Source organism: Acinetobacter sp. KH_038 (assembly GCF_057839405.1).
On sequence record NZ_CM174489.1, the window covers coordinates 3,113,886 to 3,166,833 of the forward strand.

General features: G+C 43.7%; 42 protein-coding genes, 2 tRNA genes, 3 rRNA genes and 1 pseudogene (1 of these 48 running past the window's edge). 13 read left to right on the plus strand and 35 right to left on the minus strand.

Annotated features, from left to right (window positions below; genetic code table 11):
• Positions 1-874, minus strand: partial view of a sodium-dependent transporter gene (locus tag AC3IT7_RS14765; protein ID WP_475653332.1) — the 5' portion only. The gene continues 602 nt to the left of window position 1, outside the view; the window shows 874 of its 1,476 coding nt (coding positions 1-874); its start codon is at positions 872-874; its stop codon lies beyond the left edge, outside the window.
• A gap of 597 nt (positions 875-1,471) precedes the next feature.
• Positions 1,472-2,920 carry an aldehyde dehydrogenase family protein gene (locus AC3IT7_RS14770; RefSeq protein ID WP_489248967.1) on the minus strand — a complete coding sequence of 483 codons (1,449 nt, stop codon included), beginning with the start codon at positions 2,918-2,920 and terminating at the stop codon, positions 1,472-1,474.
• 134 nt (positions 2,921-3,054) lie between these two features.
• Here AC3IT7_RS14770 and AC3IT7_RS14775 point away from each other — a divergent pair, with 134 nt between their 5' ends.
• Complete coding sequence (locus AC3IT7_RS14775; protein ID WP_489248968.1) at positions 3,055-3,744, plus strand: TIGR04219 family outer membrane beta-barrel protein; 690 nt, start codon at positions 3,055-3,057, stop codon at positions 3,742-3,744.
• Positions 3,745-4,109: 365 nt separating this feature from the next.
• A complete protein-coding gene (locus tag AC3IT7_RS14780) occupies positions 4,110-4,661 on the plus strand; it encodes a type 1 glutamine amidotransferase domain-containing protein (RefSeq protein ID WP_005264505.1) in 552 nt (183 codons plus the stop codon).
• Between the two features lie 47 nt (positions 4,662-4,708).
• On the opposite strand, the gene AC3IT7_RS14785 is transcribed toward AC3IT7_RS14780, so the two are convergent.
• From AC3IT7_RS14785 to tyrS, 11 genes are all read right to left on the minus strand, one after another.
• A complete protein-coding gene (locus AC3IT7_RS14785; RefSeq protein ID WP_475653329.1) occupies positions 4,709-5,032 on the minus strand; it encodes an ankyrin repeat domain-containing protein in 324 nt (107 codons plus the stop codon).
• A gap of 57 nt (positions 5,033-5,089) precedes the next feature.
• Entirely contained in the window at positions 5,090-5,905 is an 816-nt protein-coding gene (locus AC3IT7_RS14790; RefSeq protein ID WP_475653328.1) for a hypothetical protein, read from the minus strand.
• A gap of 107 nt (positions 5,906-6,012) precedes the next feature.
• The gene (locus AC3IT7_RS14795) at positions 6,013-7,362 is read right to left on the minus strand and encodes an aromatic acid/H+ symport family MFS transporter (RefSeq protein ID WP_475653327.1); all 1,350 of its coding nucleotides are present in this window, start codon (positions 7,360-7,362) and stop codon (positions 6,013-6,015) included.
• A 359-nt stretch (positions 7,363-7,721) separates the two neighbouring features.
• Positions 7,722-9,086, minus strand: a complete 1,365-nt coding sequence (locus tag AC3IT7_RS14800; protein WP_489248969.1) for an MFS transporter — start codon at positions 9,084-9,086, stop codon at positions 7,722-7,724.
• Positions 9,087-9,377: 291 nt separating this feature from the next.
• Positions 9,378-10,625, minus strand: coding sequence for an esterase-like activity of phytase family protein (locus AC3IT7_RS14805; protein WP_489248970.1), 1,248 nt, complete (start codon positions 10,623-10,625; stop codon positions 9,378-9,380).
• Between the two features lie 166 nt (positions 10,626-10,791).
• A 5S ribosomal RNA gene (rrf, locus tag AC3IT7_RS14810) occupies positions 10,792-10,906 on the minus strand.
• A 190-nt stretch (positions 10,907-11,096) separates the two neighbouring features.
• Positions 11,097-13,993 (minus strand): 23S ribosomal RNA (locus AC3IT7_RS14815).
• Positions 13,994-14,451: 458 nt separating this feature from the next.
• Positions 14,452-14,527: transfer RNA gene (locus AC3IT7_RS14820), tRNA-Ala, on the minus strand.
• 46 nt (positions 14,528-14,573) lie between these two features.
• A tRNA-Ile gene (locus AC3IT7_RS14825) sits at positions 14,574-14,650 on the minus strand.
• A 60-nt stretch (positions 14,651-14,710) separates the two neighbouring features.
• A 16S ribosomal RNA gene (locus AC3IT7_RS14830) occupies positions 14,711-16,248 on the minus strand.
• Together the 16S, 23S and 5S rRNA genes with 2 tRNA genes alongside form the textbook arrangement of a ribosomal RNA operon.
• Positions 16,249-17,967: 1,719 nt before the next feature.
• The gene (tyrS, locus tag AC3IT7_RS14835; RefSeq protein WP_475653621.1) at positions 17,968-19,182 is read right to left on the minus strand and encodes a tyrosine--tRNA ligase; all 1,215 of its coding nucleotides are present in this window, start codon (positions 19,180-19,182) and stop codon (positions 17,968-17,970) included.
• 80 nt (positions 19,183-19,262) lie between these two features.
• Here tyrS and AC3IT7_RS14840 point away from each other — a divergent pair, with 80 nt between their 5' ends.
• On the plus strand, positions 19,263-20,390 hold the full coding sequence (locus tag AC3IT7_RS14840; protein ID WP_475653622.1) for an anhydro-N-acetylmuramic acid kinase: 1,128 nt from the start codon (positions 19,263-19,265) through the stop codon (positions 20,388-20,390).
• Between the two features lie 142 nt (positions 20,391-20,532).
• Here the strand turns inward: AC3IT7_RS14840 and AC3IT7_RS14845 are convergent, their stop codons facing one another.
• From AC3IT7_RS14845 to AC3IT7_RS14860, 4 genes are all read right to left on the minus strand, one after another.
• The gene (locus AC3IT7_RS14845; RefSeq protein WP_475653623.1) at positions 20,533-21,825 is read right to left on the minus strand and encodes a lytic murein transglycosylase; all 1,293 of its coding nucleotides are present in this window, start codon (positions 21,823-21,825) and stop codon (positions 20,533-20,535) included.
• 650 nt (positions 21,826-22,475) lie between these two features.
• A complete protein-coding gene (locus AC3IT7_RS14850) occupies positions 22,476-23,597 on the minus strand; it encodes a 5-(carboxyamino)imidazole ribonucleotide synthase (RefSeq protein WP_286379648.1) in 1,122 nt (373 codons plus the stop codon).
• Between the two features lie 27 nt (positions 23,598-23,624).
• A complete protein-coding gene (gene purE / locus AC3IT7_RS14855; protein WP_286379649.1) occupies positions 23,625-24,137 on the minus strand; it encodes a 5-(carboxyamino)imidazole ribonucleotide mutase in 513 nt (170 codons plus the stop codon).
• Positions 24,138-24,336: 199 nt separating this feature from the next.
• Positions 24,337-24,678, minus strand: coding sequence for a DMT family protein (locus AC3IT7_RS14860; protein WP_286379650.1), 342 nt, complete (start codon positions 24,676-24,678; stop codon positions 24,337-24,339).
• 242 nt (positions 24,679-24,920) lie between these two features.
• On the opposite strand from AC3IT7_RS14860, the gene mpl reads away from it, so the two are divergent.
• Both mpl and AC3IT7_RS14870 read left to right on the plus strand, forming a co-directional pair.
• Positions 24,921-26,285: a UDP-N-acetylmuramate:L-alanyl-gamma-D-glutamyl-meso-diaminopimelate ligase gene (mpl, locus tag AC3IT7_RS14865; RefSeq protein WP_475653624.1), complete on the plus strand. Its 1,365-nt coding sequence runs from the start codon at positions 24,921-24,923 to the stop codon at positions 26,283-26,285.
• Between the two features lie 301 nt (positions 26,286-26,586).
• Positions 26,587-27,669 carry a zinc-dependent alcohol dehydrogenase family protein gene (locus AC3IT7_RS14870; protein WP_475653625.1) on the plus strand — a complete coding sequence of 361 codons (1,083 nt, stop codon included), beginning with the start codon at positions 26,587-26,589 and terminating at the stop codon, positions 27,667-27,669.
• Positions 27,670-27,730: 61 nt separating this feature from the next.
• Here AC3IT7_RS14870 and AC3IT7_RS14875 read toward each other — a convergent pair whose 3' ends face one another.
• Complete coding sequence (locus tag AC3IT7_RS14875) at positions 27,731-28,204, minus strand: BLUF domain-containing protein (protein WP_489248971.1); 474 nt, start codon at positions 28,202-28,204, stop codon at positions 27,731-27,733.
• Positions 28,205-28,401: 197 nt separating this feature from the next.
• Here AC3IT7_RS14875 and AC3IT7_RS14880 point away from each other — a divergent pair, with 197 nt between their 5' ends.
• Positions 28,402-28,749: a hypothetical protein gene (locus tag AC3IT7_RS14880; protein WP_475653627.1), complete on the plus strand. Its 348-nt coding sequence runs from the start codon at positions 28,402-28,404 to the stop codon at positions 28,747-28,749.
• Here the strand turns inward: AC3IT7_RS14880 and AC3IT7_RS14885 are convergent.
• Positions 28,742-29,032: a GNAT family N-acetyltransferase gene (locus AC3IT7_RS14885; RefSeq protein ID WP_489248972.1), complete on the minus strand. Its 291-nt coding sequence runs from the start codon at positions 29,030-29,032 to the stop codon at positions 28,742-28,744. The genes AC3IT7_RS14880 and AC3IT7_RS14885 overlap by 8 nt on opposite strands.
• A gap of 24 nt (positions 29,033-29,056) precedes the next feature.
• Positions 29,057-29,341, minus strand: coding sequence for a GNAT family N-acetyltransferase (locus tag AC3IT7_RS14890; protein WP_475653629.1), 285 nt, complete (start codon positions 29,339-29,341; stop codon positions 29,057-29,059).
• A 153-nt stretch (positions 29,342-29,494) separates the two neighbouring features.
• Between AC3IT7_RS14890 and AC3IT7_RS14895 the strand changes: the two genes are divergently transcribed.
• From AC3IT7_RS14895 to AC3IT7_RS14915, 5 genes are all read left to right on the plus strand, one after another.
• Positions 29,495-30,688 carry a sugar transporter gene (locus AC3IT7_RS14895; protein ID WP_475653630.1) on the plus strand — a complete coding sequence of 398 codons (1,194 nt, stop codon included), beginning with the start codon at positions 29,495-29,497 and terminating at the stop codon, positions 30,686-30,688.
• Between the two features lie 332 nt (positions 30,689-31,020).
• Positions 31,021-31,986: a TerC family protein gene (locus AC3IT7_RS14900; protein WP_475653631.1), complete on the plus strand. Its 966-nt coding sequence runs from the start codon at positions 31,021-31,023 to the stop codon at positions 31,984-31,986.
• A gap of 162 nt (positions 31,987-32,148) precedes the next feature.
• Positions 32,149-33,468, plus strand: a complete 1,320-nt coding sequence (gene guaD, locus AC3IT7_RS14905) for a guanine deaminase (RefSeq protein WP_489248973.1) — start codon at positions 32,149-32,151, stop codon at positions 33,466-33,468.
• Between the two features lie 211 nt (positions 33,469-33,679).
• Positions 33,680-34,207, plus strand: a complete 528-nt coding sequence (hpt, locus tag AC3IT7_RS14910) for a hypoxanthine phosphoribosyltransferase (RefSeq protein ID WP_475653633.1) — start codon at positions 33,680-33,682, stop codon at positions 34,205-34,207.
• Positions 34,208-34,380: 173 nt separating this feature from the next.
• Positions 34,381-34,638 carry a GlsB/YeaQ/YmgE family stress response membrane protein gene (locus AC3IT7_RS14915; RefSeq protein WP_005173486.1) on the plus strand — a complete coding sequence of 86 codons (258 nt, stop codon included), beginning with the start codon at positions 34,381-34,383 and terminating at the stop codon, positions 34,636-34,638.
• 79 nt (positions 34,639-34,717) lie between these two features.
• Here the strand turns inward: AC3IT7_RS14915 and AC3IT7_RS14920 are convergent, their stop codons facing one another.
• Positions 34,718-35,419 carry a DsbC family protein gene (locus AC3IT7_RS14920; protein ID WP_475653634.1) on the minus strand — a complete coding sequence of 234 codons (702 nt, stop codon included), beginning with the start codon at positions 35,417-35,419 and terminating at the stop codon, positions 34,718-34,720.
• 180 nt (positions 35,420-35,599) lie between these two features.
• Between AC3IT7_RS14920 and AC3IT7_RS14925 the strand changes: the two genes are divergently transcribed.
• A protein-coding gene (locus AC3IT7_RS14925) for an IS5 family transposase (protein WP_489248974.1) occupies positions 35,600-36,351 on the plus strand; the annotation gives its coding sequence in 2 pieces (ribosomal slippage) (positions 35,600-35,834 and positions 35,834-36,351; 753 coding nt in all).
• Positions 36,352-36,635: 284 nt separating this feature from the next.
• The gene (locus AC3IT7_RS14930) at positions 36,636-37,814 is read left to right on the plus strand and encodes an MFS transporter (RefSeq protein ID WP_475653635.1); all 1,179 of its coding nucleotides are present in this window, start codon (positions 36,636-36,638) and stop codon (positions 37,812-37,814) included.
• Between the two features lie 2,215 nt (positions 37,815-40,029).
• Here AC3IT7_RS14930 and AC3IT7_RS14935 read toward each other — a convergent pair.
• The 14 genes and pseudogenes from AC3IT7_RS14935 to rpmH all read right to left on the minus strand — a co-directional run bounded on the left by AC3IT7_RS14935 (position 40,030) and on the right by rpmH (position 52,288).
• Entirely contained in the window at positions 40,030-41,049 is a 1,020-nt protein-coding gene (locus AC3IT7_RS14935) for a virulence RhuM family protein (RefSeq protein WP_162282108.1), read from the minus strand.
• Positions 41,050-41,174: 125 nt separating this feature from the next.
• Positions 41,175-41,498: pseudogene (gene ssb / locus AC3IT7_RS14940) on the minus strand (single-stranded DNA-binding protein); the annotation flags it as partial.
• A 261-nt stretch (positions 41,499-41,759) separates the two neighbouring features.
• The gene (locus AC3IT7_RS14945; RefSeq protein ID WP_489248975.1) at positions 41,760-44,189 is read right to left on the minus strand and encodes a DUF927 domain-containing protein; all 2,430 of its coding nucleotides are present in this window, start codon (positions 44,187-44,189) and stop codon (positions 41,760-41,762) included.
• Positions 44,190-44,206: 17 nt separating this feature from the next.
• Complete coding sequence (locus tag AC3IT7_RS14950) at positions 44,207-44,572, minus strand: hypothetical protein (RefSeq protein ID WP_489248976.1); 366 nt, start codon at positions 44,570-44,572, stop codon at positions 44,207-44,209.
• Positions 44,565-45,071 (minus strand): BRO-N domain-containing protein, encoded by a 507-nt coding sequence (locus tag AC3IT7_RS14955; RefSeq protein WP_489248977.1) that lies wholly within the window; start codon positions 45,069-45,071, stop codon positions 44,565-44,567. The genes AC3IT7_RS14950 and AC3IT7_RS14955 overlap by 8 nt, the downstream gene beginning before the upstream one ends.
• Complete coding sequence (locus AC3IT7_RS14960; RefSeq protein ID WP_489248978.1) at positions 45,068-45,286, minus strand: helix-turn-helix domain-containing protein; 219 nt, start codon at positions 45,284-45,286, stop codon at positions 45,068-45,070. Before AC3IT7_RS14960 ends, AC3IT7_RS14955 begins: the two co-directional genes overlap by 4 nt.
• Before the next feature lie 4 nt (positions 45,287-45,290).
• Entirely contained in the window at positions 45,291-45,887 is a 597-nt protein-coding gene (locus AC3IT7_RS14965) for a hypothetical protein (protein WP_489248979.1), read from the minus strand.
• A gap of 3 nt (positions 45,888-45,890) precedes the next feature.
• The gene (locus AC3IT7_RS14970) at positions 45,891-46,127 is read right to left on the minus strand and encodes a helix-turn-helix transcriptional regulator (RefSeq protein ID WP_071320963.1); all 237 of its coding nucleotides are present in this window, start codon (positions 46,125-46,127) and stop codon (positions 45,891-45,893) included.
• A 616-nt stretch (positions 46,128-46,743) separates the two neighbouring features.
• On the minus strand, positions 46,744-47,976 hold the full coding sequence (locus AC3IT7_RS14975; RefSeq protein WP_489248980.1) for a tyrosine-type recombinase/integrase: 1,233 nt from the start codon (positions 47,974-47,976) through the stop codon (positions 46,744-46,746).
• A gap of 205 nt (positions 47,977-48,181) precedes the next feature.
• Positions 48,182-49,540 carry a tRNA uridine-5-carboxymethylaminomethyl(34) synthesis GTPase MnmE gene (gene mnmE / locus AC3IT7_RS14980; protein WP_475653636.1) on the minus strand — a complete coding sequence of 453 codons (1,359 nt, stop codon included), beginning with the start codon at positions 49,538-49,540 and terminating at the stop codon, positions 48,182-48,184.
• A gap of 92 nt (positions 49,541-49,632) precedes the next feature.
• Entirely contained in the window at positions 49,633-51,396 is a 1,764-nt protein-coding gene (gene yidC, locus AC3IT7_RS14985; protein ID WP_489248981.1) for a membrane protein insertase YidC, read from the minus strand.
• Between the two features lie 5 nt (positions 51,397-51,401).
• The gene (gene yidD, locus AC3IT7_RS14990; RefSeq protein WP_005173498.1) at positions 51,402-51,722 is read right to left on the minus strand and encodes a membrane protein insertion efficiency factor YidD; all 321 of its coding nucleotides are present in this window, start codon (positions 51,720-51,722) and stop codon (positions 51,402-51,404) included.
• Between the two features lie 9 nt (positions 51,723-51,731).
• Positions 51,732-52,124, minus strand: coding sequence for a ribonuclease P protein component (gene rnpA, locus AC3IT7_RS14995; protein ID WP_475653638.1), 393 nt, complete (start codon positions 52,122-52,124; stop codon positions 51,732-51,734).
• A gap of 29 nt (positions 52,125-52,153) precedes the next feature.
• The gene (rpmH, locus tag AC3IT7_RS15000; RefSeq protein WP_000831329.1) at positions 52,154-52,288 is read right to left on the minus strand and encodes a 50S ribosomal protein L34; all 135 of its coding nucleotides are present in this window, start codon (positions 52,286-52,288) and stop codon (positions 52,154-52,156) included.
• Positions 52,289-52,948: the final 660 nt, after the last annotated feature.

Below are 52,948 nucleotides of genomic sequence, written 5' to 3' on the forward strand. Positions count from 1 at the left end.
ATACCACATCTTCAACGTTGGTACCTGCACTAAACGCCATGAAACCAAGCGCTGCAAATACACCAATACCTGCCAGAATTTCAAAAGACGAGTTGGCCAGTGCCACCACGATTCCAGAACCGGTCAAGTTGGTTTTAGGTTTTAAATAAGAGGCATAGGTCAACATGATCCCGAAGCCCACTGACAGCGAGAAGAAGATATGACCAAACGCAGCCAGCCAGACTTTATAGTTGCTCATGGCTTCCCAGTTTGGCGTGAAGAAAGCATTTAAGCCATCGACTGCACCCGGTAAACGTACCGCCTGAATCACCAGAATAGAGAACAAAATCACCAGAAGTGGCATGAAGATCTTATTGGCCAGCTCTACCCCACGGCGTACTCCACCGTAAAGAATCAGCATGACCGCAGCCCAGACAATGACCAGACCAAAAAACAGTACAGGGACAAAACCTAAACTTAAACCCTCACCATTTTGCAGGTAAGTGTTGAAGAAAAAGTCCTGGGTATCTGCACCCCACTGCTGCCCAAAGGAATAAAACATGTAACTGCCGGCCCAGGACAAGACGCTGGCATAGTAAATCCCGATGATCAGGGTGACCATTACCTGCCACCAGCCCAGGGATTCGGCATTCATGAGTTTTTTATAGGCCATGGGCGGCGCTTTGCGGAACTTGTGGCCGACCGCATAGTCTAAAAACAATAAAGGCAAACCTGCTGCGAAAATCGCAATCAGATAAGGGATCAGGAATGCCCCGCCACCATTTTCATAAGCCACATAAGGAAAACGCCAGATATTTCCCAAGCCAACGGCGGAACCAATCGCGGCAATAATGAATCCTGATCGTGCAGACCAATTTTCACGAGTTTCTGTCATAGAACACCTAAACTTTAAGCCCCTTCAAATGCTGCTTGTTATGGTTATGGCGCAAGCAAATAAAGAAGTATTTTCAATTATTTTGGGTGTTTGAATTAGAGCTGCACCTTTTGGGCGTCAAATTCTAATGTACAAACAGGTCAGCAGGCCTGACAGCTTGCTTAAAGTCTGAGCGAAAAGCTGACCTTGTAGATGGTTCAACAATACTGACTTTTTTCAATTTTTTCTGTAAATTCTGCTCAGAATATTCGTTATTTATAATCTATTCGAATTAAGCGCTCAATAATTCTACGAAACAGGCTTGATTTAATTGGTTATATATTGACAAACTTTTTGGAATGTATTTTTCTTAAGTTTTACTACAGGATCAGGCTTTCTCAAAGATCATCCTATTATCCCGATAAAGTCACTGTTTTTTAGGGGATCATTCACAAAATAACACCGATAAAAGTCGCAGCCATTAGTAAGCTGAGTTACATCGAGCTAGACCTACTGCACCACCTCATTGTCAATTTTAACCTCATGGGCACAGAGCGCAGATGCACAATCCGACCTCAAACAAGACGATTGTACATCTGGATGATGAACATTTTGAGCTTAAGCTTTGATCACCAGCATGCGTTCTTCCTGCATGTCACGAATGGCAGACTGAATCCCTTCACGGCCTAAACCGGAATCTTTCACCCCACCATAAGGCATGTTATCGACCCGGAAAGACGGAATGTCATTAATAATCACCCCGCCGACATGCAGATGATCCCAGGCATACAGCATCTTGTTCAGGTTCTGGGTATAGACTCCGGCCTGCAAGCCAAAACGGCTACGGTTGATACAGGCAATACCGGATTCGAAATCGGTATAGGCTTCCAGGATGGCCACCGGACCAAAGACCTCATCACGGTAAATTTCCAGACTGTGATCGACATTTTCAACTAAGGTCGGTGCGAACATCACCCCATCCAGCACACCACCTGCCAGAATTCTGGCATCCTGTTTCAGCGCTTTATCCAGCCATTTTTTCAGACGTTTGGCTTCTGCTTCCTTGATCATCGGCCCCACCAGAGTCGTACTCAGATTGGGATCGGCTGCTTTCAGGTGTTTCAGTTTCGCGACCAGCTTATCTTTCAGCTCGGTATAAATATCCTGATGAACCAGAATACGCTGCACACTGATACAGACCTGTCCGGCATGAGCATAGGCACCGCCAATCAGGCGGTTAATCAAGGCATCATTAATTTCGGTATCCGGTTCAATCATCACCGCAGCATTGCCGCCCAGCTCCAAGGTAACTTTCTTGCGCCCAGCACGGGCTTTCATATCCCAGCCCACCACATCGGAACCGGTAAAACTGAGCAATTTAAAACGGTCATCGGTGACCAGCACATCGGCTAGCTCGCGTGGACATGGCAAAACTGAAAAAGCACCTTTAGGCAGATCGGTTTCCGCCAGAATCTCTGCAATTTTCAATGCAGAAATCGGAGTCAGACTGGCCGGTTTCAGCACAAAAGGACAACCGGCTGCAATTGCAGGGGCAATCTTGTGTGCAGTCAGGTTCAAAGGGAAATTAAACGGACTAATCAGAGATACTGCCCCAATCGGCACATGTTTCACAATCCCCTGATAGCCGCTTGCGGCCGCAGTCACAGCCAGAGGCAGCATCCGCCCCTGATCCATCTGGGTCACGGCATCTGCGGCAATCTGAAAGGTATTGATCAGACGCTCAACTTCGGCTTCAGCCGCTTTACGCGGTTTGCCGCCTTCTACAATCAGAATTTCGGTCAGTTCTTCGTGAATCTCTCGAAAACGGCGTACACAATGCAGCAGAATTTTCTGTTTCTGAAATGGTTGCAAAGCCGCCATTTTAGTTTCGGCATCTACAGCAGACTGAATTGCCTGTTCCAGGGTGCTGGCATCTGCCAAAGCGACACGCGCATACAGTGCGTGGCTATATTTATGCTTGACCTCTAACCATTCCCCGGTTTGAACGGCCTGACCCGCTACATATAAGGAATACTCTTTCGCGTGTTGTGCGGTGCTCTCTAGCATCTTTTCGTCCTGCAAAATTCAAGGATATACATTTTTCAAATTCTCTATATCATGCACTTGCTAGGCCATATTAAGAAGATGTTTTTAGGTAACAGATATATTCAATTTCAAGAAAGCTTTAAGGAAATAAAGCCATGCGCGTAAAAATACTCACGATATTATTACTCGGTTTTGGATTCGGCAGCTTCAGTCATGCAGACGTGATCGGGGCCAAAGCTGATCTCAGCTACTGGAATTTTAACGGTTATAGCCAAAATAGCAGTGTGAAACACGATCTGGATCGACAAGGTACGGCGCAGCTGTCCGTGGCTTTTGAACATCCGGCGCCATTGTTGCCAAATGCCAAAATCAAATACGTCAATCTGGACAGCAACAGCGAACAAAGCACTCCGCTCAATGCCTCAGAAATCGAACTGAAGAATATCGACTATATTCTGTATTACGAATTGCTGGATACCGTGGTGCATGCCGATGTGGGTGCAGGCTTAAGCAATCTGGATGGTACGGTAAAAAACCTGAATAGCGGGGCTTTTACAGAATACGATCTGGATGAATACGCTCCGCTGCTCTATGCAACTGCCGGGGTTAAATTGCCATTTACCGGACTGAGTGCCAAAGCGGAAGCGGTTTACAGTCATGGCAGCGATAGCAAAAAGACCGATGTACAGGCCGAACTGCAATATGATTTTATTGATAATCTGCTGGTCGATGTCGGTGCCAAAATCGGGTATCGCATGATGCAGGTAGATTTTGAACAGGATCAACGTCCTGATTTACAGCTGGAATTTAAAGGCCCATATATCGGCCTGGATGTGCATTTCTGATGCCAAGAATTTAGCAGCTTAGTCATGCTCATTTTCTCTGCGCTGATGTAAGCCAAAGCGTACAGCAAGAAGCGCAATCTGCTGCTAGCTGCCAGTCAAGATCTGGATTATCTTAGAACCATAGAGAGCAGGAAGCTCCGAAGACCTAAAGATAATAAGAACAGATCAACACCAGGACGTGAGGTACGACAGGAGTTATACCTAAATCACGAGATACGAAAAAGCCCCGACAGGATGTCGGGGCTTTTTTTTATGGCCATGATTTTATTTATCATTGCTTAACAGTTCCGAGCCAAAACTCCAACATTGTAAGAATCGGCTTGTTGTTAAGCTAAAAATCCTCACATTTTTTGGGAACAGCAATCATGGTAAAAAAGGTCCTCTTTATTACATCCAATCAAGGCATTGAACATGATGAACTCACTGAGCCTTTAAACTTTCTAAAATCCAAAGGGTTTGAAGTGATTCATGCTGCAGAAAAAAATGAAGATGTCGCCACGGTCAAAGGTGATACCAAAGCTGCTACCCAATACACGCCGGATACCAGTCTCGAACATGTCGATCTGAACGATTATGATCTTTTGGTAATTCCAGGCGGTACAGTCAACGCAGATACCTTAAGAATCAATCAGGATGCCCAGAAAATCATTCAGCATTTTGCCGACAATCACAAACCGATTGCTGCAATCTGTCATGGGCCATGGACCCTGATTGATGCACAGCGCATCAAAGACAAGAATCTGACTTCGTATAAGAGCATCAAGCTGGATCTGGAAAATGCCGGCGGTAAATGGGTCGATGAAGAAGTGCATCGCTGTAATACCGGCGACTGGGTTCTGATTACTTCACGTAATCCGGATGATCTACCGGCCTTTAATGAAGCGATTTTAAAAGAACTTGAAGGCGATGCTGCTTAAGCACATACCATAAAAAGAACCTCACAATTGAGGTTCTTTTTTTTGCTTTAAACAGCTCCGGTCAAGCTTTTTAGATAAGCCATCACTTCTTTATTGCCTGCCATTTCGGCCAGTTCTAAAGCCGTATTTGGGCTGCGATGAGCAATATCCGCGCCCTTGCTAACCAGAAGTTTGACTACGTCTAGATGGTCATTTTCAGCCGCTGCCTGTAGGGCGCTATAGCCTTCTTCATCGGCAGAGTTGACGTCCAGACCTTCTTGTAAGCCCTGCTCGACCTGTTCGATGTCGCCTAAAGATGCCCAGTACACCAGTTCAGGAAGATGTAATTCGTCATCATCTTCAGGGATTGGGGAGATAGAATTAAATTGCATATAAACTGTCCTATGACGCATATTCATTATTAAATTAACCACTGATAAGTTTAATATTCAAGCCTGATCTAATTCCTTTATCCATCTATATTTATCTATAACTTTCTTCTCAGTTTTTAACAATCTCATTTCTTCAGTAAATTCATTTAAATCTAGTTTCAAAATTAGTAATTTATTTTGTGAAATTATTGGAACACTATCGTAAATACTTAATAAACGTTCAGGATATTCTTCAAGTTTAAACATATAAATTTTATCTATCTCTGAAGAAATGAAAGTAACAAGTATCCTTTTATTTTCAAGCAACCTCTCATATTCCTGATTTGGTAAAGAAATCGGTTTAGATATAGAGTTTATCTGTACTTCTATTTCTGCAATTTTGTCGTTAATTATCTTCCTGAGTTTTTCAACTTTTTTATAGCTTAAATCCATACATAAGGTTTTAGCCCAAGGTGTTAATACATTTTGAATACTTACTTCATCAGAACCTGTAGTTGTCATTATCTTTCTAATTTCTTCTCCAAACTCAATGAGTTCTTTTGTACTAGGTCCGCCATTCCATCTACTTATTTTTGTTTGTATTTCAACAAGAGTTTTTCCTGTAAATTCCGTCATACTTCTTAAGTAATTTAAAGCTTTATCTGCTTCAACTAATTTTTGATCCAGCTGTTTTGTTTTAGCTTCTATACCCAAGCCTTTTAATGATTCGAACCTATCAATAGTTGAAGCAAATAAAAATATTAGACCTGTAACTAAACATACTAAAGCTATAGTTGAATTATTTTGAGACGCAGAATACGTACCTAAAACGATATTTACTAAACCAGCTAAGAAAAGAAAAAGATTCGTCAGTCTATTTATCCAATTATTCATATAAATGCTTTAATTTTTTCATTTAATATTTTATAGAATCTACTAAAAATAATTTTTTTACAATAAAAAAGCCCCCTTTCAGAGGCTTCTTACTTAAATACTTAGCTTTAAGCTTTAGACACTGCTGGCTCAATTGCACCAATCTTCTCAGACTCATTGTCATGCATGATCAATGCAACAGCAATTGCAGTAATTAGAACCGGTAAACCCACTGCCATAAAGTTGAAATAAGCAGGCAGGTTCATACCAAGCAAGCCACCAATCAGGATCGGCCCTACAATCGCACCCATACGACCAATCGCAGAAGACCAGCCAATACCTGTTGAACGTACTGCAAGCGGGTAGAACTGCGCCACATAGCTATACAGCAACATTTGTGAACCAATTGACGCTGCACCCGCCAGGAACACCAGGATGTAAAGCAAGAACTGGTTAGATGCAAAGCCCATTGAGCTCATTACAATCGCACCCATCATACCCAGAACCATCAGTACCGGTTTCAGGTGGAAACGATCCGCCAGAATACCACCACCTACAATACCTACAACCGCACCCACGTTCATCACCATCATGAACATCAGGCTGTTGTCCATCGAGTAGCCCGCTGCCATCATCAACTTCGGTAACCAGCTGCTAAGTGCATACATAGTTAACAGGCAAGTAAAGAATGCGACCCAGAACAGTAAAGTATTGACCGCACGACCACGACGGAACAAGCTGACCACGTTCGCTGCTTCAGGCACATTTTCCTGTGGCAAAGTAAGTACCGTGTTATCCGTTACTGTCAGATTTGGCGCCAGACGACGTACGATTTGGCGTGCTTCAGCCTGCTTGTTCTGCTTCACAATAAATGCCAGCGATTCAGGCAGGAATTTCCAGATTACCGGTAATAAAAATAATGGAATACCCGCGATAAAGAACATGATTTCCCAACCAAAACTTGGGGTAAACCATGAACCCAATAACGCAGCCATTACACCACCAACGGCATAACCACTAAACATAGTGGTTACCAGGGTACTACGCATTTTTTGTGGAGCATATTCCGAAGTCAATGCCACCAGGTTTGGCATTACACCACCAATACCAAGACCGGCAAGGAAACGTAAAATACCGAATTCGGTTGGATTTGAGGCAAAGCCACCCGCAAAAGTTAAACCACTGAATAATACAATACAGATCATGATTACTTTCTTACGACCGATCTTGTCCGCCAGGGAACCAAAGATCATCGCACCAAACATCATGCCGGCCAGTGCGGTACTTGCAAGCATGCCCGCCTGCACTGCACTCAAGCCCCAGTCTTGCATCAATAATGGTAAAACTACACCATTGATTGCCAGATCGTAGCCATCAAATAAGATAATGAGTAAACACCAAGCAACTACATTGAAGTGGAAAGGCGTGAATTTCGCATTATCGACTACAGAATTTACATCTATTTTTTCCGTTGTCATCGTTCTCATCTCCCATGAGTACTTGTCCATAACATCTTGTTGAAGATTGAAGACAATCTTCAATTGTCAGGCAATATACGCAAGCGGGATTTAAGGCACAATAAGACTAATTGATATTCGGCTATGGACTCAGAAATGTCATTTATTTACGTGATATGGTCACATTATTGATAATATAAGATTTTGAATAATTTATATTTATTTTAAAATTGGCTTAATTTTCTAGCAATTTTAATTGCTTATTTTTTTGATCAATTGAATATTGCTTTAATTTGATATACCAGATAAGCAAAAACCCCTTTAAATAAAGAGGTTTTTGCAAATTCAGCAGGTGGCTTTATCGCAGCCATCATGCTGCATCAGGTTTTAATCGACTTGAGTTTCTGTTCGGCACGCAAGGTTTCGGCATTTCTTTCTGCATTGAGGTCTTTACGCACAATCATGGAAACAGCAATTGCACCAATCAATGCCGGAATAGCCACCGCAATAAAGTTAAACTTGTGCGGTAATTCCATGCCCAGCAGGAAACCAATAAAGATTGGGCCTACAATCGCACCGACACGTCCCACAGCCGATGCACAGCCAATCCCGGTCGAACGAATCGACATTGGATAATACTGCGCCACAAAGCTGTAGAGCAAAATACTACTGCCAATTGCAGAAGCACCCGCGAGCGCCACCAGCAAGTAAATAACCGCTTGTGGTGAATTGAAGCCAAGGCCAACCAGTGATACCGCACCGAGCAGGAACATGCCGATAATAACCGGTTTCAAATGGAACCGGTCTGCCAGAATACCGCCACCAATGGTACCAATGACTGCACCAATATTCATGGCCATCAGGAACATCAAACTGTTGCCTAGCGAATATCCGGCTGCCATCATCAGTTTCGGCAACCAGCTGCCCAAGGCATAAACCATCAACAGGCACATAAAGAAGCACGACCAGAACAGCAAGGTACTCATGCTACGGCCCTGCTTGAAGAGTGCTGCAATTGAGGCTTCTGAGGTTTGTACTTCATTCAGCACAAAATGGGTATCTGCATTCAGATTCTGTTCTGGACTGAGCTGTTGCACAATATGGCGGGCTTTTTCATTTTGCTGTTTTTTCACCAGAAAAGTTAAAGATTCTGGCAAATAAAACCATAAAATCGGCAAGATTAACAATGGAATACCGGCGATATAGAACATGATTTCCCAACCAAAACTTGGAGTAAACCAGGCCCCAAGCAAGGCTGCCATAATCCCGCCCACCGCATAACCACTAAACATGGTGGTCACCAAGGTACTGCGCATTTTTTGGGGCGCATATTCAGAGGTTAAAGCAACCAGATTAGGCAATACTCCACCAATTCCTAGACCTGCAATAAATCGCAAAATTCCGAATTCGGTTGGGTTCGAGGCGAAACCGCCCCAAAAAGTAAAACCACTGAATAAGGTGACACAAATCAGAATCACATTTTTTCGGCCAATTTTATCAGCCAGCATGCCAAACAGCATGGCACCAAACATCATGCCGGCCAAAGCAGTACTGGCCAGCATGCCAGCCTGCACTGCAGACATATTCCATTCTTGCATTAGTAGTGGCAGGGCTACACCGTTAATTGCCAAATCATAACCGTCAAAAATCACGATAAATACGCACCAAAGTACGACTTTTAAATGAAAGGGTTTAAACTTTGCAGTATCTACTACAGCATTTACATTTACTGTATTTATAGTCACGCCTCACCTCCTGTGAGTTGTTATTCGTTGTTTTTAGCACGACACATGACACTAACTCTTATTTATTATTTTTAATGATTCTTATCGCCATGTTTTCGCAACAACTTAGTTCAACACAGCTATTTTTGAGACAGTATGCGACTAAAGTCTTAAGCATGATGCAAAAAACTAAACCCATGGGTCTAGTTTTTAATCAATGATTAACAATTTCAGCCGGTTTTTGGTTTAAAAAACTCTTCCAGAGCCTTCAGACTCTGGAAGAGTTTTTTAAATTTCGAAAATAAAATGCAATTAATACAATGGTTGAGGTAATTGGATCTGAATCATTTCATTATCATCTGCCAGATTTTGATTACGCCCACTGGAGCCAGGAAAATTATTGTCATTCAGGACGGTAATTAAATCAGGCCCTTCAATAATAATGTCCTCAATGGTCTGGAATGGAAAACCAAAGCGCTGACCGGTGGCAATATCTCCCGGACGTACCGGACCATAAAGTAAATCCGGATTGGCCACATCCATCAAATTGACCAGTTCTTCGCGCGTCACAGACTCACCGGACTGATTCAGTTTAACCTTGATTAGTTTTTTATAACCGCCCAGATTATTTTCACTGTCATCGCGTTCAATGATCACCCCTTCTTGGGCATTAAAAAGCTGAAAATCACCAATAGCAGTAGCTTTAGAATCCAGCTCAAAATAATAGAAATTTCCGGTATAAATCTTATTTTCTATATCAAACTCTGAAATGATTAATTGTGGAGTCGTGGCATTTAATAAAGGTTTTTCGAGTAAAGGGTACAAATAGCGGCCATCAGGTGAAATTGCCATGCCTTCGAAGCCCCCACTTTGCTGTACGAGAGGTTCGATATACGCTGTAGTTCCCTTATTTAGCTGATTTTGTGGAGATCTCAGTTCAGTTCCGGTCTCTAATGGATGTGTTAAAGCGATCGGCGGACTTTGCAAGATTCCCTCTGCATTAAAATGCAGTAAATAAGGCCCAAATTCATCTCCTATCCAGATATCCCCATTAGGTGCACGTTGCATAGATTCCGGATCAAAGTCAGCACCGGTCAATAAACGCTCTTGAGTATTCTCGTTAATAATCTCAAAAGGAATCAGTTTATTCGGATCACGAAGCTGAATATAAGCAAGATGTTCGACAGCTGCCGTGCCACCGGTTTTGGTTCTAAAATCACTAGAAAGATGATGCAAACGCAATAAATAATCAGAAGAATTATCCTGCGCGCCAAAGCCATTGTCCGACATCACCAGATAGGTTCCGTCCGGATTTTTTAATGCAGCAGAAAAACCTTGTACAGGCTGACCTGAAAATGGCGGAAAAATCCCATTTGCTCCACGTACATCTTTGCCGGAATCAGGCCCTTCTGCATAAGTCTCTACATCCAGTTTGGCAAAAGAGACTAAAGTCGGTTCACTGATATTTTCTATAGGCTGAACAACCTTATCATCCGAATCATTACATGCCGTCAGAGCCAATACGGAAATAGCCAGCATACTTAAGCAGATTTTTCTCATACGTCCATTCATCTTTTTTATCAAGTCAAAGCCTTATTGAATGTGCTTTGCATGACAGGAACGTTGCGAGGAAATGAAGTTTTAACGACAGTTTTATAGAAACAATTCTTATTTTATCCACATAAAAAAACACCCCCTGCTGATGCAGGGGGTGTTTCGAATAATGAGCTGGCGATGACTTACTCTCACATGGGTAACCCCACACTACCATCAGCGCTAAGAGGTTTCACTTCTGAGTTCGGGAAGGGATCAGGTGGTTCACTCTTGCTATTGTCGCCAGCACAACTGTTTATGGACTTGTTCGGGTCTTATTTAACTGCTTTGCAGTATGTGCCGTACTTCGTACCAAATAGAATACATTAACAGGTATATCTGAGTTGAATATTGTCTTACTAACAAGATACTGAATCAAGTCGTTTTGCTGAATATCGAATCAATTGATGCTTTATACAACAACTGTTTGGGTGTTGTATAGTCAAGCCTCACGAGCAATTAGTATTGGTCAGCTTCATGCATCACTGCACTTCCACATCCAACCTATCAACGTCGTAGTCTTCAACGGCTCTTTAGAGGACATAAAGTCCTAGGGAAATCTTATCTTGAGGTAGGCTTCCCGCTTAGATGCTTTCAGCGGTTATCCCTTCCGAACATAGCTACCCGGCGATGCGACTGGCGTCACAACCGGTACACCAGAGGTTCGTCCACTCTGGTCCTCTCGTACTAGGAGCAGATCCTCTCAAATTTCCAACGCCCACGGTAGATAGGGACCGAACTGTCTCACGACGTTCTAAACCCAGCTCGCGTACCTCTTTAAATGGCGAACAGCCATACCCTTGGGACCTGCTTCAGCCCCAGGATGAGATGAGCCGACATCGAGGTGCCAAACACCGCCGTCGATATGAACTCTTGGGCGGTATCAGCCTGTTATCCCCAGAGTACCTTTTATCCGTTGAGCGATGGCCCTTCCATACAGAACCACCGGATCACTAAGACCTACTTTCGTACCTGCTCGACTTGTGGGTCTCGCAGTTAAGCGCGCTTTTGCCTTTATACTCTACGCGTGATTTCCGACCACGCTGAGCGCACCTTCGTACTCCTCCGTTACTCTTTAGGAGGAGACCGCCCCAGTCAAACTACCCACCAGACATGGTCCTCGCTCCAGATTATGGAGCAGAGTTAGAACCTCAATATTACCAGGGTGGTATTTCAAGATTGGCTCCACCAGAACTAGCGTCCTGGTTTCAAAGCCTCCCACCTATCCTACACAAGTAAGATCAAAGTTCAATGTCAAGCTGCAGTAAAGGTTCACGGGGTCTTTCCGTCTAGCCGCGGGTACACCGCATCTTCACGGCGAATTCGATTTCACTGAGTCTCTGCTGGAGACAGCGCCCCCATCATTATGCCATTCGTGCAGGTCGGAACTTACCCGACAAGGAATTTCGCTACCTTAGGACCGTTATAGTTACGGCCGCCGTTTACTGGGGCTTCGATCAAGAGCTTCGCTTACGCTAACCCCATCAATTAACCTTCCAGCACCGGGCAGGCATCACACCCTATACGTCCACTTTCGTGTTTGCAGAGTGCTATGTTTTTAATAAACAGTTGCAGGGGCCTGGTTTCTGTGGCTGCTCTCAGCTCAGGAAGCAAGTTCCATCACCAAAAGCAGCGTACCTTCTCCCGAAGTTACGGTACCATTTTGCCTAGTTCCTTCAGCAGAGTTCTCTCAAGCGCTTTGGTCTACTCGACCTGACCACCTGTGTCGGTTTCGGGTACGATTCCTGTGTAACTGAAGCTTAGAGACTTTTCCTGGAAGCATGGTATCAGCCACTTCACTGTACAAGTACAGCTTGCTATCAGTTCTCAGCATAGAGCACCCCGGATTTGCCTAAGATGCATGCCTACAACCTTCCACCTGGACAACCAACGCCAGGCTGACTTAACCTTCTCCGTCCTCTCATCGCATTACACAGAAGTATTGGAATATTAACCAATTTCCCATCGACTACGCCTCTCGGCCTCGCCTTAGGGGTCGACTCACCCAGCCCCGATTAACGTTGGACTGGAACCCTTGGTCTTTCAGCGAGCGAGTTTTTCACTCGCTTTGTCGTTACTCACGTCAGCATTCGCACTTCTGATACCTCCAGCAGACTTCTCAATCCACCTTCATCGGCTTACAGAACGCTCCCCTACCACGCATAATAAATTATGCATCCGCAGCTTCGGCATATAGTTTTAGCCCCGTTACATCTTCCGCGCAGGCCGACTCGACTAGTGAGCTATTACGCTTTCTTTAAAGGGTGGCTGCTTCTAAGCCAACCTCCTAGCTGTCTATGCCTTCCCACATCGTTTCCCACTTAACTATAATTTTGGGGCCTTAGCTGGCGGTCTGGATTGTTTTCCTCTTGACTACGGACGTTAGCACCCGCAGTCTGTCTCCCGGATAGTACTCATTGGTATTCGGAGTTTGCATCGGTTTGGTAAGTCGGGATGACCCCCTAGCCGAAACAGTGCTCTACCCCCAATGGTATTCGTCCGAGGCGCTACCTAAATAGCTTTCGGGGAGAACCAGCTATCACCAAGTTTGATTAGCCTTTCACCCCTATCCACAAGTCATCCCCTGGCTTTTCAACGACAGTGGGTTCGGTCCTCCAGTTAGTGTTACCCAACCTTCAACCTGCTCATGGATAGATCACCTGGTTTCGGGTCTATACCCAGCAACTAAACGCCCTATTAAGACTCGGTTTCCCTACGGCTCCCCTATTCGGTTAACCTTGCTACTGAATATAAGTCGCTGACCCATTATACAAAAGGTACGCAGTCACCGGACACAATGCCGGCTCCCACTGCTTGTATGCATGCGGTTTCAGGATCTATTTCACTCCCCTCACAGGGGTTCTTTTCGCCTTTCCCTCACGGTACTGGTTCACTATCGGTCAGTCAGGAGTATTTAGCCTTGGAGGATGGTCCCCCCATATTCAGACAAGGTTTCACGTGCCTCGCCCTACTCGACATCATCATATAAGCCCTTTCGTGTACAGGACTATCACCGTCTACGGTCGCACTTCCCAGAGCGTTCCACTAGAACTTATATGACTTAATGGGCTCTTCCCCTTTCGCTCGCCGCTACTGAGGGAATCTCAATTGATTTCTTTTCCTAAGGGTACTGAGATGTTTCACTTCCCCTCGTTCGCCTTGCAACACTATGTATTCATGTTGCAATACCTACCTTATGGTAAGTGGGTTTCCCCATTCAGACATCTCCGGATCACAGGATATTTGCCGCCTCCCCGGAGCTTTTCGCAGGCTATCACGTCTTTCATCGCCTCTGACTGCCAAGGCATCCACCACATGCACTTAATTACTTGACTATACAACCCCAAACAGTCGCTTGATCCTACAAGTAGATCAACCAACATTCAGTTTAGTGTCTCGTGAACTTAATCACTGTACAGCTTCAATTAGATTCATATACCAAAACGCTTGATTCAGTTAATCGCTAGTTTCTCAGTTCTTCATCTCCATTCAACTATGTCACTTGCGTGTCATACTTAAATATCAATTTAGTTCTGAGCCTTAAACAATTTATTTCAACTCAAATATATTCTGTTAATGATTGATCTAGCCTTCGTCAGGTCTAGACGCTGTGATAAATCACAGAGATTATCAAGTGCGCGTATCATAACGCTTGTACTTGTTAATCTCTAGGATCTAAACACTTGATCGCTTAGGAACTAAACAACTTCAACACTGTATGCTTACATACTGCGCGAAGCGTAGCTTCTTGCTTAAATTTCAAGGAAAAGCATGCTTTTCTTGTCTTGAAATTTGGTGGAGACTAGGAGAGTCGAACTCCTGACCTCCTGCGTGCAAAGCAGGCGCTCTACCAACTAAGCTAAGTCCCCAGCTTATCAATAAGTCAATGTTTCTGATTTCTGTAAGTTTGCAGAGTGGTGGGTCTGACAAGACTTGAACTTGTGACCCCACGCTTATCAAGCGTGTGCTCTAACCAACTGAGCTACAGACCCTCAGATACATCGTATGAAGAACAACTTGTTGTGGATTCTTACCAATCGTCAATCTTTCGTTAAGGAGGTGATCCAGCCGCAGGTTCCCCTACGGCTACCTTGTTACGACTTCACCCCAGTCATCTGCCACACCGTGGTAAGCGTCCTCCTTACGGTTAGACTACCTACTTCTGGTGCAACAAACTCCCATGGTGTGACGGGCGGTGTGTACAAGGCCCGGGAACGTATTCACCGCGGCATTCTGATCCGCGATTACTAGCGATTCCGACTTCATGGAGTCGAGTTGCAGACTCCAATCCGGACTACGATCGGCTTTTTGAGATTAGCATCCTATCGCTAGGTAGCAACCCTTTGTACCGACCATTGTAGCACGTGTGTAGCCCTGGTCGTAAGGGCCATGATGACTTGACGTCGTCCCCGCCTTCCTCCAGTTTGTCACTGGCAGTATCCTTAAAGTTCCCGGCTTAACCCGCTGGCAAATAAGGAAAAGGGTTGCGCTCGTTGCGGGACTTAACCCAACATCTCACGACACGAGCTGACGACAGCCATGCAGCACCTGTATGTAAGTTCCCGAAGGCACCAATCCATCTCTGGAAAGTTCTTACTATGTCAAGACCAGGTAAGGTTCTTCGCGTTGCATCGAATTAAACCACATGCTCCACCGCTTGTGCGGGCCCCCGTCAATTCATTTGAGTTTTAGTCTTGCGACCGTACTCCCCAGGCGGTCTACTTATCGCGTTAGCTGCGCCACTAAAGCCTCAAAGGCCCCAACGGCTAGTAGACATCGTTTACGGCATGGACTACCAGGGTATCTAATCCTGTTTGCTCCCCATGCTTTCGCACCTCAGTGTCAGTATTAGGCCAGATGGCTGCCTTCGCCATCGGTATTCCTCCAGATCTCTACGCATTTCACCGCTACACCTGGAATTCTACCATCCTCTCCCATACTCTAGCCAACCAGTATCGAATGCAATTCCCAAGTTAAGCTCGGGGATTTCACATTTGACTTAATTGGCCACCTACGCGCGCTTTACGCCCAGTAAATCCGATTAACGCTTGCACCCTCTGTATTACCGCGGCTGCTGGCACAGAGTTAGCCGGTGCTTATTCTGCGAGTAACGTCCAAGCATCTTGGGTATTAACCAAGAGCTCCTCCTCCTCGCTTAAAGTGCTTTACAACCAAAAGGCCTTCTTCACACACGCGGCATGGCTGGATCAGGGTTCCCCCCATTGTCCAATATTCCCCACTGCTGCCTCCCGTAGGAGTCTGGGCCGTGTCTCAGTCCCAGTGTGGCGGATCATCCTCTCAGACCCGCTACAGATCGTCGCCTTGGTAGGCCTTTACCCCACCAACTAGCTAATCCGACTTAGGCTCATCTATTAGCGCAAGGTCCGAAGATCCCCTGCTTTCTCCCGTAGGACGTATGCGGTATTAGCATCCCTTTCGAGATGTTGTCCCCCACTAATAGGCAGATTCCTAAGCATTACTCACCCGTCCGCCGCTAGGTTAGGTAGCAAGCTACCTTTCCCCGCTCGACTTGCATGTGTTAAGCCTGCCGCCAGCGTTCAATCTGAGCCATGATCAAACTCTTCAGTTTAAAATCAGTAGTACCTTTAAAGGGTACCAATCTTGGCTCATCAATTTTCTGACAAATATTTCTCAAATAAACTTCGAGTAATTTCTACCATCAATCAATGAAAATAATTTCGATCGATCAACCAGTAAAAATCCACACAAGTTGTTCTTCATAATCTCTTAATGATCTTTCTAACACCTCGTCAGTGCCAGAAGCTGGACTTCGACAAACTCAACAACTCAGCACTTCGTGCTTCGTTCGTTTCCGTCTATCTCGTCGGTATGGGTGCATTCTAGAGGATTTCAGAATCATTGCAACCCCCAATTCACTATATTTTTCACGTATGTCTTTTTTTTCTACAAAAAATCCTAAAAAATCGCTTTTTTATCTAATTTTTAAGCGTTTTTATGCAATAAATGCACTAAACACGCCATTTTATTTTTATGAACCCAAAATTAATTAGACTTAAAAGCTATCAAAATAAGAATTAAAACCAGAGTTTTTGAGTTTCCAGCCTTAAATTCTGTTTTTTCCATTCGGTTTAACGACTAGAACCAGCGCCAGATTTTGAAAGAGCGCTTGAATCGATTATTCTCATTTAGCTTGCTAGCATTATTGGCATATGTTGAATGAAAATTTTATAAGGTGACCTCACGCTCTTGCTCTATATAGACATCATGTAATTTGTTGCTTCTGATTATCCCGGCACATCTATCCCTTCCCTATAGAGTACATTTCAGCAGCTTCATTTTATCCAGCGACTTTCCCAATCTCCTAACCTAAAGCAGTGTTGTATCACTTCTATAATCCTGTTTTCTCAGCTTGATAGTCTTCAATAATAAAAAATAGTTTCGCGCATCGTGATAAACGCTCCTCAATCAGGGAACATACAAAGTAATACACAGCCAGATTAAGCCGTATAAACAAGTGCTAGACACAGAGATCACACTGCTGTTTTTGTTCGGCCGACTACTATTCAAATAACAAACTTAAAATGCACTTCATGTCTTCATCAAAAATATCTTCTGTTTGATACGAATACATCTAATAGGGTTCTTGCATAAATTATTTTTGAATCACTACACAACACTACTGTGCAAGGGAGAGGTTTCTCTAAGAAATCCCCTCATTCTCTTGTGAAGTAATATTTCTCATCGCAGAGGGAAAAAGAACTTTCAATATCTATTCAAATATGAATATAAGGATCATTTTTTGATTTATGAAAGAGCTCTAATCATCTCTAATTTGTTTTTATATTGTGGTTTTCTAGGCGCTAGCTAAGCTTTAGCCAGTAAAACAATGCTTTATTAGAGAAGGAATTTGGACTGGAATGCTTTAAGAAAAGTGCTATTTACAGCTTTAAAGCTTCGGAATGAAATCGCTACAAATAAAAAAGGAAGAGATCTCTCCCAAAATCTCCTCCTTAGAATTGAATCTTTACCCGATCCATTATGTCATTATTATAGTTATCCAGTTTAAAGCTTTAAAAAAGAGTCCCTTGGGGAAGATACCTTATAAATTGTGGAGTTACCTTATTATGATTACCCTCTAGATGTTTAAACAAATTCTCTAGATGAATAAATCCTATACATAATAAACTCGAAAAGCAAGCGATTTGGGAAAATTTAACTCTTGTTTTTATAGGGTTTTTTTTGAAGTTACTTATTTGCTTTATAAATATAGTACATCAACAAAAAAGCAGACCGAAGCCTGCTTTTATTTCAACAACTTATCAGGTTTTTAATCGGTGAAAATCACTTTGGCAATAGCTTTTTTGCTGGCCTGAACAATCAAGGTCAGATTTTCTTTCACCGAATATGAACTATCTACAGCCTGCCAATCGACTTTCACCGCGCCACGACCCAAAGCATCTTTGGCTTGTGCAGAGTTCTTGACCAAACCTGCTTCACGCAAAATTGAAGTGATAAAGATCTCGCCACCAAACTCAGCACGTGAAATGGTGATTTCTGGCGTACCTTCCGGTAATTCACCTTCAGTAATGATATTACCTGCACCTTTGTGGGCATTGGCAGCAGCTTCCGCACCGTGGAAACGCTCTACCAGTTCAAGCGCCAGAATCTTTTTCACTTCTTGCGGATTACGGCCTTCAGCGACTTCTTTTAAAAGCTGCTGGATGTCTTCAATTGACTTGAAACTTAAAAGATCAAAATAACGCTCAATCAGTGAATCCGGCATTGACAGCACTTTTTGGTACATCGCACCCGGCGCATCAAATACACCAATATAGTTGCCTAAAGATTTAGACATTTTATTGACGCCATCTAAACCTTCAAGAATCGGTACTGTAATACAAACTTGTGCTTCTTGATCATAACGACCTTGCAGGGTACGACCCATCAACAGGTTAAAGGTCTGATCGGTACCGCCCAACTCTACGTCTGCTTCTAGCGCAACCGAGTCATAACCCTGAACCAATGGATACAAGAACTCATGAATTGCGATCGGTTGCTGGTTGTTATAACGCTTGGTAAAGTCATCACGCTCCAGCATACGCGCCACGGTTTGCTGTGATGCCAATTGAATCAAATCAGCCGCAGTTTTTTGTGCAAACCATTCCGAGTTAAACACCACTTTGGTTTTATTCGGATCAAGAATTTTAAAGACTTGTTCTTGATAGGTTTTAGCATTTTCCAGCACTTGTTCACGTGACAAAGGCGGACGCGTTGCACTCTTTCCGGTTGGGTCACCGATCATGGCAGTATAGTCACCAATCAAGAAATAGACTTCATGACCCAAATCCTGGAATACTTTTAACTTGTTAATCAGAACCGTATGACCTAAATGCAAGTCAGGTGCTGTAGGGTCAAAACCTGCTTTAATTTTTAATGGACGATTCTGTTTTAATTTCTTGAGAAGATCTTCTTCAGAAATAATTTCATGGGTGCCTCGTTGAATGAGGGCAAGTTGTTCTTCAGCCGGCAGGAAATTTGACATCACAAAATCCAATACATCAGTTACTCAATTTGTGCGATATACTAACACTTTTTCAGCATATTGCAGGCTTAAGAATCACCATGACAGCGATCTATATTGGGGTAATGACCGGCACAAGCATGGATGGTGTCGATATTGTTGCTGCTTCTTTTGATCCATTACAGCTTCATGCCACCCTCACTTTAGCATTCGATCCCGATCTTCGAGATGAGCTGATGGCGCTGACCTTGCCAGATGACAATGAAATTGATCGTATGGGCAAAGCCGACGTGGCTTTGGCAGAAATGATTGGTCATGGTATCAACCAACTGATTGAAAATAACCAGTTAGATAAATCTAAAATTAAAGCCATAGGTTCGCACGGCCAAACCATCCGGCATCGTCCGGAACACGGTTTTACCCTGCAAATCGGGGATCCGAACATTATTACTGAAATTACAAAAATTCCAGTGATTTCAGATTTCCGTCGTCGTGACCTGGCGGCAGGTGGTCAAGGTGCACCACTGGTGCCTGCCTTTCATCAGGACATTTTCCAGCATGACAGCATTCACCGGGTGATTTTAAACCTGGGCGGGATTGCCAATGTCAGCCTGCTGCCTGCCGGAAAGCCGGAACAGGTCTATGGCTTTGATACAGGGCCAGCCAATATTCTGATGGATGCCTGGTGCGCGCGTTATACCGGCCAACCTTATGATGAAAATGGCAATTGGGCCGCTTATGGCACTCCGATTCGCAGCCTACTGGATCGCTTGCAGTCGCACGAATTTTTCTCCAAAGAACCGCCTAAAAGTACCGGTCGTGAAGACTTCAACCTGGAATGGCTGGATGAACAGATTGCCGACTGGCGCAATGACCTGCAATACGATGAACTGGAAGATACTCCGGAAAATGTACAGGCGACCTTGTTAAAGCTCACCACGCGTGCAATTAAAAAAGCCATTTACCGTTCTGGTATGGATACCGGACAGGTTTTTGTATGTGGGGGCGGTGCCTATAATTCCTATTTACTTGAGCAACTGCGCTGGCGCTTACGCAAACATGAATGGAGCGTACAAACCACCGCAGATTTAGGCCTGAGCCCGACCTGGGTAGAAGCCACTGCCTTTGCCTGGTTGGCGATGCGTTTTATCAAGCAACTCAATGGCAATCTGCCGGCAGTGACCGGTGCTGCAGGATATCGAGTACTTGGTACGATTACCTCAATCTAAAGTTATAAGTATTAAAAAATCCCTTCTCCCTTTGGGAGAAGGTTTGGATGAGGAAAAGTTTTATATAAACCTCTTCCCGAGAAGCATGCTTCGCAAGTCTCCTGCAAGAAGAGGGAAACCCAACAACAAATTAAGATCTTGCTTATTGCATCATCAGTTTGGCATTTTCATTACGGAATGCACGCAGAATCTGCTGGCCGGCACGACCGGTCGGACTCAAGCCCAGACGCTGCTGTTCCTGACGAATCGCCTGACGAGTTTTATCACCGATCAGGCCATCTACCGCACCAATGTCATAACCACGGTTCAGTAAAAACTGCTGGATTTCGCGACGCTCTGAACGCGACGTTCCCGGATCGTCGGTTGGCCATGTGGCCATAAACGAGCCTTTGCCTTGCAGGCGATCAGATAAATGCGCAATCGCCAAAGCATAACTTTCCGCAGCGTTATAACTATAAATCGCGTCAAAGTTTTTAAAGACCAGGAACACCGGACCATTCGGCCCTGCCGGCGCAAGTAATCCAGCTTGAGAGGAAGCTGACAAATTCCCTTGTATTAAAGGAGAACCATCGGCACGCACCACACCCTGGTTGATCCAGCTGCTCAAGGATTTTTTATTGCGACGGCCTTCATTTGAGGTTGACATAGCTGGCGGAATTTTCACTTCAAAACCCCAAGGTTGTCCGGTCTGCCAGCCACGCTTGCTTAAAAAGTTGGCGGTTGATGCCAGTGCATCCGGTATACTGGAAACCAGATCACGACGGCCATCACCATCAAAGTCGACCGCAAGCTCATCATAAGTCGATGGCATAAACTGGGTATGACCAAAAGCACCTGCCCATGAGCCTTTAAGCTGATCTTCGCGTACATCACCACGCTGCAACAGTTTCATGGTGGTAAAAAACTCACCCCGGAAATAACTCTGGCGACGCCCTTCACAGCTCAATGTTCCGAGTGCCTGTAATAAAGGATATTTACCGGAAATATCACCAAAATTACTTTCTACGCCCCAGACCGCGACCACAGTTTCCGCCGGCACACCATAACGCGCTGCCACACGATCCAAGACTTCGCGATGTTGCTGCAGTTTTTGCCGGCCGAGCTGAACCCGTTCTTCATCGACCAGTCCAGACAAATAGTCCCAAATTGGCGTAGAAAATTCCGGTTGGTAGTTTAAGCGCTCAATCACCGAATAATCAGGGGTTAAATTTTGCGTATAACGCTCATAACTGGCCGAACTGACGCCTTTTGCCATGGCCTGACTGCGTAAATTGGCAAGACAACTCTGAAAATTATTTTGGGATGCATAATTTGGGCTACTGGCAGCAGAAGGCAAATTAGTCGATGTGACACGCTGACCATTAATAATCAGCTCGGCATTTGCCTGAGAAGCAGCCAAGAATAAAGAACCAACCACAAGCGCAAAACGTTGCATAAGACCCTTGAATATTTGGATTTTAAATTATGTTCTTAACATAGCAGTTCAAGCTCAAATTTAAAGCTCAAATAGGTAACTTTAAATTCATAATTTCTGCACTTTTGAATTCATTTTGTAATTTTAAATTTAAAACAACTTATCCACAGATGAGTTTTAAATTCAAAAACGTCCGCACTATTTGAATTTAAATTTAAAACTGCAGACATCAACTTTTAAATTCAAAGCCATACATGTGAATAACTTTATAAAAATATTTTAATATATTATTTATCAATAATTTAACTTGTGTATAAAAATAGAATAAGTATAAGGTGTTTTTTAAATTCAAAACTTTGAATTCAGAATCCCGTTTTGAATTTAAATTCATATTTTGAATTCATTGCAACTTTAAATTCAAACACAGCTTTTAAATTTATTCTTTTGAATTCAAACCAGCATTGAGGTTTTAACTTCAAACTATTTTTTATGCTTAAAATTTTTATTCAGGCTGTTGTCTTTATACGCAATTGTTTATTTTATAATCAAATTAAAAATACACTGATCCGGTAAGTGGCCAACTTTTTCAAAGAGGCGCAATCTTGCCTGAATTAACAGAAATAAAAAAGCGATCCACAGAGTGATCGCTTTTTTTATCAGCAACTTAAAGCTTAGATGGTCATATCTTCGCTCAATGCCAGTGGATTCGGTAAAATCTTCGCCAGTTGACGGCATAAAGTCGTCAATTCAGCACTGTGATTTGGCATCAGGGTAATGTGACCGATCTTGCGACCTTCACGCTCTGACTTATTATAGAGATGCAAATGCGCACCTTCTAAAGCCAGCACATCTTCCGATTTTGGATGCTGCCCAATGATATTCACCATGACAGTTGGGCGAACTACTGCAGTCGAACCAAGTGGCAGACCGGCCACCGCACGAATATGGTTTTCGAACTGTGAGCAGACGGCACCTTCAATCGACCAGTGCCCTGAGTTATGCACACGTGGTGCCATCTCATTGGCGTATAGACCTTTATCTGTCACAAACAGTTCAAGGGTCAAGACGCCGACATAGTTCAAATGATTCAGCAGGCGAGTGATGTAATCCTGTGCCACAGGCTGCAAGTCTGCACTATTCGGTGCAGGTACAATCGAATGTGACAGAATCCCGTTATGATGATGATTTTCTGCCAATGGCCAGGTTTTTACATCACCACTTTGACCACGGACTGCAATGATCGACACTTCACGTGAGAAGGTCACAAAACTCTCAGCAATCAGCTCGCCGGCAGGACCAAGTTCCGCCCAGGCCTGATCAATTTGATCAGCACTGCGCAAAACAAATTGCCCTTTACCATCATAGCCACCAGTTGCTGTTTTAAGCACAATCGGCAAGCCCAGATCTGCCACAGCAGCCTGTAAACCTTCAAGTGAAGTCACGGCCTTATACGGCGCAACAGGAATGTCGAGCGTATCAAACAGGGCTTTTTCAGAGAGTCGATGCTGTGCAATCGCCAAGGCTTGACGTGGTGGATGCAGGTCTTTGTTTTTAACCAGTACATCTACATCTGAAAGGGGAGTATTTTCAAATTCCAGACTGAATACATCAGCACTGTGAATAAAATCCTGTAGACCGTTTTCTGCCTTGCTGGAAATCACCTGACCCAGTGCCGCAGAAGGGCAATCCGTACTTGCTTCAAAGAAAGTACATTGAATATTCAATGGCAATGCCGCTTGCGCCATCATGCGCCCGAGCTGACCGCCGCCAAAAATACCGATGGTTTTATCCATGATGTCTGTCCCGTATGAAGCTTGGCTTTAGTTTTGACCAGGAATGTTATTGCTTGCCACTTTGTCTGTTTGTGCTGCACGGAAATCTGCAACATTTTTCGCGATGTCATGGCGGGTCAGACCTAAAATCTGCGCTGCCATAATCGCGGCATTGGTTGCACCGGCAGGGCCAATTGCAAGCGTACCCACCGCAATACCGGCCGGCATTTGTACGATTGAAAGCAATGAATCAACACCGTTTAAAATCGATGATTTGACTGGCACACCCAACACCGGAAGATCGGTCTTTGCCGCACACATGCCCGGCAAATGCGCAGCACCACCAGCACCGGCAATAATCACCTGAATGCCACGATCACGGGCCTGTTCAGCATATTCAAACAAACGGTCAGGAGTACGGTGTGCAGAAACAACTTCAGCTTCAAATGGGACACCAAGCTGCTTCAGCATGTTGGCAGTATGTTCGAGAGTTGCCCAATCTGATTGAGAACCCATGATAATTCCTACTAGAGGAGCATCTTGTGCAGCAGCCGCATTCATTGCAAATTTTCCAGAGATTAAAGTAACAAAAAATAAATCTCGACGAGAGAGCCAAGCTTTAATAGGAGTTGCCTATTATAGACTGATTTTTCGGCTTCATAAAATTTAACGGTCAAAGCAAGGCCCGATTTTTCTTATTTTTTTAGAGGAATATTAAAAACTGGAATAAAAATAGGGCAGTAGTACTCAAAGCTTTGGATCAGGAACTTCGGAACACGAAATACACACATCCGCACAGGCATAAAGCCGCCCAGAGATAATCCAGTTTGAAAGGCTGCTTGAACATGAAAATCATAAAAGGCACAAACACCAGCAAGGTGACGACTTCTTGGGTGATTTTCATTTGCCCCACGGCCAGTCCCTGCTGTGCCAGTAATCGGGTGGCCGGAATCATCAGGCTATATTCAAACAGGGCAATCATCCAGCTGAATAAAATGGCCTGCCAGAGTGGTGCATCATACGGCAAAAACTTTAAATGCCCATACCATGCCAAGGTCATAAAACAGTTGGCAATCACCAAAAGAAATAGAGCCGCTAACATCGGCAGATACTCTGCAAAAAGATCGGGTTTATTCTACGATTTATTTGGCAAAAATATATTTTATAAATTTGAAATTTTCTCTGAATTTATCTGTGAAACAGGATTTAAAAAATCCCGCGGTAATGCTTGAACTTTGACTATCTTTTCCGTGTAAGCCTTGCTATCGTTGCTTGCAAATTGAATAAATCATGACAACAGCACCCATATAAGGTGATGGGTCAGACAGGAACGGAGTGAAGTAGATGCATCTGCATATTTTGGGTATTTGTGGCACTTTTATGGGATCGCTGGCGCTCCTTGCACGCGATCTGGGCCACAAGGTGACAGGTTCTGATTTGAACGTCTATCCACCGATGTCGACCCAACTGGAAAATGCAGGCATCAGCCTAATGCAGGGTTATGACCGGAGTCACTTGCAACCACATCCAGACCTGATCATTGTCGGCAATGCCATGAAGCGTGGTATTGATGCAGTAGAATATATGCTGAACGAAGGCTTGCCTTATATTTCAGGCCCGCAGTTCCTGGCCGATCATGTTCTGCAAGGCAAGCATGTGCTGGGTGTCGCGGGTACACATGGTAAAACCACCACCACCACCATGCTGGCCTGGGTGCTGGATCAGGCCGGTCTAGAGCCAGGTTTCCTGATTGGCGGCGTGCCACTGGGTTTCTCAGAAAGTGCACGTTTAGGTGGTGGTAAGTATTTCTGTGTCGAAGCGGATGAATATGATTCGGCTTTCTTTGACAAGCGTTCCAAGTTCGTACATTACCATCCTAAAACCGCCATTTTGAATAATCTGGAATTTGACCATGCCGATATCTTTGATGATCTGGCCGCAATTCAAAAACAGTTCCATCATTTAGTCCGCACTATTCCAAGTGAAGGCCGCATCATTGCACCGATTAGCGAAACTAATATTGATGAGGTTCTGGAGCAGGGTTGCTGGACACCGGTGGTGCGCACCAGTCTGGATGCCAACGACAAATCAGAACTATATGCCGAACAGTTATCGGCAGATGGCTCTCACTTTAAAGTCTTGCAACACGGTGTCGTCAAAGGCGAAGTACAGTGGGACATGACCGGACAACATTCAGTGGCCAATGCACTGGCAACCATTGCTGCCGCCGAGCATGTCGGAGTCTCGATTGCAACAGCGTGCGAAGCTTTATCAAACTTTGGCGGGGTAAAACGCCGTATGGAACTGCTGGGTACCGTTCGTGGTATCGAGGTATATGATGACTTTGCCCATCATCCAACGGCGATTGATACGACCTTGGAAGGCGCGCGCAAACGTCTTGGTGAACGCAAACTCTGGGCGATCATTGAACCACGTTCAAATACCATGCGTATGGGCAGTCACAAAGATGGCCTGGCACACTCTGCACGTCTGGCCGATGAAGTGATCTGGTATCAGCCTGAAGGACTGGACTGGGATTTACAGCCGGTGATTGATGCCTCTACCAATAAAGCCAAAGTCGCACGCACACTGCAAGACATCATTCAGACTCTAGTTAGCGAGGCGGGAGCGGGCGATGCAGTGGTGATCATGTCGAATGGCGGTTTTGGTGGTTTGCATCAGAAATTGATCAGTGCTTTAAATGCATAACATAAAAGTTCAAAAAGCCCGCTTAGCGGGCTTTTTTTAGGGCTAAAATTTTATCAAGCAATTGGAGCGAATGTCCATTTGAGCTTCAGCAATCCCTCAAGATCTTTTGTTGCAATCTGAATGCGAGATAGATTGCAGCGCCGTATTACTCAAGGCACAATCGAGAAGAAACCAGGATTTATAGCCCTGCAAGCCAGATCAGAATCAGTCCTTTGCTACAGTTCCATCAAAGTGACACAGACATTTACTCTTCTCGCTGGATCAGGTCATTCTCCTTCCTCACTCCTTCAGGAGACGTGTCATGACAACAATGAAAGCCATGGTCTATTACGGCGCAAACGACATCCGCTTTGAAGACCGTCCCATTCCCAGCATTTTGCATCCGAGCGATGCGGTTATCAAACTCACTAAAGTCACTATTTGCGGTACAGATCTCGGGATCTGGAAAGGTAAAAATCCGGAAATTGAACAGGAAGCTACACGTAAACAGGGCAGTTTTAACGGGCGTATTTTAGGTCATGAAGGCATTGGTATTGTAGAAGAAGTCGGTTCTGCAGTTCAAAACTTCAAAAAAGGTGACCGGGTGATTATTTCCTGTGTCAGCCGCTGCGGCACCTGTGAAAACTGCCAGAAACAGCTTTATGCGCATTGTCGCAATGAAGGTGGCTGGATCATGGGCTATATGATTGATGGTACGCATGCTGAATATGTACGCACCCCCTTTGCAGATACTTCTCTCTATCATTTACCCGAAGGGTTGAATCAAGATGTGGCCGTGTTTCTTTCCGATATCTTGCCAACTTCACATGAAATTGGCGTGCAATATGGCGATGTCAAACCCGGAGACAATGTAGCGATTGTCGGTGCTGGCCCGATCGGCATGAGTTGCCTGCTGACCGCACAATTCTATTCACCTGCCAACATCATCATGGTCGATGTCGATGACAACCGGCTGGAGTTTGCCAAAACCGTGGGAGCGACGCATAGCGTCAATTCTGCGAAAGAAGATGCCATACAGCGTGTACTGGATCTGACTGATGGGCGAGGGGTCGATTGTGCCATCGAAGCGGTAGGTTTAGAAGCTACCTGGAATATCTGCCAGCACGTGGTCAAGGAGGGCGGACATATTGCCAACGTCGGGGTGCATGGCAAATCGGTTAATTTTGAGCTGAATAAACTCTGGATTAAAAACCTGACCATCACCACCGGACTGGTCAATGCCAATACCACTGGCATGCTGCTGAAAACCTGCTGTTCCGGCAAGTTGCCACTGGAAAAACTGGCGACTCATCACTTTAAATTTAATGAGTTTGAAAAAGCTTATGATGTGTTCAAGCATGCATCTGATGAAAAGGCATTAAAGGTCATGATTGATATGAACTGAGCTGTAGCAAATAAAAAAGTCCGCCGTGCGGACTTTTTTATTTGCTATTTTTAGCGCGAGATCAGAAATAGGGAATATATCCACGCTGCTTATAACCTTGGGCTGAGGCCAGACTGGCCTGATTTTCTTCCAGGCGATATAGTATTTTCAAAAGTTCAGCAACTCCTGACCGCTGTAAGGCATGGGGTTCAAATTGCGCCCAACCTAAACGTGAAAATAAAGAAGAAATTTCACTGTGTTTATGCACATATTTCATCGACCATTCCGAGAAATGAGACTGCTCTACCAGCGCATCTTCAAAACGCAAGATCTGGTGATGGCGGGTATCCCGCGAAATGCTCTGAAATAGTTTTTCTACAACTTCGGCTTGGCCTTCCAGACACTGGAAAAACTTGCCATGGGCATAATACAAAACCCCATAAATCTGATGCTGTTGATTAAAGTTCCGGGCCATAGCCAAAATATCGCTCAACTCTTGTAATAAATCCTGTTCAGATTCTGTGCGTTCACTGGCATAGCAAAGTTGGAGCAGCATACATCTTACTCAGAAGAATAATTAAGAAAACAATATAATCACTAATCCTTAATCAAGTCGATTATTTTTTAAGCAAATATCTGTTTTTGCTTACAAGATTTTCAGTTTGCGTTTTGCAATTAAACTTTTAACAATGGCATCTGAATAATTAGACGCATATTTTCATATACCTACTATAAATATAAGGATAGGGCTTAATGTTAAAAGATCTGATTTTAACCCTCGCCATGTTATGTGGGTGTTTTCTTCTGATGATCACTTTAAATAACTGGGCCTTCAGCGCTCAAACCAATCTGCTGATCAGTTCAATCTTTCTCAGCTGGGCCATCCTGCAATTTGTTGGCCATCGGGTTTATTTTCATGCCAGTTACCTGCTGATCATGGCCATATTATTGATGCTGCAACAATTTGAAGAAATGTTCTGGGCCATCACGGGTGTGATGGCAGGTTTCGGCTTATATACTCTGTTACAGGGCGTATTCATTCCGGTTTTAAAAGAAAAATTAGCTCTGTCTTTCGGGAAATCTCCCTGGATCCTCAAATAGCTGTTGCCGCAACATCAGATAAACTTTGGTCGCGCTTAAACATGACATCTACATAGGAGCACTGCGGAATGATGGTTAAACTTTTTTCACGGGCAAAATCGACCAGCACATCCAGCATTTTTCGGGCCACACCCTGACCACGCAAGGAATGATCGACCCAGGTATGATCCGCAATAATCACCGAAGCTTCGTGCCATTGATAGGTAATCTCGGCCAGACGTCGACCTTGATCTTCTATAAAAAATACACCGCCACGTTTTGAATCCTGATATTTAATCTGCATATATCCCAACCTTTATTTTGATTTTTAATTGCTTAATACATCGCTGAACGCAGGATCCCGCTCAAATACCGATTTGGCAAAAGGACATTCTGGAATAATCTTGACTCCTTGCTCACGGGCAAATTTGACCGCTGCTTCGACCAGATAATGCCCGACATGCTGTCCGCGTAAGCTGTCATCGACCCACGTATGTTCAATCACGAGCCGATCTGGATCTTTCCGGGAATAACTCATTTCAGCCAGGCGCTTTTCATTCGGTTCAACAAACCACTGGCCTTGACTGTCTTGTTGCTGATGCTCAATCAACATCCTGTGAACTCCGTATTTTTGATCCAGACTGACATATTTTTCAGTATCACATTGTTAGATTTCTTTAAACGATTGTGAATCTGTGCGCTTTGCCGATATCGCCATGCAATGAACAGGTTTACACTGCGTACCTGTTGTTTAAGCCAGATGTTTATGTCCAGCTCTTCTTTTAGCTCCTCGGTGAGACGTCAATGGATCTGCGTGATTGCTCTAGCCAGTGCCGCCTTTATTTTTAATACCACCGAATTCATTCCTGTAGCCTTACTCAGTGATATTGGGGCAAGTTTTCACATGTCGGCAACTCAGGTCGGGCTGATGCTGACCATTTATGCCTGGGTCGTAGCTTTACTGTCTTTACCGATGATGCTGCTAACCAAGAATATTGAACGGCGTTTCCTGCTGATGGTTTTATTTGCGGTGTTTATTTCCAGTCATGTGCTGTCCTATTTTGCCTGGAGTTTCAGTGTTCTGGTATTAAGCCGGATCGGGATTGCTATCGCCCACGCGCTGTTCTGGTCAATTACCGCTTCGCTTGCAGTACGTGTCGCGCCGCCAGGCAAAGAGTTTCAAGCCTTGGGTTTGCTGGCCACAGGTACTGCCATGGCCATGGTACTGGGCATTCCATTTGGCCGTATGATCGGGGAGGCCTATGGCTGGCGCAATAGTTTTGCCCTGATTGCCATCGTCGCCAGCGTGGTCTGTCTGCTGCTGGCCAGAACCTTGCCCTTATTGCCAAGTGTCAATTCAGGTTCACTGAGCAGCTTGACCACCTTGTTGAAACGTCCCAGCCTGATGCTGGTATTTACCCTGACGATTATCGTGATTAGTGCACAATTTACCGCCTATAGTTATATCGAGCCATTCTCCCTGAATATTGCCCAGTTAAGTTCGGCACAGACCACGACTTTATTGCTGGTCTATGGCGGTGCAGGTTTAATCGGCTCTTATTTATTTGGTCGTTTTGCAGCGCATTTCCCCAGACTCACCATTCCATTTTTCACACTTGGGCTGACCATCTCATTGCTATTATTGTTGCCATTGTCCAGCAATGTCTTGCAGTTAAATACCTTGGCTTTACTCTGGGGCATCAGTATTATTGGTTTCAGTCTGGCCCTGCAAGCCAAGACCTTGAATCTGGCCTCAGATGCCACCGACGTGGCCATGGCGATTTATTCTGGCCTGTATAATATCGGGATTGGCAGTGGTGCCTTGCTTGGTGGAATGGTAACGGCACAGATCGGGTTATATGCTATTGGCTGGGTCGGGGCAATCTTGGCCAGTCTGGGTTTTCTTGTCACTTTATATTTAATTCGCCGCCCGGATTTTATGACTCGAAAAGCAACTTGAATCATGATTTTTTGTAAATGAAATTGTAGTCTTAACAAAAACCTGTCATGCTTCCTGCATATTGAGCATTGGCTCAAACAAAATTTAGTTTGAACAAGGGGAGTAGCCTCCTCCAAACGTTTAACAATTGCGGTTCAACTTGTTAAACGTGTCAGAATATCGTCATTACACTTTGCAAAAAGTCGGTATCTGAGCATTTTACTGTAACACTTTGAATGAGAAGTGTAACAGTAAAATGTAGGCAAGACCTTGATCATGTTGGTATAGATGTTTTTCATCTGACAACAGGTCAAGGTTTTTTTATGGCCGATTGTCAGATGTGGAGGATTCACATGGAAACAATTGGTACGCTCTGGCTGTATCTGGCTTTTTTTGGCATCGTTCTGGTGATGCTGTTTATTGATTTTTTAGGCTTCAAACAAAAACAAGGCCAGGAAGTAAAAGTCCGGACTGCGGCTTACTGGAGTATTGCCTGGGTCAGTGTCGCGACCTTATTTGGTGGCGGTTTATGGCTGTATCTGGAGCAGACTGCAGGTACGGCAGTTGCCAATGCTAAAGTGATGGAATACTTTGCCGGTTATCTGCTGGAAAAATCCCTGGCAATTGATAACGTCTTTGTCTGGCTGATGATCTTCGCTGCTTTCGCCATTCCACCCGCGCTACAGCGTAAATTGCTGTTATACGGCGTACTCGGTGCGATTGTCCTCAGAACCATCTTCATTTTTATTGGCGCCTGGTTCGTGCAGGAATTCTCGTGGATTTTATATATCTTCGGTGCTTTCCTGGTGTATACCGGCTTTAAATTCCTGCGTGGTCAGGATGAAGAAGAAAGCAATATTGAAGATATGGCGATTCTGAAATGGCTGCGTAAACGTATGCGCATTACTCCGCAGCTTGAGGGTGACAAGTTTTTTATCCGTAAGAATGGTCTGCTGTGGGCAACGCCGTTATTCTTGGTCTTGATTCTGGTCGAAGCCTCGGATGTGATCTTTGCGGTCGATTCCATTCCGGCAATTTTTGCTGTAACTACCGACCCCTTCATCGTCCTGACCGCTAACCTGATGGCGATTTTGGGTCTGCGTGCGATGTTCTTCCTGTTATCGGGTGCAGCATCGAAAATGCATTATCTGCCGTATGGTCTCGGGATTATTCTGGTCTTTATCGGCTTTAAAATGCTGATGCTGGATGTATTCCATATGCCAATCTGGATTTCACTGAGCTTTATTGTGCTTGTCTTGACGATCACTGCGATCCTGTCGATTCGCCACAGCAAGAAATACAACGAAACCACCCTATAAGCCCAATCCTCAAAAAAGCCTGCATCAGCAGGCTTTTTTATTTGCAGACGGCTTGACCATAGCTTCGATTTAGCCAAGGAAAATGGAGTCCACAGGATCACGTCATAAATCATCTGAAGTAGGTTACAATCTGTTGAAAAAAGTAAAAACACAGGTCTTAACATGTCTTCTCGCATTGCAATAACGGCGGTTCGCGGTCGCTTCCTTGATATCCAGCATCCAGTTTCCCAAGCGTGTGAAATTCACGACCAGGTGCGCTATGTAGAAGATGGCCTGATCATCATTAAAGACGGCAAGATTCAATGGTTTGGCACCTGGGAAGCAGGGCAGGCACATCTGCCTGAAAATATTGAAGTGGCTCATTATCCTGAACAACTCATCGTCCCGGGATTGATCGACACCCATATTCATTTCCCGCAAACCGAGATGGTGGGAGCCTATGGCGAACAGCTGCTGGAATGGTTGAATACCTATACATTCCCTACCGAAATCCAGTTTCAGGATGCTGCCTATAGCGAAAAAATTGCCGAATTTTTTGTGCAGGAACTGCTTAAAAATGGCACGACGACCGCATTGGTATTCTGTACCGTTCATCCTGAGTCGGTAGATGCACTGTTTAATGCAGCGACTACGCGCAATATGCGTCTGATCGCCGGTAAAGTGCTGATGGACCGGCATGCACCTGAAGCACTCACCGATACAGCAGCAACGGCTTATAGCGATTCTAAGGCGCTGATTGAGAAATGGCATGGGCAGGGCCGCAACCTGTATGCCATTACCCCTCGTTTTGCCCCGACCTCTACACCCGAACAATTACAGCAAGCAGGGCAGCTCAAGGCCGAATATCCGGATGTCTATGTGCATACCCATTTAAGTGAAAATAAAAATGAAATTGCCTGGGTCAAAGAGTTGTTTCCGGAACGTCAAAACTACCTGGATGTTTATCATCATTATGGTTTGACCGGGTCAAAATCTGTGTTTGCACATTGTGTGCATCTGGAAGAAGATGAATGGGACTGCATGCAGCAGACCGATTCAGCGATTGCCTTTTGTCCGACCTCAAACCTGTTTCTAGGCAGTGGATTATTTCCATTAAAAAAAGCCTGGGACAAACAGGTCAAAGTCGGTCTGGGTACCGATATCGGAGCCGGGACCTCATTTAACCAGCTGCAAACCCTGAATGAAGCCTACAAGGTGCAGCAGTTGCAGGGCGAAAAACTTTCTGCTTTTGAAGCCTTGTATCATGCCACTTTAGGTGGTGCCAAAGCCTTGAGTCTGGAGGATCGTCTGGGGAATTTCAGTATCGGCAAGGAAGCAGACTTTGTGGTACTGAATCTGAATGCCACCGCTTTACAGCAATTGCGTCAGAGCAAGGCCAGGAATATTGAAGATGCATTTTTTGCACTGACCATGCTCGGTGATGACCGTAATATTGTGGTAACTTATGTCTATGGAGAAGCCGTGTATGTCAAAGCCAAATAAGTCAGCCCGACGCTGGATACAGGTGGCTACAATCGTTGCCATTTGTGCTTTTGCACTCAGGCAAGATGCACAATCACTGAAAAGTTGATTACATTTACAGCAAGTAAAACAGGTGCATCTCTGCCAAGGATGTATTAAAATTACTGCTATTCAGGTGTTGCAGGTCAACACCTTTTTTATTTTGCTATTTTTACTTTTTAGGTATCTACCCATGACCGTTCAAATGAGCGTAATGATTTCCGCTGAAGAAATTCAAGCTAAAGTCAAAGAGCTTGGTGCTCAAATCGATGCACACTATGCCCATAGTGACAAAGAACTTGTGCTCATCGGTTTATTACGTGGTTCAGTGATTTTTATGGCCGATTTGTGTCGTGTGATTTCAAAACCACATGAACTGGACTTCATGACGGTGTCCAGTTATGGCGGTGGCACTGTATCTTCGCGTGATGTAAAAATTCTGAAAGATCTGGATGGCGAAATCCGTGGCAAAGATGTACTGGTGGTTGAAGATATTATTGACTCGGGCAATACCTTGAGCAAGGTACTGGAAATCCTGCAAACCCGTGAACCGAATTCGATTCAACTGTGTACTTTGGTAAGTAAACCGTCACGTCGTGAAATTGATTTAAAGGTCGAATTTCTAGGCTTTGAAGTTGAAGACAAGTTTATTGTCGGCTATGGCCTCGACTATGACCAGAAGTACCGTCACCTGCCTTTTATCGGTGAAATTGGTCTTTAAGATTTGATTTAAAAAAGTGGCATTGGCCACTTTTTTTATGGCTCAAATTTATGTTGAACTCGGAACAAAAAATAACATGCCGTTTCAGGATTCAACTTTTTTTAGCGCCAGCAATGTCTCAAGATGATTAAACATGATGTAAAAACAAAGACATGATAAGAAGGAGCATACATATGTGGACAATTATCGTTGCAATTGTCATTGGTTTTATCGCGGGTTTGATTGCACGTGCAATTCATCCGGGAAATGATAAGGCAGGTTTTATCATGACCACCTTATTAGGTATTGCCGGCTCCTTATTGGCCACTTTTGCTGGCCGTATGCTCGGTCTTTATTCAGCAGACTCTGCGGCAGGCCTGATCGCTTCCGTAATTGGTGCGGTTATTATCCTGTTTATTTATAACATGCTGACCAAGCGCCGTACGGTCTAAGCCAAGCTGGCTTAATCGCAACACTGCCGATAAAAAAGCACCCGTAGGGGTGCTTTTTGCTTTTATGTTTACTTACTATTTATAATGAAAATTCCTTAAAAATCTGTTCAATCTGTTCTGCCGGATAGGTACCCATGACTTTAAAACCATTGGAAAAGATAATTGCCGGTGTTCCATTCACACCCAAAGACTGGGCCAGCTTTTTATTGCGCTCGATCGGGTTGGTGCAGCTTTTTTTCGATTTTGGCAAGGTGCCTTGCGTAATCAGATCCTGCCATGCCTGAGCCGGATTGGCTTCACAATAAACCTGTTTTGAAGCTGTAAGCGATTGTGGTTTCAGCGGCAGAATAAAAGTGTAAATCGTCACATCGTTGAGCTTTTTCAATTCTACTTCAAGCTGTTTGCAATACGGGCAATTTGGGTCAGAAAAGATCGCAATCTGACGTTTACCCGTACCTCTTACACTTTTCAAGGCATCTTGCAGCGGCAGTTTTTTCCAGTCGACACTGTTTTGTTTCAGCATCAGATCACGGGTCAGATTCTGCTGATCCTGAATCCGCAACATTGGCCCGGCCAGCAAGTGCTGGGCATCTTCATTCAGATAAACCACCTGACCCTGCATGAAACCGCTATAGATGCCTTTCATTTCAGTGGGCTGGATATTTTCAATTTTTAAATTGGGGCTATTTTTTGCCAGATTGGCTTTTACCACATCTGTATTGGCAAATGCGAAGCTTGAAACCAAGGTACTTAAAATGATAATCAGTGTTTTTTTTAACATGAATGTTCTGCATGTATCGGATAAAAATATGCTTCGATTCTAATCGCTCTGCTGTTAAATTTCCCAAGCATTTATGTTACCGTCGATGCGTGTAATGACTAGGGCGTGTCCTCATTTGAAAAATTGGTTTTAAATACTTAAACTCCTCCTTTAAGCTCTTTTGATTTCTATATTTTTTCAATGGCACGTACTCTTCTCACCGATGATATCTGGCAGCAAATTCAAGATACTATGCGATTACACGGTTGTTACTGTTCAAAGAATAGTAGAAATATCATGGAAGCGATCTTATGGAAACTGCGTACAGGCGCCACATGGCGTGATATTCCCCAAGAATTTTGTCCTTGGCAAACTGCTTACAATCGCTTTAATCGTTGGGCAAGCAAGGGATTGTGGGATAAATTTTTTTTAGATTACGAGGCATCTTGGATCAAGAATGGGTATTCATTGACGGAAGCTACATACGCGTGCATCAACATGCAAGTGGAGCTGGGCATGGTTTCGAAAGAGCAATTGGACAATCACGCGGTGGACGAACAACAAAAATACATCTTGCAACCGACGCGAATGGATTACCGATTGATTTTAAAATCACTGAGGGTGACGTCCACGACAGTCAAGTTGCAAAACAACTGATTGATACGGTAGACGAGGCAACTTATCTCATTGCTGATAAGGAGTATGATGCTGAGCACATTAGAATATATGCCAAGAACAAGAATATGATTCCCATTATTCCATTGAGATCAAACAGTAAGAGATCGAATAAGGAATTTGATAAATATCTATATAAATTAAGACATTTAGTTGAAAATGCTTTTGCGAGATTAAAACATTTCCGTGCTATTGCAACTCGATTTGATAAACTGGCACGCAATTATAAATCTATGATTCGTATAGCCTGTATATTTATTTGGTGCAAAGCCAAATGAGGACACACCCTAATTTCTTATGTTTCACGTGGAACAGAAGAGAAAGATTCTGTTCCCTCACTGCCTACAGGCATTGCGCCAAACGCTCTGTCTCAATATAAGAAAACTTTTATAAAATAAATTAAATTACTGATTATTATAAAATTTATTATTTAGATTTAAACATTTTACCGATTCACCCTTGACCATTTTTCTTCGCCGGCTCTAAACTGCCCACATTCTGTCTTTTCCTCGCGATGCCCTGACCCAGAGCGGCCAAGGGTTAACCCTATAATGGGATGTTCATGACCTCAACGACTAGCTGGCGACCTTTTGTGATGGTCAGCCTGGCTTTAATCATGGGAACGATTGGTACGGCTTTGGCCAGTCCACTCTATCCAATTTATCAACAACTCTGGAATTTATCCCCAAGCCAGATTACCTATATTTTTGTCGCCTATATGTTTGGCTGTCTGGGCACGCTGCTGTTTCTGGGACGAACCAGCAACAGCCTTGGTTTTCTAAAAACCTTACAGATTGGCCTGGTGTTTATTAGTTTCGGTTTGGTCATTTCTGTGTTTGCCCACAATGCCCTGGTGTTATCCCTGGGTCGTTTCATTATCGGTATTGCCTCAGGTTTGATGACCACTTCTGCCATGATCGGCATGATGCAAACCATTCCGGAAAGTCATAAGCAGCTTGCACCGCAATTGGTGTCTATTCTGACTGCGATTGGCTTTGGTCTGGGCCCTTTGATAGGCGGGGTGATTGCACAGTTTTCTCAAGCCCCGCTGGTACTTCCCTATATTCCGATCATTGTTGGGGCAGTGATTTGTTTTATCGGCTTATTCTGGCTGAAAGTGCCTGCTTTTGAGCCTCAGCCCTTTAGTATCGCCCCTAAATTACAGCGTCCTGAACCTCAATATCATGCTCTGTTTATGATTATTGGCTTAACCGCATTTTGTGCCTTTGCAGCCTTCAGTTTATTTGCCTCACTGTCACCCTCCTTTGTACAGGATATTCTGCCTTGGCATGGCCCTCTGGTCAGTGGTGCCGCCATCACCTGCATTCTGCTGGTGTCTGCGGTGGTGCAATACATGGCCAAAGCAGTTGCTGCAAAAAAATGTCTGAATATTGGCTTAGGTATTATGCTGGCCAGTCTGATCAGTCTTGCACTGTGTATGTTGCTTAAAGCCAGTTTCCTGTTTTTTGTGAGCGATATCTTATTTGGTATTGGCCACGGTTTTGCCCTGATGGGTGCATTTGGCCTGATTCATGCCATCACCACACTGCAAAATCGCGCTGCGGTCATGTCGACTTATTTATTTATTGGCTATTTGGGCACCATTCTGCCGATTATTGCAGTGGGCTATCTGGCCGATCATTTCGGCTTGAATTTTGGGGTGATCAGCTTCTGTGCGGCAATTAGTGCCTTATGTCTAGCGCTCTGGTTATGGCATCAGAAACTGCGGCTCAAAGCTTAAAAAGACTTTCAGATGATTAATGCCAGTCAGTTAAGTAGCTGACTGGCATTTTCTTTTTTAAGCCGATGATTATATGTGCTGGGTGCTTATGTATTGGGTACTGAAGTCATCCGCAACAGTTGGAGGCATGAAGTATATGGCGCCACAAGATTAAAAATGATGGTTTCTACGACAGGTTTACCCTGAAAGGTAGGTCACGAGTTTTGCAGTGAGAAGTACTGTTCCGCTACTTAATCTGGGCAAAACCCGACTAACCCATCATTTATAACCCTGGATTGATAAAATCAAGACTCCATCGTCAGCGACTAAAAAGCTAAAGAATCTGTTTCTAAACTCTTTAACTGATCAGCATTCTTTTAATTACTTTCCAATACAGAATGTAATTTAAATTATATTTTTAATATAAATTAATTACTTATAAAAATAATTAAAACTCAGTGCCTAACAAGTGACTGATTATGTCATCACTAGGCACTTTTTAAGCTGCTCCTCTTATTGGTGGCTCAGGTAGGATCAGACTTAGAGTCCTATCCTTTGTGAGTGACTTTGAGGTACTCACTAACTATCTTTGAGCTGGTCAGTAGAATTTTAGATTTTAAATCCGCATTTCAAATGTCGAATTAACTTAGCCGTCCAAGTGGCTGATTAAGTAGCTTGGTCGCGTTTTAAATCTCAGCAAGTTGTAAAAATCACAAAATACTTTCGATTGCAGATACGTGCATTCAGTCGCGTGTGCATTGCCGAAGTTGAGGATTTTAGATGGTGGGGGGGTGATTCTATGTTGAGGCCATTTGTAGCAGTGAACCGCCCCAATAATCACGCTGTAATTCTATTGGGATTTTAAGCATTAAAACCACATTTCCGCCCATCCCTCGCGCGCGCGCGCGTTTTGTTCCGAAACACAACGCAATTTTGCGCTGTCCTACTTCAGAAAACTTCAGTTTTAAAAATACAAAACCTGATAAAACCTGAGATTCAGAACGGCGTACTTGTTAACATTTGTTGACATTTAAAACGCTGCGTTTGTTAGGAAATGATAAGGCTTGGACTACTACAAAATACTACTTTCCACTTGCTGCTCGGACTTAGGATTGAACCTGTCAAAACTTGTTATTCAGGATATGCACAAAACCGCCCTGATTGCTCGATATAGCCATGTTTTGGAAATGATGTACCTTTCATCAAGTCTTAGCCTAAACCTCACAAAACCTGACATTTAAACCGTGTCATTGCTAAGAAATACTAAGGTCAAAACTTATCTAAACTTAACCTTTAAACCTGATAAAACCTGAAATCATAACGGCATGATTAGAGAAGGTTAGAACCTGACAAAACCTGACATTTAGAACGCCGTAGCTGTAAGCAATAGTAAGCACCTTTAACTTTATTTTAACTTTTAACTTAAACAGAATTTTTTTTGCTGGTGCGGTTGGGAGTGGTCTCCGCTTTATGTCATCCCCGAACTTATCAGCTCCCCCCTGACTGGTTAGCCGTCATCACTCGATTGATTAAACCTTATAAAACCTAATATTTGTTTTACGTAGTCATACAAGATAGGTAGTCGTTTAAAACGGCGTAAACCTTGATATGACTATGTTTGAGTGTAGTTTTAATGGTCTTTTTTCATGTGGTGCTGTAAAACAAGAAAATACTTGGTCAGATTTAGAATCCAGTCAAGATTTAGCTAGACGTACCTAGACAAAACGGTACTTCTTGCTTGACGTAGCATGACAAAACCAAAACCACACTAAACCGCCGTACCCTTTGCATAGCTTGGCTTTGAGTGCATTTTTATAGGTGCTTTTATCAGTACCTTGTCAAACAAATACAAAAGGCTTGTCATGCAAGATTTTGCGATACGTAGCGATACGGATTTGATTTATTTACCTTGACGTACCTTGACGAAATGCAGTTTTAATAAAATGGCTGTAATGCTTACCTGATAAGGCTTTTACACGGTTTTTAGGGTGCTTTCTGGTGGGGTGCTGTCAAGGTAGATTAATGATGTTTCGTATATCTAAAATATGGCCGTTTTTGCTAGACGTACCTATACAAAATAAGGGGTGTAATCACTCCATTTATGATTTTGCGAAACAATCCTATAAAAGAGGTGTTTTTATCTAATTAGACTGCACCGATCTAACGCTATCTAAAACTGTTTATTTAATTATGAATTTTCGGAGTCCATAAAAAAGCCCCAATCAAGGGGCTGAGTTTATTTTTTTCGTTGTTTAGCTATTTGCTTTACATCCTTGATAGCTTCCTGAAAATGCCTTTCTACAGGTGTTTGATAATCTATATATTGTTGCTTGTATTTAGCGTGTTCTAACTGAGCTTTCTGTTTAGCTTGAGCCTGTGAGATTTTTCCAGCATGAGTCAAAATTTCACGATCAGAAGCCATTAAGAATTTGTCTAATTTCGCTATCCAATCTTTCATATACATGGGTGTGCCATTAATAGCTTGTAACTCTGCAAAATCTAGATACATAGTCACCAAGCGATTAAGAACGTCCATTTCTTTTTCATCAAGATAATTTTTCGCTACTGTAATATCCTTCGTTTTTGGATGTCCTTCACCTAAGAAGCTCGTCATACCCATATTAGGTTTACTTCCATCTACACGAGCATATACAACCTCAGCAGCAGTATGTCCATGCGCCGCCCAATGCATCTTATTTTGAACAGTTTGAAAGAATTTTTTAGACTCTGCCACTTTGGGGTCATAATCCACACTAGTTGCATATATCTCTAAAACCTTCTGATAAAAAAGCTTTTCAGATGCTCGGATATCTCTAATACGAGCGAGTAATTCATCAAAATAATTATTATTTCCGCCGTTTTTAAGTCTTGCATCATCCATTGCAAAACCTTTAACTATGTATTCACGCAGCACCTTCGTAGCCCATATACGGAATTGGGTTCCTCTCTGTGATTTAACTCGATAGCCCACAGAGATGATTACATCCAAATTATAATGCTGCACACTCCTTGTAACTTCTCGATTACCTTCTTGTTGAACTAGGAAGAATTCCTTCCTAGTTGAAAAATGATCAAGCTCACCTTCGTCATATACGTTTTGAATATGCATTCCAATATTTCGAGTAGTGGTTTGAAATAATGTAGCCATTTGATTTTGAGTAAGCCAAACTGTTTCATCTAACAGTCGAACATCAATTTTTAGTTCACCATCCTCAGATGCATATAGGATAAATTCACCAGTATTACTATCAGACATTAAGCCGTCCTATTCTTTGAAATTTTAAAAATATATTCAGTAAAATATAAACACTTTGAACTTATTCAGCTAGTTGTCAAATTTAGTGTTATATCCTGACTGAGTTAGGTATCTATTGCGAACTAAAGCAATTGCAGCGCGTCGGCTCTAATTTCTGTTATTTCCCGATCCGTTCCTTTACTGTCTTTCCACTTCCTTGTGCGTAGTGAGCCTTCGACATACACCTTCCCACCTTTCTTGAGGTACTTGCTGGCAATCTCGGCTAATCGGTTGTTAGTGGTGATTCTGTGCCATTCTGTGGCCTCTTTACGTTCGCCTGTGGTCTTGTCCTTCCAGAACTCGGATGTTGCAACGCTGAAAGTAGTAACGCTGCCACCGTTGGGAAATTGCTTTGTTTCAGGGTCACGACCCAAAACGCCCATAACTGTGACTCTATTTAAATTTGCCATTGTCTTAAATCTCTCTAATTTTCTCAGAATGTCTATTTTTCATGGGTAACGTAGGTAACATGGGTAACATCCTTGCTATGACAGCGTTTCAGGGTGTTACCTATATCTTTTTGCTTAGGTAACGATGGGTAACAGAGGTAACAAATGAGGGAAAATTTAGAACTTGTTACCTCTGTTACCTGTTACCATTTTCAATAGGTAACGCCTGTAAGCCTTTATTCATGCGGTTGTTACCTGTGTTACCTCTGTTACCTTCGTTTTTTATGCTTCCCAGCTAAAAATAGCCTCTTTGACGGCGTAAACCTTCACTGCATTTTTCCGCGATGGGATTCTTGCTGTCTTGCTGGTCTTGCCAGTGTCATGCTCAAGTAGGTTGTAAGCTAGTAAGGCCCTTGCTGCTTTGCGACTGTCATAACCTTTGCAGACTTCATTTTTAAACTGCTCAGGCAATACATAAAATATTTTTTCGCCGTTCTCTATCTTCCAGTAGCCGACACGGTTATTGATACGCTCGATATGATCGGGATCGGGTGTAATTGCTTCAAAACGGCTTGATTCATTCGCCTCGAAAAAGGCTTTAACATGGGTCACAATTTCCCGATTCTCATAATCCCCGACCTGCTCAAAACTGCCCAGCCATTGATTAAATACCTTTTGTACGGCGTTAAATGCTGTGCCAGCTTTCCAGCCTGTAATACTGGCCTTTGTTGCCAGCTCCCCAGCCGTTGCCACCAATGCAAAGTAGTTAGCCACTCGGACAATATGCCCTTGCGACTGGTTCACGGTTAAGGCTTGACGATACTGGTCTAAAAGCTCTCTAGCTTCGTCCATGCGCTCGCCTTTGTTGTTGGTCAGATACTCAAGCCATGCAATGCCAGCCACGCCGTAGCAGTCCGCCATGCGTTTACTCAGTTCAATCGCTTGCTTTGCTCCATCCTCTGCAAAGTCGATACTGTCAAAAATACCGTACTCAGACTGATCTATATCAATATCAGCCAAGCGTATTTCTTGCCCCAGCTTAGTCTTTTGGCCTTGCTCGGTCATAATGTCTTTAAGGCTTTTTTCGCCACTGGATAGAAAAATAACTTTCCACTGGTGCATAGGCTTTGCTGTAATTTGCTTGGTCATGCGACCTTTACCTAAACCATTTGCAAGCATATAAACGACATTGCCTAGCTCTTTGGGGTTCGCTATCTCTCCGATTTCATCTAGCACCAAAAAGCTGTCATTGTGCATATACGCTGTATGCTCTAGGGCGTTTCCTGTGGCTCTCCATGTTCTATAAAACTGCTTTGGATTGCCCCACACGGAACTAGCAAGGTTTAAGGCTGTGCTTTTCCCTTTGGATGAACTGCCCTTAATATGAAAGCCACCGCCTTGTTGATTAAGAGGGTCTAGCAATTGCCCAGCAAAGGCCGTACACAGTGAAAAAGCCAATAAGCTATGATTCTCTGCCAATTGCGCTACATTGCTTCGCCATTGCTCTAATGTGCCTTTGCTTTGATAACGGTTATCTAAGGCATTGTTAGCCTGATAAACAATTAAATCACTGCTGCTTTGTCCGATCTGCTTATGAGGTAGTACAAATACGTCATCATGCCAGCCGACCCGATCCACACATAAGGCATATTGACCTGTTTGATAACTCATTAAATAGCATTGAAAAAGGTTTCTTGCTCGTTGGTCAGGTGCAATCATTACGCCTTGATAAGACAATGCTTTGCGAAGGTCTGCGCCGTCCGTTTGGAATAGCTCCATAGATAGGGCCTGTATATGCTCTATCTCGTTGTCATCCTTCCACTTGAGCAATACCCCCCAATTATTACTAGAATTATCCCTAGTCTTTGCGACAACCAATACAGGACTTGAGATAAAACGCTTTTGGCTTATGCCGTTCTTATCTTCATCAACAAAATAAAGCCCATCCTCTGTGATGTGGAAATGTCCGTTTTCCCATTTCATCGGCTTGGCTAAATGGCCTTTGGGTAGATTGGTTTTTTCAGGTAAAGCCTCTATCGCTTCATCAATAAACGCCAGCACCTCACTTACACTTTCATCCTGTGCTAATTCGGTCTGGAACTGACTTACACCAATTTTTAAATACTGGCATAGCAGCCTAACAGCCGTGTTCTGCTCCAGCTTTTGAAATGGCTCAAGGTGCATGTGTTCAATTCTGACAGGTAGATAAAGCTGTTTATAACCTGCCTGTGATAGCTGGTTAATAACGAACTGTATTTGATCAAAATCAAACGGCTTGAGTACTGTTTTATGGTTGCTGCATAGGGTAGGCAGTAGCACCAATACAACGGCGTAGCCAGTCTGTGCGACTTTAAAGAATGCCTCTAGGCTGTACGTGATAATGACAGGCTGGGCATGGTCAAAATCGCCATACCTTGCAAAGCCTCTAGCCAATCCATCAGGCATGACAGCCACACGCTGCCCATCCTGCATGACTGCACATTGAACAAGCTCCATTTGCCCATCATAGACAGGCAGAATCAAAGGCTGTTCATAACTAACGCCGTTTATAGTTACATTGCCATCATCAACATAGATCGGCTGCTCAGGACTACCAAAACGCTGTATTAAGTGATGTGATGAATAAGCATCATTAAACGATACAAGCTGTGTACATTCGTTTAAAATGGCTTCGGGTGTTATTAGTTCTTCGGGGTGGTCATAATCAAGCATTGTGGCTGCCCCTTTCATTAAATACGGTTAAAATTGGCATTTGAATTAATCAAAACGCCGTCATTCGATAAACCGACCTGCTGGCGGTTATCCATCATCTGCAATAAACGCTGTTCTGCTTCTTCAAAGCTAATACCGAAATGCTTTGCAATGTCCTCTAACTGGTACATAGGTTCGCCGTCATCCGTGTAACCGCTTGGCGGTGGCAATAGGTTTAACTCTTTTGCCTTTTGGTGCATCTCTGCTTTGATATGCTCAGGCGTGTAGTGCATCGTTAAAATGAGTGCCTGCTCTGTGATGGGGTGGTGTTCTCCGTACTGCTCGCGCATTGCTTTGTAGTGGTCGAAGGCTTTGAAAAATTCAGGGTCTACATGCTTAATCATTGTGTATACCCTCAAAAGTTAGCTGTAAATTTGCTTTGCATGTTGTAATTCTTAGGTTTAAATCTCGCATTGAATAACGATGGTTCACTAATCCAGTGCCATGAAATGAACCTTTAGCCTTTTGGGTCTTTGCTTGCATACATAGGCGGTTTAATTCTTCATAGGCTGTCTGTCTTGCTGAATAGCTCCCAGTCTTGCGGATGCTCGGCAATACCTCAGAAAATACCCAGTTTTGGAAATTCAATGCTTCGGGTTTAGTCGATCTAAATACAATGCGGTACAGGTTTTCTTCACTGATAAAAGTTAGCTTTTGAGTACCGCCATTTGTAAGGGTATACATTTCATGTACCCCCTTTGGATTTAGCTTAAAACGGCTTGCTGTCGCGTTTTTAATATCTAAGGCTTGACCAACATCAGGCAGACAAAACAAAGGCTGTCCGCTTGCATCAAAGGCGATCCGAACGCCGTACTCATTAAAATTAAATACTGCTGGTTTCATGCTGCCACCTGCTTAATTAGTTCATAACGAGCATGTGAGCCGATGCCTGAATGATTGCGCTCACGATGGGTCACAATGTCATAACCTGCACACCGTAAACGCTGAATGATTGCGCTCAGTCGATAACAGTTAAAAAGGTCGATAGCCTCGGCCTGTGAAATGGTTTTACCTTGCTTGAGATAAGCTAAAACTTGCTTTAATTGGGTGCTGTTCATGTTCTTATGCTCCTGTCTTTGCAAGTGCGTCAGTCAGCTTGTGAATCGTTCCGATGTGGATTATCAGAACGTCCTTAACGCCTGATTTCTTCACCATGTCAGCATGTTCACTGAGTAGCTCTTTAATCGTTCCGTTAAAGCCTTTAACCTCTAAAAACTTCATAGCTTCATCATTTACGATTAAATCTACTTCCTGATCCGCTTCGCCAGTCGGACAATATGAGGCAAGGGCATAGGCGTATAGATCGGCTGGGTCTGTAATGCTCAAGGTTTCCAGTGCCAAGCGTAAAAAGGTATTTAGCTTGCTGGCCTCGGCCTTTAGGTAGTCATTAATTGAATAAGGCTTAGAAAATACCTCTGCACTTAATTCGGATGCTCGGATAGAAACATGATCAAGTAGGTCAATTGCCTGTTCAATCTGTCTTGCATTGGCTTCGGTTTTAAGTTCATCAGGCAAGTAATCAAGGGCCAAGCAAGTGAAGTCAGATACATCAATAAAAAGGTTTTTTATTTGCTCGCCGTTTACTTCATGGCTGATCTGCTTAAGTCTGCTTTGCGCCTGCTGAGTGATGCTGATTGCATCCTGTAGAGTAATTTCCATAGCTCAAGCCTCCATCGTTGCAATGGTGGCCTTATGGCTTTTGATACGCTCAGAAATCCATAAATCAATATCGGATTCAATCCAAGCGACACGGCGTTCGGAAATATTGATAGCTTTGGGAAATGTGCCTTGTTGCATCATTGCGTAAATTGACGATGCACCCAAGCCAGTTTTGGCCTGCACTTCTTTACGGCGGATCAGGCGTACATTTTCGATTTTTTGTTCTTTAGATAAAGTCATCTAAACATTCTCCATAATGGAAATGCCTAGACACAAAATAGGGAATAGAAAAGTAATTAAGAGGGAAAAACTAAGTTTTATTAATTAGATATAGCAGCGTATAGCTATTCAATAGGTTCTAATGACTAACAACAAGTGCTTCCATTCGTAAACAATATGTTGACTTATGCCATGTTTGAACTACTATAAATACAGGTAAGCGAGCTTACCAAAGTTAAAAAACTTAGTTTTTAATCGTTTTACATCTCTAAAGTTCCTTTAGTTTTGTGCCCTTTGAACGGCGGTTAAAAACATTTGGTGATTTTGCGACTGCAATCGCTTGTCACCACGGAAAAAGGTTAGCACTGCAATGCTGGCCTTTTTTTGTTTTTGAAGTCTTTGTATACCTTTAATCTGATATGAAAGACATTCATTAAGTTCCTAATAAATACACTGGAACTCTATGTAATTAATCGTATAAGAGTTTTGCTTAAATGGCTACCTCTTTACCTAACAAGTGCGTTAATTGTTGTCGTGAAGCACCATCAATGTGCTGTTTATCGACTTTTATGTAGGCAGTTTACTGTTCAAGTATCACCGCGACTTCTTCAATACCCTTTATACCCCTCCAATACTATTAAGCACCTTTAGCCTGATTAAAAAAGATCAAATTCGGTTCATAAATCACACTAAAAATATGATTACTCCATTTCTGCATCATCTCTGTGCGTTCTTTTTCATACTTGGCCTTGTTATATACACCCCTTACACCTTTGGCTGTATGGTTTAAACAAGCCTCGATTGCATCACTATTAAAACCTTGCTCGTTTAAATGGGTACTGGCCGTTCTTCTCAAGTCATGCACGGTAAACGGTGGCAAGTCTGTTAATGCCAGTGCTGCCTTTTGCGCCGTATTAAATGCGTTATGGCTGATATGAGTACCTGACTTTCTGCCTACAAATACAAAAGGCTCATTGCCTGCAATCGCTTTGAGTTCCTTAAATATCTCCATCACCTGATCCGACATATAAACGACCATTTCACGGCTATGGCCTGTCGCACTGTCGGCCTTTGTTTCAGGTATAAGCCATATACGGCTATCAAAGTCGATATGCTCCCACTTGGCCCTCAATAGCTCTGACTTTCTAACCAATGTAAGCAATGACAGTAAAAGGCCCAGTTTTCTAGGTCGATAAATTCTTGAGTTTAGGAGGGTGGTGTAATAGGTGCGGATTTCATTTGTGCTTAAATATCTATCTCTAGGCTTTGCCTTGTGTACGTGCCGTGAAGGGATAGCCAAAACAGGGTTATAAGGTACAAGGCCCAAAGTCATTGCATAATCAAACATGCGCTTTAACAAGCCTCTGACTTGGTTAGCTGCTGCATCATATCCCTGTTCTTTTTTGCGCCATATAGTACGGCGTATATCTTCAATACTGATCTGATCTAATGGAATGTGGCCCATCATCGGATAAATATCATTGCTCAGGCATAAAACCATGTTGTAAGGGTCTTTGCGGTCTTTTTTAATGACTTCTTTTAAATAGCGTTCGCCGTAGTCCTTGAACAAAATGCCTTTAGGTTTTGCCTTATCTTGTTTCGGCGAAATACCTTTAGCCACCAATGAGGCGGATTCATCTCTAATCTGTCTAGCGTCCTTCAATGACAAGTCAGGATAACGACCTATAACAAGCCGTTCTTGCTTGCCTGCCAGTGAATAACGATAGTGCCACGACTTAACGCCTGATTCCTTCACCTCAATAAACAGCCCATTATTCAGCTTGTCTTTAACTGAATATCGCTTGTCCTGTGGTTTCAGGTTTTGAATCTCTCTATCAGTAGAGAAAAACAGGCCGTTTATCTTTGGCATTATTCTAGTCACTCAGGCATAAAAATAAGGTTCTATTGTCACGTAGCTAGTAGGTGACTAAAAAAATCATAGCACTAGATGAACGTATAGAACACATTGGAATAATAAAAAGACATTAAAAAAGCACTAAGCTATTAAAACTTAATGCTATTTAATTATCACTGGAACTTATTAGAACTTATTGGAATATTGGCTTAATTTGAAATTACTTTCCAATACAGAATGATCCAAAGATCTTGCCGAGCAAATCATCAGCACTAAAGTCACCAGTAATTTCCCCAAGCGCGTTTTGCGCCAGACGCAAGGACTCGGCCACCAGTTCGCCAGCGTTATATATCACCAGCTGTTCACGCGCTTCAGCCAAATACAGCTGGGTGCGCTTCATTGCGTCCAAATGGCGGGTACGCGCAATAAAGGTATCTTCTTCAGGCTGGAAGCCTGCATGCGCTGTAATCGCCTCTATGAGCGCTTGCACGCCGGTTTCCTGCTTGGCAGAGACGGCAATGTGCCGGAAGCCATTTAAATCGCCGATTGTGGCTTCAGCACCGGTCAGGTCACATTTATTGCCGATCAGCATCAGACGTTTCGGTTCAATATGTTCAGCAAAATATTCTTGCGCTAACTGCAATGGATCTTCACCCTGACTCAGGTCATAGACCAGCAGTAATAAATCGGCCTGTTCGATTTCCTTGATTGCGCGGCGAATACCTTCTTTTTCCACGATATCTCCGGTTTCCCGCAAACCCGCGGTATCGGTCAAGGTAATCGGTAAGCCATTTAAAGTGATCTTCTCATGCAATACATCACGCGTGGTTCCGGCAATATCCGTCACGATGGCACGTTCAATACCGGCCAGTGCATTCAGTAAGGAAGATTTACCGGCATTCGGTTTCCCTGCAATCACCACTTGTAAGCCTTCACGCAAAAGCTGTCCCTGACGCGCAGATTGCTGCACCTGAGTTACGGCACTGGCGACGCCATCGAGCAAGTTTAAAATCTTGCCATCGGCCAGAAAGTCGATTTCTTCTTCTGGGAAATCAATCGCGGCTTCCACATGCAGACGCAAATGAATCAGCTGCTCCAGCACGGCATTGACCTTGGTCGAGAAAGCCCCTTGCAGGGAACGTACCGCAGAACGTGCAGCCGCTTGTGAAGTGGCATCAATCAAATCGGCAATCGCTTCGGCCTGCACCAGATCCAGCTTGCCATTTTCGAAGGCACGCATGGAAAACTCACCGGCCTTGGCTGCAATCGCCCCCAGCTCCAGCAAACGGCCGAGCAGGGCATTCTGAATCACCGGGCCACCATGTCCCTGTAACTCCACCACATCTTCACCGGTAAAGGAATGCGGATTGGGAAAGCAAATTGCCAGCCCTTCATCCATCACTTCACCGGCAGCATCATAAAACTGGCGAAAACCGGCAAAACGTGCCTTGGGCAGATCCTTTTGAGTCAAGGCCTGAGCAATTGCATAAGATTGTGGCCCTGACAGGCGAATCACCCCAACGCCGCCACGTCCTGGTGGAGTTGCAATTGCAGCAATAGTTGTGGTTCGGTTGAGCATAAAATTCACCTGCAAAGACTCAGAAGGACAGCCAAAAAAAATCCGCCTAAGATTACCATCTTAAGCGGATTTATTCAGCCCATCAGTACAACTTAGTTGACTGGCGTGGCTTCATCACGTTTGGCACGGTCTTTGGCAACAGACTTGTTGATCAAGCTCTGCTGAAGGATCGTAATCAAGTTGTTGACAATCCAGTACAGAACCAGGCCTGCCGGGAAGAATAGCAAGAATACGGTAAAAATAACCGGCATAATCTTGAAGACTTTGGCCTGCATTGGATCAGTTGGCTGTGGATTTAACGACTGTTGGATATACATCGTCAAGCCCATAAGCAACGGCAGGATAAACCATGGGTCCATTGAAGATAAATCCTGAATCCATAGCATCCATGGTGCATGGCGCAGTTCAACCGATTCCATCAATACCCAGTACAGGGCCAGGAAAATCGGCATTTGCAATAACAGCGGTAAACAGCCGGCCAGCGGATTAACCTGTTCACGTTTGTACAATGCCATCATTTCCTGAGAGAAGCGCATGCGGTCTTCACCGAACTCTTCTTTCATACGCTGCATTTCTGGTGCAATCACACGCATTTTCGCCATCGAGCGGTAGCTCTTCGACGACAATGGCCACAGAATCAGTTTCACCAGAATGGTCAACAGAATAATTGCCCAGCCCCAGTTACCCACCAGACCATGGAAGAATTCCAGACCTACGAACAACAGCTTCGCAATTGGCCATAACCAGCCATAATCTACAGTCTGATTTAAACCGGCTGCCAGATCTTTCAGTTCTGACTGGATTTTTGGACCCGAATAGAAGGTCGCATCAATCTCGGCCACTGTACCGGCAGGTACATTGAAAGTCGGTGAGGTAAAACCGATGATGTTCATATTGTCGGTTGATTTACGTGATTCAAGCTTGGCGCTATAGGCTTCGCCATTACCCTGAGTCAACTTCAGATTACCTGGTACCCATGCACTGACAAAGTAGTGCTGCACCATGGCCACCCAGCCACCTTTCGCTTCAGTACTGACTTTTTCTTCAACAAAGTTGTCGAATTTAAGCTTGTTGTACTGTTCGTCCGGCGTACCCCAGGCACCGCCCAGGAATGTTCCCAGCGTGAAGATACCCTGATCCGATTTACCTGGATCTTCCGAGTTATCCCGTTTGATCTGGCCGAACATCTGACCTTGCCAGGTCTGGCCACTGCGGTTAACCACTTTGTGGTTTACGACAACCGGATATTCGCCTTCAGTGAAATTGAAGGTTTTGATAATCTCGACACCATCAGCGGTTTTAAACACCAGCGGTACAGACAAGACTTTAAGGCTTTCACCATCTTTAGATTTGGTGGCTTTCGCATCGGCCAAGGTATAGGCGGTTTTTTCCAGCTCATACATTGGACGGCCGTTACGGCTGCTGTCCGGTCCATTCAGACCGATCAGACCAGACTGGGCGACATAAGTCCGCTTCGCATCGCTTTCCAGCATCACGAAAGGTTCATCGCTGTCTTTGTTTTTGTCATGATTGAGCAATTCAATACGAACAATATCACCACCTTTCGGATTGATCCAAAGATGATAAAGGTCAGTTTGTACTGAAATAAGCTGCTGACTTACAGGTGCTGTGGCATCCGTGGCTTGCTGCGCTGGCATATTCGCTTGTGGCAGATCAGAGGCAACTGTAGCCGTCTGAGCATTTGGCAAATCTGCAGATACGTCATGCGAAACAACAGCAGTTTCCTGCTGCGGTTTGGTTTCAGCATTTCCATAATCTTTTTGCCACGCCAAAATGAGCAAATATGCGACAACAAACATGGCTCCGAGAATGGCAATCCTGGCCCATTGTTGCATATGTTTTACCCCAAGTGGTGAGAGTGATTTTGGTTCAATAAACGATCACGAAAGGGTACAGCAACGTGAAGCGTTTGAGAATCTATTTGCTGAAATGAAATAAAACGAATCGCTTTTGAGGGAACAGGATCATATCCCGAGCCCCCCCACGGATGACAACGGCAAATACGCTTAGTAGCCAGCCACACTCCACGTCCAGCCCCATGGATCTGGACTGCTTCCAGGGAATATTGAGAACAAGTTGGAATATAACGACAGCGCGGTCCCAATAAAGGACTGATCGCAATCTGATAGAAACGTATTAACCAATGTAGTAAACGTACCATTGGCCTACTCTACTTTTGTGGGGAGGGGGCTATTTTTGAATGCTTTTTGGCAAGACGGTTAAGTTTCTGCCAAGCAAATTGTAATTGCTGGTGCAATTCTGCATTAGGCACTGCTTCAACACCCATTTTGGGCATAACGACAATGTCTAAGTCATCTAGTTGCTGTTGATGCAGGCGAAAACTTTCGCGAGCAAGTCGTTTTACTCTATTTCGTTCGTGTGCGCGGCGCACTTTCTTCTTAGCAACAACTAAACCCAAACGGCTATTTGGCAGTTCGGAAGGTTTTGCAAGAAATAAGAAATGGGGTTGATGCACTTTAAAAAGCGCACCATCAAAGACACCTTTATAATCGGCAGCACAGCGTAATCGCAACTCTGTGCCAAAACTATAAAGTTTTGTCATAACACCCAAAATCGTCTTAGCGTAACTGATTAAACAGTTAAGCTATGACGACCTTTTGCACGACGGCGAGCTAATACTTGACGACCAGCTTTAGTAGCCATACGAGCACGGAAACCATGAACACGCTTACGCTTTAATTCAGACGGTTGGAATGTACGTTTCATATTGAAACTCCAAAAAATGATCTTTCTATGAAGGTCCGCGATTTTAGTGCTCATTGCTTGAGCTGTCAATGCAAAAGCACTTTTCTTTTCAAATAAGATTAAAAAAGTACGAGATACTGGTTTTTTAGATATCAGTTGGAAAAATGACTGATTTGTAGTTAATCACAGTTTAAGTTATTGTTAATAATAAATATATAACTTATAAACAACTCTATCAACAAAGTTATCCACAATTTATCCAGGGTTTGAATTTGAGTTGCTGTTTTGAATTTAAATTTGAAGTTTCCTGAGTTATCCACAAAAACCCTGGATCTTATAAGTAAATTCAAATTTATAAATTTAAATTTATTACTATTAGGGAGCACTTTTTCTATGGATAAGCTACTTTTTAGTTATTTAAACATAAACTTATATTGTGGATAAAACTGTTGTTATTAATTTTATACTTTGTGGATAACTTTGTGCTATATTTTATCCACAGCTTGCGGATAAACTTATCCACACCGGGTTTTAAATTTAAATTTATGCGTGTTGATTCCTTTTTGCACAGTTTCTGCGGGAATTGCCATGACAGATGTGGATAACTTGGTTAGAATGGCGACCCGCTTTTGGTCGCGGTAATGTTTTTTGAATGAACAATGGAATGAATAGGGGATTCAC

Coding starts and splice junctions, on each gene's coding strand:
- AC3IT7_RS14960 (WP_489248978.1), bottom strand. CDS start 45,286: ATGAACAGCACCCAATTAAAGCAAGTTTTAGCTTATCTCAAGCAAGGT.
- AC3IT7_RS14885 (WP_489248972.1), bottom strand. CDS start 29,032: ATGCAGATTAAATATCAGGATTCAAAACGTGGCGGTGTATTTTTTATA.
- AC3IT7_RS14950 (WP_489248976.1), bottom strand. CDS start 44,572: ATGATTAAGCATGTAGACCCTGAATTTTTCAAAGCCTTCGACCACTAC.
- AC3IT7_RS14805 (WP_489248970.1), bottom strand. CDS start 10,625: ATGAGAAAAATCTGCTTAAGTATGCTGGCTATTTCCGTATTGGCTCTG.
- AC3IT7_RS14935 (WP_162282108.1), bottom strand. CDS start 41,049: ATGTCTGATAGTAATACTGGTGAATTTATCCTATATGCATCTGAGGAT.
- AC3IT7_RS14900 (WP_475653631.1), top strand. CDS start 31,021: ATGGAAACAATTGGTACGCTCTGGCTGTATCTGGCTTTTTTTGGCATC.
- AC3IT7_RS14970 (WP_071320963.1), bottom strand. CDS start 46,127: ATGACTTTATCTAAAGAACAAAAAATCGAAAATGTACGCCTGATCCGC.
- AC3IT7_RS14860 (WP_286379650.1), bottom strand. CDS start 24,678: ATGTTAGCGGCTCTATTTCTTTTGGTGATTGCCAACTGTTTTATGACC.
- AC3IT7_RS14930 (WP_475653635.1), top strand. CDS start 36,636: ATGACCTCAACGACTAGCTGGCGACCTTTTGTGATGGTCAGCCTGGCT.
- purE (WP_286379649.1), bottom strand. CDS start 24,137: ATGAATGCGGCTGCTGCACAAGATGCTCCTCTAGTAGGAATTATCATG.
- rpmH (WP_000831329.1), bottom strand. CDS start 52,288: ATGAAACGTACATTCCAACCGTCTGAATTAAAGCGTAAGCGTGTTCAT.
- AC3IT7_RS14920 (WP_475653634.1), bottom strand. CDS start 35,419: ATGTTAAAAAAAACACTGATTATCATTTTAAGTACCTTGGTTTCAAGC.
- AC3IT7_RS14785 (WP_475653329.1), bottom strand. CDS start 5,032: ATGCAATTTAATTCTATCTCCCCAATCCCTGAAGATGATGACGAATTA.
- guaD (WP_489248973.1), top strand. CDS start 32,149: ATGTCTTCTCGCATTGCAATAACGGCGGTTCGCGGTCGCTTCCTTGAT.
- AC3IT7_RS14795 (WP_475653327.1), bottom strand. CDS start 7,362: ATGACAACGGAAAAAATAGATGTAAATTCTGTAGTCGATAATGCGAAA.
- yidD (WP_005173498.1), bottom strand. CDS start 51,722: ATGGTACGTTTACTACATTGGTTAATACGTTTCTATCAGATTGCGATC.
- hpt (WP_475653633.1), top strand. CDS start 33,680: ATGACCGTTCAAATGAGCGTAATGATTTCCGCTGAAGAAATTCAAGCT.
- AC3IT7_RS14895 (WP_475653630.1), top strand. CDS start 29,495: ATGTCCAGCTCTTCTTTTAGCTCCTCGGTGAGACGTCAATGGATCTGC.
- AC3IT7_RS14890 (WP_475653629.1), bottom strand. CDS start 29,341: ATGTTGATTGAGCATCAGCAACAAGACAGTCAAGGCCAGTGGTTTGTT.
- AC3IT7_RS14845 (WP_475653623.1), bottom strand. CDS start 21,825: ATGCAACGTTTTGCGCTTGTGGTTGGTTCTTTATTCTTGGCTGCTTCT.
- tyrS (WP_475653621.1), bottom strand. CDS start 19,182: ATGTCAAATTTCCTGCCGGCTGAAGAACAACTTGCCCTCATTCAACGA.
- AC3IT7_RS14775 (WP_489248968.1), top strand. CDS start 3,055: ATGCGCGTAAAAATACTCACGATATTATTACTCGGTTTTGGATTCGGC.
- mpl (WP_475653624.1), top strand. CDS start 24,921: ATGCATCTGCATATTTTGGGTATTTGTGGCACTTTTATGGGATCGCTG.
- AC3IT7_RS14770 (WP_489248967.1), bottom strand. CDS start 2,920: ATGCTAGAGAGCACCGCACAACACGCGAAAGAGTATTCCTTATATGTA.
- AC3IT7_RS14915 (WP_005173486.1), top strand. CDS start 34,381: ATGTGGACAATTATCGTTGCAATTGTCATTGGTTTTATCGCGGGTTTG.
- AC3IT7_RS14870 (WP_475653625.1), top strand. CDS start 26,587: ATGACAACAATGAAAGCCATGGTCTATTACGGCGCAAACGACATCCGC.
- rnpA (WP_475653638.1), bottom strand. CDS start 52,124: ATGACAAAACTTTATAGTTTTGGCACAGAGTTGCGATTACGCTGTGCT.
- AC3IT7_RS14840 (WP_475653622.1), top strand. CDS start 19,263: ATGACAGCGATCTATATTGGGGTAATGACCGGCACAAGCATGGATGGT.
- AC3IT7_RS14880 (WP_475653627.1), top strand. CDS start 28,402: ATGTTAAAAGATCTGATTTTAACCCTCGCCATGTTATGTGGGTGTTTT.
- AC3IT7_RS14790 (WP_475653328.1), bottom strand. CDS start 5,905: ATGAATAATTGGATAAATAGACTGACGAATCTTTTTCTTTTCTTAGCT.
- AC3IT7_RS14955 (WP_489248977.1), bottom strand. CDS start 45,071: ATGAAACCAGCAGTATTTAATTTTAATGAGTACGGCGTTCGGATCGCC.
- AC3IT7_RS14850 (WP_286379648.1), bottom strand. CDS start 23,597: ATGGATAAAACCATCGGTATTTTTGGCGGCGGTCAGCTCGGGCGCATG.
- AC3IT7_RS14945 (WP_489248975.1), bottom strand. CDS start 44,189: ATGCTTGATTATGACCACCCCGAAGAACTAATAACACCCGAAGCCATT.
- mnmE (WP_475653636.1), bottom strand. CDS start 49,540: ATGCTCAACCGAACCACAACTATTGCTGCAATTGCAACTCCACCAGGA.
- AC3IT7_RS14965 (WP_489248979.1), bottom strand. CDS start 45,887: ATGGAAATTACTCTACAGGATGCAATCAGCATCACTCAGCAGGCGCAA.
- AC3IT7_RS14780 (WP_005264505.1), top strand. CDS start 4,110: ATGGTAAAAAAGGTCCTCTTTATTACATCCAATCAAGGCATTGAACAT.
- AC3IT7_RS14875 (WP_489248971.1), bottom strand. CDS start 28,204: ATGCTGCTCCAACTTTGCTATGCCAGTGAACGCACAGAATCTGAACAG.
- yidC (WP_489248981.1), bottom strand. CDS start 51,396: ATGCAACAATGGGCCAGGATTGCCATTCTCGGAGCCATGTTTGTTGTC.
- AC3IT7_RS14975 (WP_489248980.1), bottom strand. CDS start 47,976: ATGCCAAAGATAAACGGCCTGTTTTTCTCTACTGATAGAGAGATTCAA.